The sequence below is a fragment of the Flavobacterium fryxellicola genome, assembly GCF_900143245.1.
Taxonomy (GTDB): domain Bacteria; phylum Bacteroidota; class Bacteroidia; order Flavobacteriales; family Flavobacteriaceae; genus Flavobacterium; species Flavobacterium fryxellicola.
Map to the genome: position 1 here is coordinate 1 of NZ_FRDK01000015.1, position 49,597 is coordinate 49,597.

General features: G+C 34.6%; 49 protein-coding genes and 4 pseudogenes. 29 read left to right on the forward strand and 24 right to left on the reverse strand.

From position 1 onward, the window contains the following. The first annotated feature begins 246 nt into the window (after positions 1-246). Together BUA03_RS15185 and BUA03_RS15190 are read left to right on the forward strand one after the other, a co-directional pair. Positions 247-1,638, forward strand: coding sequence for a DUF3696 domain-containing protein (locus BUA03_RS15185; protein WP_066081927.1), 1,392 nt, complete (start codon positions 247-249; stop codon positions 1,636-1,638). Further along, positions 1,638-2,498, forward strand: a complete 861-nt coding sequence (locus tag BUA03_RS15190) for a hypothetical protein (RefSeq protein ID WP_066081929.1) — start codon at positions 1,638-1,640, stop codon at positions 2,496-2,498. Before BUA03_RS15185 ends, BUA03_RS15190 begins: the two co-directional genes overlap by 1 nt. 228 nt (positions 2,499-2,726) lie before the next feature. Here BUA03_RS15190 and BUA03_RS15195 read toward each other — a convergent pair. The 4 genes and pseudogenes from BUA03_RS15195 to BUA03_RS17230 all read right to left on the reverse strand — a co-directional run. After that, positions 2,727-3,410, reverse strand: a pseudogene (locus BUA03_RS15195) (IS91 family transposase); the annotation flags it as partial. A gap of 118 nt (positions 3,411-3,528) precedes the next feature. Then, positions 3,529-3,624 (reverse strand): annotated as a pseudogene (locus BUA03_RS16570) (transposase); the annotation flags it as partial. Between the two features lie 21 nt (positions 3,625-3,645). Beyond that, entirely contained in the window at positions 3,646-3,798 is a 153-nt protein-coding gene (locus BUA03_RS16755) for a hypothetical protein (RefSeq protein ID WP_157492205.1), read from the reverse strand. A 913-nt stretch (positions 3,799-4,711) separates the two neighbouring features. After that, positions 4,712-4,915, reverse strand: a pseudogene (locus BUA03_RS17230) (IS91 family transposase); the annotation flags it as partial. A 104-nt stretch (positions 4,916-5,019) separates the two neighbouring features. Between BUA03_RS17230 and BUA03_RS15215 the strand changes: the two are divergent. From BUA03_RS15215 to BUA03_RS15230, 4 genes and pseudogenes are all read left to right on the forward strand, one after another. Further along, positions 5,020-5,574: pseudogene (locus BUA03_RS15215) on the forward strand (REP-associated tyrosine transposase). Between the two features lie 187 nt (positions 5,575-5,761). Then, on the forward strand, positions 5,762-6,370 hold the full coding sequence (locus BUA03_RS15220; protein ID WP_066081367.1) for an SOUL family heme-binding protein: 609 nt from the start codon (positions 5,762-5,764) through the stop codon (positions 6,368-6,370). A gap of 246 nt (positions 6,371-6,616) precedes the next feature. Beyond that, a complete protein-coding gene (locus BUA03_RS15225) occupies positions 6,617-7,246 on the forward strand; it encodes a hypothetical protein (RefSeq protein WP_066081253.1) in 630 nt (209 codons plus the stop codon). Between the two features lie 100 nt (positions 7,247-7,346). After that, positions 7,347-7,976, forward strand: coding sequence for an FEKKY domain-containing protein (locus BUA03_RS15230; RefSeq protein WP_066081258.1), 630 nt, complete (start codon positions 7,347-7,349; stop codon positions 7,974-7,976). A 92-nt stretch (positions 7,977-8,068) separates the two neighbouring features. Here BUA03_RS15230 and BUA03_RS15235 read toward each other — a convergent pair whose 3' ends face one another. Next, entirely contained in the window at positions 8,069-9,304 is a 1,236-nt protein-coding gene (locus BUA03_RS15235) for a DUF2254 family protein (protein ID WP_066081261.1), read from the reverse strand. 14 nt (positions 9,305-9,318) lie between these two features. Continuing rightward, entirely contained in the window at positions 9,319-9,627 is a 309-nt protein-coding gene (locus BUA03_RS15240) for a DUF2254 domain-containing protein (protein WP_139255681.1), read from the reverse strand. 281 nt (positions 9,628-9,908) lie between these two features. On the opposite strand from BUA03_RS15240, the gene BUA03_RS15245 reads away from it, so the two are divergent. Next, entirely contained in the window at positions 9,909-10,301 is a 393-nt protein-coding gene (locus BUA03_RS15245; RefSeq protein ID WP_066081266.1) for a DUF2721 domain-containing protein, read from the forward strand. A gap of 69 nt (positions 10,302-10,370) precedes the next feature. Here BUA03_RS15245 and BUA03_RS15250 read toward each other — a convergent pair whose 3' ends face one another. Continuing rightward, entirely contained in the window at positions 10,371-12,488 is a 2,118-nt protein-coding gene (locus tag BUA03_RS15250) for a TonB-dependent receptor domain-containing protein (RefSeq protein ID WP_066081269.1), read from the reverse strand. Between the two features lie 135 nt (positions 12,489-12,623). Here BUA03_RS15250 and BUA03_RS15255 point away from each other — a divergent pair, with 135 nt between their 5' ends. The 5 genes from BUA03_RS15255 (at position 12,624) to BUA03_RS15275 (ending at position 15,824) form a co-directional block, all read left to right on the forward strand. Further along, positions 12,624-13,520 carry a DMT family transporter gene (locus BUA03_RS15255; RefSeq protein WP_066081272.1) on the forward strand — a complete coding sequence of 299 codons (897 nt, stop codon included), beginning with the start codon at positions 12,624-12,626 and terminating at the stop codon, positions 13,518-13,520. A 68-nt stretch (positions 13,521-13,588) separates the two neighbouring features. Next, positions 13,589-13,942 carry a DoxX family protein gene (locus tag BUA03_RS15260; protein ID WP_066081274.1) on the forward strand — a complete coding sequence of 118 codons (354 nt, stop codon included), beginning with the start codon at positions 13,589-13,591 and terminating at the stop codon, positions 13,940-13,942. A gap of 4 nt (positions 13,943-13,946) precedes the next feature. Then, positions 13,947-14,555 (forward strand): alpha-ketoglutarate-dependent dioxygenase AlkB family protein, encoded by a 609-nt coding sequence (locus BUA03_RS15265; protein ID WP_066081276.1) that lies wholly within the window; start codon positions 13,947-13,949, stop codon positions 14,553-14,555. Positions 14,556-14,600: 45 nt separating this feature from the next. Then, entirely contained in the window at positions 14,601-15,437 is an 837-nt protein-coding gene (locus BUA03_RS15270) for a sterol desaturase family protein (protein ID WP_066081279.1), read from the forward strand. Positions 15,438-15,545: 108 nt separating this feature from the next. Continuing rightward, complete coding sequence (locus BUA03_RS15275; RefSeq protein ID WP_066081282.1) at positions 15,546-15,824, forward strand: DUF2805 domain-containing protein; 279 nt, start codon at positions 15,546-15,548, stop codon at positions 15,822-15,824. A gap of 680 nt (positions 15,825-16,504) precedes the next feature. On the opposite strand, the gene BUA03_RS15280 is transcribed toward BUA03_RS15275, so the two are convergent. After that, positions 16,505-17,371: a L,D-transpeptidase gene (locus BUA03_RS15280; protein WP_066081284.1), complete on the reverse strand. Its 867-nt coding sequence runs from the start codon at positions 17,369-17,371 to the stop codon at positions 16,505-16,507. Positions 17,372-17,759: 388 nt separating this feature from the next. Between BUA03_RS15280 and BUA03_RS15285 the strand changes: the two genes are divergently transcribed. Beyond that, positions 17,760-18,476 carry a 3-ketoacyl-ACP reductase gene (locus BUA03_RS15285; protein WP_066081369.1) on the forward strand — a complete coding sequence of 239 codons (717 nt, stop codon included), beginning with the start codon at positions 17,760-17,762 and terminating at the stop codon, positions 18,474-18,476. 216 nt (positions 18,477-18,692) lie between these two features. On the opposite strand, the gene mtaB is transcribed toward BUA03_RS15285, so the two are convergent. Then, entirely contained in the window at positions 18,693-20,021 is a 1,329-nt protein-coding gene (mtaB, locus tag BUA03_RS15290) for a tRNA (N(6)-L-threonylcarbamoyladenosine(37)-C(2))-methylthiotransferase MtaB (protein WP_066081287.1), read from the reverse strand. 195 nt (positions 20,022-20,216) lie between these two features. On the opposite strand from mtaB, the gene BUA03_RS15300 reads away from it, so the two are divergent. Then, positions 20,217-20,798 carry a hypothetical protein gene (locus BUA03_RS15300; RefSeq protein WP_066081293.1) on the forward strand — a complete coding sequence of 194 codons (582 nt, stop codon included), beginning with the start codon at positions 20,217-20,219 and terminating at the stop codon, positions 20,796-20,798. Positions 20,799-20,829: 31 nt separating this feature from the next. Here BUA03_RS15300 and BUA03_RS15305 read toward each other — a convergent pair whose 3' ends face one another. The 9 genes from BUA03_RS15305 to hisS all read right to left on the reverse strand — a co-directional run bounded on the left by BUA03_RS15305 (position 20,830) and on the right by hisS (position 30,081). Then, the gene (locus tag BUA03_RS15305; RefSeq protein WP_066081297.1) at positions 20,830-21,633 is read right to left on the reverse strand and encodes a Cof-type HAD-IIB family hydrolase; all 804 of its coding nucleotides are present in this window, start codon (positions 21,631-21,633) and stop codon (positions 20,830-20,832) included. 29 nt (positions 21,634-21,662) lie between these two features. After that, a complete protein-coding gene (locus BUA03_RS15310; protein WP_066081300.1) occupies positions 21,663-21,881 on the reverse strand; it encodes a DUF2007 domain-containing protein in 219 nt (72 codons plus the stop codon). A gap of 15 nt (positions 21,882-21,896) precedes the next feature. Beyond that, the gene (locus BUA03_RS15315) at positions 21,897-22,616 is read right to left on the reverse strand and encodes a DEAD/DEAH box helicase (protein WP_066081303.1); all 720 of its coding nucleotides are present in this window, start codon (positions 22,614-22,616) and stop codon (positions 21,897-21,899) included. 252 nt (positions 22,617-22,868) lie between these two features. After that, entirely contained in the window at positions 22,869-24,032 is a 1,164-nt protein-coding gene (locus BUA03_RS15320; protein ID WP_066081372.1) for a sigma-54-dependent transcriptional regulator, read from the reverse strand. Positions 24,033-24,156: 124 nt separating this feature from the next. Beyond that, on the reverse strand, positions 24,157-25,473 hold the full coding sequence (locus BUA03_RS15325; protein WP_066081306.1) for an ABC transporter permease: 1,317 nt from the start codon (positions 25,471-25,473) through the stop codon (positions 24,157-24,159). Positions 25,474-25,545: 72 nt separating this feature from the next. Continuing rightward, the gene (locus BUA03_RS15330) at positions 25,546-26,466 is read right to left on the reverse strand and encodes an ABC transporter ATP-binding protein (RefSeq protein ID WP_066081309.1); all 921 of its coding nucleotides are present in this window, start codon (positions 26,464-26,466) and stop codon (positions 25,546-25,548) included. A gap of 194 nt (positions 26,467-26,660) precedes the next feature. Beyond that, a complete protein-coding gene (gene dnaJ, locus BUA03_RS15335) occupies positions 26,661-27,773 on the reverse strand; it encodes a molecular chaperone DnaJ (RefSeq protein WP_066081312.1) in 1,113 nt (370 codons plus the stop codon). A 58-nt stretch (positions 27,774-27,831) separates the two neighbouring features. Continuing rightward, complete coding sequence (locus BUA03_RS15340; RefSeq protein WP_066081314.1) at positions 27,832-28,410, reverse strand: nucleotide exchange factor GrpE; 579 nt, start codon at positions 28,408-28,410, stop codon at positions 27,832-27,834. A 294-nt stretch (positions 28,411-28,704) separates the two neighbouring features. Continuing rightward, positions 28,705-30,081, reverse strand: a complete 1,377-nt coding sequence (gene hisS / locus BUA03_RS15345) for a histidine--tRNA ligase (protein ID WP_066081375.1) — start codon at positions 30,079-30,081, stop codon at positions 28,705-28,707. 354 nt (positions 30,082-30,435) lie between these two features. Between hisS and BUA03_RS15350 the strand changes: the two genes are divergently transcribed. Then, the gene (locus BUA03_RS15350) at positions 30,436-31,680 is read left to right on the forward strand and encodes an ABC transporter permease (protein ID WP_066081317.1); all 1,245 of its coding nucleotides are present in this window, start codon (positions 30,436-30,438) and stop codon (positions 31,678-31,680) included. A gap of 162 nt (positions 31,681-31,842) precedes the next feature. Here the strand turns inward: BUA03_RS15350 and prmC are convergent, their stop codons facing one another. Together prmC and BUA03_RS15360 are read right to left on the reverse strand one after the other, a co-directional pair. Then, positions 31,843-32,715, reverse strand: a complete 873-nt coding sequence (prmC, locus tag BUA03_RS15355; RefSeq protein ID WP_066081320.1) for a peptide chain release factor N(5)-glutamine methyltransferase — start codon at positions 32,713-32,715, stop codon at positions 31,843-31,845. A gap of 148 nt (positions 32,716-32,863) precedes the next feature. Beyond that, positions 32,864-33,352, reverse strand: a complete 489-nt coding sequence (locus BUA03_RS15360) for a GNAT family N-acetyltransferase (RefSeq protein WP_066081323.1) — start codon at positions 33,350-33,352, stop codon at positions 32,864-32,866. 103 nt (positions 33,353-33,455) lie between these two features. On the opposite strand from BUA03_RS15360, the gene ribD reads away from it, so the two are divergent. From ribD to BUA03_RS15375, 3 genes are read left to right on the forward strand one after another with little or no spacing between them, the layout of a single operon-like run. Then, positions 33,456-34,499 (forward strand): bifunctional diaminohydroxyphosphoribosylaminopyrimidine deaminase/5-amino-6-(5-phosphoribosylamino)uracil reductase RibD, encoded by a 1,044-nt coding sequence (gene ribD / locus BUA03_RS15365; RefSeq protein WP_066081326.1) that lies wholly within the window; start codon positions 33,456-33,458, stop codon positions 34,497-34,499. Then, positions 34,492-35,094, forward strand: coding sequence for an HAD family hydrolase (locus tag BUA03_RS15370; protein WP_066081329.1), 603 nt, complete (start codon positions 34,492-34,494; stop codon positions 35,092-35,094). Before ribD ends, BUA03_RS15370 begins: the two co-directional genes overlap by 8 nt. A gap of 55 nt (positions 35,095-35,149) precedes the next feature. Beyond that, a complete protein-coding gene (locus BUA03_RS15375; protein WP_066081331.1) occupies positions 35,150-35,773 on the forward strand; it encodes an IMPACT family protein in 624 nt (207 codons plus the stop codon). A gap of 30 nt (positions 35,774-35,803) precedes the next feature. Here the strand turns inward: BUA03_RS15375 and BUA03_RS15380 are convergent, their stop codons facing one another. Continuing rightward, a complete protein-coding gene (locus BUA03_RS15380; RefSeq protein WP_066081334.1) occupies positions 35,804-36,208 on the reverse strand; it encodes an acyl-CoA thioesterase in 405 nt (134 codons plus the stop codon). A gap of 184 nt (positions 36,209-36,392) precedes the next feature. Between BUA03_RS15380 and dnaA the strand changes: the two genes are divergently transcribed. From dnaA to BUA03_RS15405, 5 genes are all read left to right on the forward strand, one after another. Next, entirely contained in the window at positions 36,393-37,820 is a 1,428-nt protein-coding gene (dnaA, locus tag BUA03_RS15385; RefSeq protein WP_066081336.1) for a chromosomal replication initiator protein DnaA, read from the forward strand. A 7-nt stretch (positions 37,821-37,827) separates the two neighbouring features. Beyond that, complete coding sequence (locus tag BUA03_RS15390; RefSeq protein ID WP_066081339.1) at positions 37,828-38,295, forward strand: low molecular weight protein-tyrosine-phosphatase; 468 nt, start codon at positions 37,828-37,830, stop codon at positions 38,293-38,295. Positions 38,296-38,401: 106 nt separating this feature from the next. After that, complete coding sequence (locus BUA03_RS15395) at positions 38,402-39,124, forward strand: SAM-dependent methyltransferase (protein ID WP_066081341.1); 723 nt, start codon at positions 38,402-38,404, stop codon at positions 39,122-39,124. Positions 39,125-39,320: 196 nt separating this feature from the next. Next, a complete protein-coding gene (locus BUA03_RS15400) occupies positions 39,321-40,448 on the forward strand; it encodes a methionine aminotransferase (protein WP_066081344.1) in 1,128 nt (375 codons plus the stop codon). 70 nt (positions 40,449-40,518) lie between these two features. Then, positions 40,519-41,400, forward strand: a complete 882-nt coding sequence (locus BUA03_RS15405) for an SDR family oxidoreductase (RefSeq protein ID WP_066081346.1) — start codon at positions 40,519-40,521, stop codon at positions 41,398-41,400. Between the two features lie 166 nt (positions 41,401-41,566). Here the strand turns inward: BUA03_RS15405 and BUA03_RS15410 are convergent, their stop codons facing one another. The 3 genes from BUA03_RS15410 to BUA03_RS15425 all read right to left on the reverse strand — a co-directional run bounded on the left by BUA03_RS15410 (position 41,567) and on the right by BUA03_RS15425 (position 43,949). Further along, complete coding sequence (locus tag BUA03_RS15410; RefSeq protein WP_066081349.1) at positions 41,567-41,875, reverse strand: hypothetical protein; 309 nt, start codon at positions 41,873-41,875, stop codon at positions 41,567-41,569. Between the two features lie 651 nt (positions 41,876-42,526). Then, entirely contained in the window at positions 42,527-43,279 is a 753-nt protein-coding gene (locus tag BUA03_RS15420) for a pirin family protein (protein ID WP_066081352.1), read from the reverse strand. A gap of 88 nt (positions 43,280-43,367) precedes the next feature. Next, positions 43,368-43,949, reverse strand: a complete 582-nt coding sequence (locus BUA03_RS15425) for a Crp/Fnr family transcriptional regulator (RefSeq protein ID WP_066081355.1) — start codon at positions 43,947-43,949, stop codon at positions 43,368-43,370. A 145-nt stretch (positions 43,950-44,094) separates the two neighbouring features. Between BUA03_RS15425 and udk the strand changes: the two genes are divergently transcribed. The 6 genes from udk (at position 44,095) to scpA (ending at position 49,451) form a co-directional block, all read left to right on the forward strand. After that, positions 44,095-44,703, forward strand: a complete 609-nt coding sequence (gene udk / locus BUA03_RS15430; RefSeq protein WP_066081358.1) for a uridine kinase — start codon at positions 44,095-44,097, stop codon at positions 44,701-44,703. A gap of 169 nt (positions 44,704-44,872) precedes the next feature. Continuing rightward, positions 44,873-45,193 carry an FtsB family cell division protein gene (locus BUA03_RS15435; RefSeq protein WP_066081361.1) on the forward strand — a complete coding sequence of 107 codons (321 nt, stop codon included), beginning with the start codon at positions 44,873-44,875 and terminating at the stop codon, positions 45,191-45,193. Between the two features lie 129 nt (positions 45,194-45,322). Further along, positions 45,323-46,687 carry a methylmalonyl-CoA mutase subunit beta gene (locus BUA03_RS15440; protein ID WP_066081364.1) on the forward strand — a complete coding sequence of 455 codons (1,365 nt, stop codon included), beginning with the start codon at positions 45,323-45,325 and terminating at the stop codon, positions 46,685-46,687. Between the two features lie 71 nt (positions 46,688-46,758). Next, complete coding sequence (locus tag BUA03_RS16760) at positions 46,759-46,908, forward strand: hypothetical protein (protein ID WP_157492206.1); 150 nt, start codon at positions 46,759-46,761, stop codon at positions 46,906-46,908. A 70-nt stretch (positions 46,909-46,978) separates the two neighbouring features. Further along, positions 46,979-47,104, forward strand: coding sequence for a hypothetical protein (locus BUA03_RS17105; RefSeq protein WP_262489230.1), 126 nt, complete (start codon positions 46,979-46,981; stop codon positions 47,102-47,104). Between the two features lie 208 nt (positions 47,105-47,312). Next, positions 47,313-49,451 carry a methylmalonyl-CoA mutase gene (gene scpA, locus BUA03_RS15445; protein WP_066081378.1) on the forward strand — a complete coding sequence of 713 codons (2,139 nt, stop codon included), beginning with the start codon at positions 47,313-47,315 and terminating at the stop codon, positions 49,449-49,451. The last annotated feature ends 146 nt before the right edge of the window (positions 49,452-49,597 follow it).

Sequence of the window (49,597 nt, forward strand, 5' to 3'; positions counted from 1 at the left end):
AAATATCAGACTGTAGGATTTGTTTTCTGATTCAAAATGTGTAATTTCGAATCGAGAACAAACGATTTACAATCTGCTTCCTGCTCATGCAGGGCTCACACAGCCGTTTGGCGTGATTGGGGATTTAGTGGAATTAGCGTTTTTTCACTACATTTACGTTAAGCCGAAAATACTCGGTTTCAAAAGTCCCCAACCACGCCAAGCGCCAAGACGTTGGCAGTAACTTAAGAAAAACAGAACTTAAAAATGGAAATAAAAATAAATAATTTTAGGAGTTTTGAAAATCAAAACTTTGACTTCTCTAGAGTAAACATCCTAATTGGAGAGAATAGTGGTGGAAAAAGTTCACTATTAAAGTTTTTATTGTCTCTTAAACAAACTATAGATTCGCCTTTAGAAAGTAATTTAAAATTGCGAGGCGATTTAACAGATTTGGGAAACTATCAAGAAGTTGTAAAAAATAAAATTAAAACGAAAAAAATTCAATTTGGCTTTTCACATGGTGAAGAATATTTAAAATATTTCTTAGATTTTATAAATAGATTTGAAAAAGAAAATGAAAAATTAGAAAACTCAATTATTGTAAACCTCTTAAATGAAATCACAAAAAACGATTCAAAAACAAATATTAATTTTTCAATAAATTCTATTCTTAATAATCATAAAAATATTTCAACTATAATAAAAAACGATTCAATAGGAAGAATTTTAATTAAAAGTAAGCAATTAGATAATTATGATTCACAAAGAGAGTTATCTACAAATATATTTCTAAAATTTGGAAATTTGGAAATCGAAATAGCAAATTGCTTAACTTATAAAGAAGGTTTTTTTACGCTTTTTGATTCAGATATTAGAAAAAAAATATTAGCAATAAAAGAAATTGATAATCATCAAGAGATTTATTACAAAGTAATATTTCTTTTAATTTATCAAAATTATTGCATGGAATTTATCGATGGTATTCGATTTGTAAATCCAATTGGTAGTTCACCTAAAAGATTATACTTTCAAGAAGATAAAAAATCAAATTACAAATTAATTGACATTGAAAAATTTATAAATATACTGGGTGATCCATCATTATCGGATAGAGAATTTAAGCATCGAATTACCGAACTTAATAAAATTATAAAAAATTCAGGTATCGCAGAAGAAATTGATATAGTAAAAAATAAAGATCTTCCAGTATTAGCATTAAATGTTAAAACAAAAGATTTTTGGGCAAACATTACTGATGTCGGATATGGCGTATCATTACAATTACCAATTTTATTTCAAGCACTTATTTCAGAACAATTTACTAAAAGCAAAGAGACTTTACTGATAGAACAACCCGAAGTGCATTTACATCCATCATTACAAGCAAGATTTATAGAAACATTACTTAGTATAGGGAAAAAAAATCAATATTTCATTGAAACTCATAGCGAGCATATAATTAGAAAATTACAAGTTCTAGTTAAATCTAAAAAATTCGATTTAAAATCGACAGACATAACAATTCATTATTTCAAACGAACCGAAGAAAAATTTGAAATAACAATTCATAAAATAGATGAGAATGGTCGCTTAACTCCAAATTTCCCTACTGGCTTTTTTGACAATACGTATAATTTAGTAAAGGAATTATTATAATGACAGTACTACCTTCAATAGATATTTTAAATAAATATTCTTCAAATACTCGTGATAAATGTTTTAGTGATATAAATAGTATTTTTTTTAATAGTGAAATTGATATTTTATTTACTAAAAATTACATAGAAATTATAGAAAGTGAAATAGACGACATGGAAGTATTTAGTGCTCTTTTAATCGAGTTAAGTGATAGCAATCGTTTGTCAATAAATTCAATAGACGCTGAAAATGTATTAAATAGTCAAAATGCTTGTGAAAAATTATATGTGGGAAATGTTAATAATTTTGATTCCTTATTTGTAATAACTAAAGAGGAAAATATAAATGTTACTCATTATAAATATGATTCTATAAATGAAAACACAAAAAATTCGGAATTTTTATTATTTGAACTTTTGAGATGCAATAAAATAATTTTGAAGTATTACAATTTTAAGAATGATTTGGAAATACAAAATATATTTAAAACATTATTCAATCTACCTAATAAATTAGGTCGAATTAATATTTATAACAGATACGTAGAAACCAATCATTTTCAATTTCTTAAAAATAAATCAATCTATTATTATAATCTTACTCATTTAAATTATAGGCAAAGAATTAATGAATATATCAATAATTTAGCAGTCTTAAAAAATGATTTAGGAAGAAATGTAAATTTATTTACTACTAGCAGTACGAATTTAATTCATGAAAGGAAATTATTTTTTAATCACTTTATACTAACTCTTGACAATTCATTTAATTATACCATTAAAAATGAGCCGAATTGGATATTAACAATCGAATGTGATAGAAAGGTATACCTAACAGAATGGATTAAAAAAAACTCACAATTTAGAAGATTAAATTAGAAAAATAAGCTACTGCCAACAGCTAAGGGTTCGTTGGGCTTGAAAAGCCAACAATGAACCCGCGGTTGAACGGAACCGTTTACATGCCGTTAACTTTATGGAGTTATCGTAAAATTAGTAGAAGGATTATCAAAAGGATTTAGAGTCCTCTTTTTTTTGTCGTATCATGAAAGTGGTTTTTATCGTGATTTCCTTCACATTTACTCATAAAATCCCTTACCCATAATGCTAACTTTCACAGGGACTTGAGCTGTGGCTATCGCCAAGATACCAAGCAGGCGGACCACGCTGGTCAAAAACCGCTATTCGATGCAAATTACCTGTCTTGCAACAAGGACATTTGGGTAGAAAAGGTTTCTTCTCTACTTTTTCTATCACTTTTACCTTTAGTTTTTCCTGTAGAACCTTTAATTTCTCCCGTTTCCAAAGCCTGTCCCGTTTTTGCGGGATGCTACTCAAAAAACCATAATGACGTATTTTTACAAAGCGTTTGGGCAAAATATGCAACGCAAACCTTCGGATAAATTCGGCGTGCGTGAGCGTCATTTGTTTCTTGAACCCGTTTTGACGGTAATCCTTGTATGTAAAAGTCACGTTTTGATTGTCGATGCTTTGAATGCGGTTGTTGCTAATGGCTATTTTATGGGTATATCTACCCAAATATTCAATTACTGATTTCGGACTCCCAAAAGGCTTTTTAGCAAACACTACCCACTGTTTCTCCCACAATTGTTTCTTGACTTTAGTGTAATTGTCAGGACTTCTCTCTTTTAGTTTCTCGCAATATTTTGCCCTGAAAACTTTAGACAACGCCTTGACTGGAAACAAAAATTTACCATCGCCTTGTATGTTTTGCCACTTGTTATTTTTGTCCACGCCGCCGCCAGGCACAATACAATGCAAGTGTGGGTGCCTCTTTTAAAAAAGAAACAAAGAGTTTGAATAGTTTTCTTAGCTCTGCGGGGTTTTGCTTTCTAAAATCAGAAATGCTATGATAATTTGGGCAAATAGCCTCTAAGAGCCATTGTAATTAAATATTGCGAATGCAGTCTTTTCCTAACTTTCTTGAGCTTCTAAGGCCATTTAAGTACCCGTATAAATAGATTTTAAGAAACAGCTTAGTGTCAAAACTGGGACGATCTTCTGTCTATATCGTTTGAATTGTAAAGCCTAAAGTTTGTAATGATAACGCTTCGACAAAAGCATCGATAAAACGAACGGGGTTTTCTGGTAAAATAGTGTCTTCTAAACTAGAAAAAACCATCTGATTGCGAGGAATTCCTGTAATGTGTTGCATCATTAAATATACAATTTTTCTTGCTTTTATATTAGTAATATACGTTATATTTGAAACAACATAACGACGGTTTTTTCACAGACTGACGTTAGTGGCAATGCGAAAAAAAACCGTAAATTTGATAACTAAAGAAAATAGAGATTAATTATATCACTAAAAAACAAATTATGTTAAGAGCTGGCATGGTAATAGGTTTAACAATCGCTTTTATAGGATGGATTTTATACAGATTTTTCATTAAAAAAGATTTAAAGAAAAATTTACATAGCTTATATCTTGGATTCTTTTTTATAGGAATATGGATTATATTTTATTTTTTTATTCAAACTTTTTAAAATAGTCCATTAGTTTTCTATTCAACCGCAGAAAGGAAAAATCAGCAGAAGAATATATTCTTTCTGAAATAACCGAAATTTAAAATAACTTACTTGGAAAAGATGACACTTTAGAATATAAAAATGCAAATGGAATTGAATCCACCAATGTTTAACAGGAATTATTTCAAAAGAATTGACGGAAGTTATATTAGGGAAATTTATCACCCAACTTTGTAAGAAGTTAAATTACGGAGAGATTGGATAAATAAATATCACGGAAAGTTTTACTACGCCCCAAAAGAAATAAATAATCCACATTATAAAAAAGTAGTAGTCTAATGTGAAAAAGATAAATTTAAAAGTAATTATTGCGAATAATAAGCACAGCCACTAACAGCTAGGGTTTCGTTGCGTTCGAAGAACGAACAATGAACCCGCGGTTGAACAGAACCGCTCTACTTCCACCACTATGGGGATATCGATAAACAAGTTTAGGTAATTCAAGAGGACAAAGCGTCCTCTTTTTTTTTGAGCCGTAAATTAGGCTGTTTTTATCGTGTTTTTCTTCACATCATCGCATACGTGCCCTGCCCACAAAACTATTTTTTGCAGGGAGCAGATCTTTGGCTAATGCCAAGATAGCAAGCAGGAGGACCACGCTGGTCAAAAACCGCTATTCTATGTAAATTGCCTGTTTTGCAACAAGGGCATTTGGGGAGAAAAGGCTTCTTCTCTACTTTTTCTAGCACTTTTACCTGTAGTTTTTCTTGTAAAATCTTTAATTTTTTACGTTTCCACGTGCTACCCCGATCGCGCTGATATACCACAATCGGTAGCGCAGTTTTGCAAACTGCGCCCACACTATTGAGCAAAAATTAGTGAGCAAAAAATACAAATAACACAAAAAATGTCTACAAAGTATAAAGCTACAACAACCGAAGATGCTTACTTCATTACGATAACTACACTGGACTGGGTAGATATTTTTACACGATTATATCAGAAAAAAATTATCATTCAAGCGTTACAACATTGTCAAAAAAACAAGGGTTTAGAAATCTATGGCTATTGTATTATGCACAGCCATATTCATCTGCTTTGCAAAGCAACAGATGGTTTTATGTGATCTGACGTGCTGCGTGATTTTAAAAAATATACCTCAAAGAAAATTATTGAGACCATTATAGAATAACCAGAAAGTAGAAGAGAATGGATTTTGGATTATTTTAAAAAAGCTTGTCAACATTTAAAACAAGAACAACACTACAAAGTTTGGCAAAACGGCTACCATGCGGAACACATTTACAGTAATAAATTTATAAAGCAAAAAATGGATTACATACACAATAATCCTGTGAAAGATAAAATTGTAACGACGCCCGAAGAGTATTATTTTAGTTCTGCAAGAAATTATGCGGCATTAGAAAATGAGTTAGAGGTGATTTTATTAGATTTATTTTAGTTGCCAATTGCAATGGGCACAGTTTGCAAAACTGCGCTAACGATTCTCTAAAAATAAGAGAGAGTCAACACAAACAATAATAATTATTTACAATTCGATTACACATAGTAGGTTCAATACTAAATTATAGCTCCTTTTTTACAGATGCCACTTTTTTATAGCGTACCTTACATATTAAATGAAAATCATGAAAGCACTATACATCATCCTCGGAATTGGATCCGTTATCTTCATCGGAACTCAACTTTTTGCCATGAGCAGTCAAAAAAATATAGAGACCTATCCCTACAAAGTAATCAAGAAATACAAGAACTTTGAAATACGAACCTACGAAGCCACTTTGTTTACATCGGTGCAACTTTCGGGAAATAAATACAAGGAGTCTTCTAGTAAAGGTTTTTCAATTTTGGCAGGCTATATTTTTGGTGGAAACGACAAAAATGAAAAAATAGCCATGACTTCACCGGTAGCCATGTCTCTTGATGATTCCATGACGATGATGTTCATGGTTCCAAAAAAGTTCAAAAAAGAAGCATTACCAAAACCCAATCAATCCGAGATTAAATTTCGCGAGGAACCTGCAAAAACAGTTGCTGCGATATCCTTTGGCGGTTGGGCTAACGATCAAAAGATTGCTACCTATAAACAGCAATTAAAAGCTGCTTTAAATGCCGAGGGAATAAAATACACCAATCGATTTTACTTTTTAGGCTACAATGCACCTTACGAAGTTTTTAATCGAAAAAATGAAATTATAGTGGAGTTGGAAACTAGTATTCCACAAATCGCACGGTAGATTCAGTAAATACCGCGGCTTCCTGTTTTAAGGCTAATTTTAGAACACCGTTCGGAAACCCAACCAATCCGAGATTAAATTTCTGGAGGATATATCTCACAGGAACTATAGCGCGATTTTATCGAGTTTTCTTTTACTTTTTAGTCTACGACAAATCAACTATATTTACAAAATAGTTAGAGCGTTTTGAAAACTTTAATTTTTTTTACACTAAATAAGATTGACTTTAATTCCACTGTGTAAAAAATGAAAAAATACTATTCCATTATATTATTAATATCAATTATTAATCTGGGATCTTCACAAGTAAAAAAGAGACTTTTTTATAATGAAAACAAAGTAGAAATAACAGAATTGAACTTTTATAAGCAGAAAAATCCTCAAAAGAATTTAGGTTTATATTTTGAAAATGATACCATTGCACTGTCCTTACTGATCAAAAGAAAAAACGATGGTCAGCTTAATGACAGTATTTTTAAAAATTTAAAAAAATCTCTTTCCGCTGATGTAAAACTAACTAATGAGCTAATGGTTATGGTTTATCATCCTGGAAAAGACCAATGTAATAGCACAGAAATAATTTCCGAATGGAACATTTTCGATGCTGATTATTTAAAAAAACTAAAGCGAATCGGTACCTACAATCATTTTTGGATTTATAAAGATGATGAAAACTTAAAATATTATCATCCAACTCAAGTAAAATGGGAACAAGATAACAATCAACTTATTGAAAAATTGTTTTTTAAAAATCATTATCCTTGCTTTAGCGCTGTAGTTATTGACAAAAAAGGAAAATATAGCACCTACTTTGGAGAGTTTGGGAAAACTGAAATTTGGGAGCTAGCCAAAGAACTAATGGAAGAGAAAAATTAGGATAAAAAAAAATAACAACTTTGGCCAACAACTATTTTACTATCTTTGAATTGCACGAGTTCAGTTAAAACATAATAAGTAAACAACTAAAATAATACCGATGAAAAAAATAATAGCAACGCTAATTGTAGTTTTGAGTTTTATTGCTGCTAAAGCCGCTGAAAAAGAAATTATCGCAGACGTAGTTTTTGAAAACTTAACCGGCCAAGAACTTAAATTTGGCGAATTTTTCATAACCGAAACAAATGAAAAAATTGCGATTAATGAAACTAAAAGTTTCAAAATATCATTGCCTGGCACAGGCAAATATCAATTTGGATTTACAACAAAGGACTTTACGGCTTACACCTATTATCCCGCGAGAATTACCGCCAAACAAAATATCATAACAATTCGATTAGTTGCAAAAAATGAAGCGACTTTTAATAAGAACACGTTCTCCTTTCCAATGAATTTAGACACAACTCTGACTAATAAACAAATGGAACAACTAATCATTGCTGGCAAATTAAACTTTATTATGCACGGACTGGACAACAAAATACCAAAAGAATTCGCTGTTTTCAAAGAAAAATACGGAATTGGTCTTCGTAAGGAGAATTGTGTGATGGACCCAATGTCGTTTAAAATAGCAACTGAAAACAATCAACTGATTGCTAGTTATTTAAATAAACAGTATGGAAATGATTGGGTGAATGAATTACCAAGCAAACCATTTGGAATCAAATAAAAACGTTCTAAAAAAAATCATCAAGGATTCACAAAACATTTTCCATGACAGTCAATAAGTATAGGGAAGATACTCCTAACCTTTTGTACATTTTACGATATCAATTCATTTCCATTTACGCAAATGGATTCATCAAAAATTTTGTAGACTTTAAGGTATTTAATGGCCTCGATTTCGGCATTTGTAATTGCTAAATTATCCGAATAATGATGCATCTCATAATGTTCAAGGACCCCTTTTTGTTCTAATACTTTGATTTGTAGTTTCGCTTTCTGTCTAAAATTAGCCAATTCCAGCTCAATCGTTGTCAATTTTTCTTTTGATATTTTCAGGTTTCCATTTTTATAATTGGACAAATTATAAATTTCAAGCAAATCCATTTCCTCTACTTGCTGGATTAAAATTTTCAAATTAAACGGATTGTTTACCAATGGCAGTATGATTCGTATGGATCGAATGATTCGCTTTACCACAGTTGGATCCTCTTTTCCCCATTGAAAAATTTGATCATAACAAAAGTCAATAAACTCCTCAAAATTAAATTCGTTGATTTGAATTTTTTTTGATCCTAACGTTCTCGAATCTGCTGAAGGAAATTCTTTGATGGCTAATTCTTTTGCAATTTCGCCAATTTGATCAATACAATTCAAGCAAGTAGTTGGATCATTAACGGCAGGAGAAATGGCTTTTATTGCAATGTCAACTAGTTTTCTAACGCCAAAATTAATATCCTGTGTATGACTCCTAAACTGAGCCACCTTAAAAGTATCTTTTACTAAAATACTCATTTCCTGTTTCAAAATATTGATTTGACTAGGTTTGATTTCCTCACTAAAAACCAATGCCAAAAGTGTGGTAGTGTCTTTCATGATAAACTCTCCTACAACAGGTTTCTGATAGGCATTCTCAAAAAGCGACCCGACATCAGAGTTCAAGATAAATTCCGATAATTTTTCCAATTTTTTATAATTCACGCTGTACAAATAGCCCGTTTCAAAAGGACTGAGGATTAGAATTTTAAATGTATCAGGATTTATGACAGCACGCTTATAAAGTAGATTTTTTCCAACAATCCAATTTTCGGGATACAAATTAGTAATCTCCTCCATCATGTCTATTTTAATTCGATTGGTGATACTAGAAACATTCATATTGACACTTAAGTAGGTAATCATCTTAGGATAGGACCAAGCCAAACCATAAAAAGCAAAAAGAGAACCCACAAAAAGGGTTAATAAAAAAGGTCTTTGATAAAAAAACACCGAAGCCAATTGCGGCAAAACGCACAATGATATGGTTCCCACAAACAACCCAATAAATTTTTGCATTTTAAAATCCGTAATTAAAAAATGCCGTAAAATTCGGGGTGAAAATTGTGAGATGCCAATTGCATGACTACAAAAATCACTGAAAAAGTAGTGAGCGAAATTCCAATTAGGATCGAAATCAAAACGTTAGAAACTGCGATCAACCGAGAGTACGTGTCGAAAATATTAATTTTAAAAAGCACTCCAAAATCTATATTGTACTCTAAAATCATCAAAGCAGAGCCAATAACCAGCGCATAAACAGCACCTAAAAATGTTCCTAAATCTTTTAATTGATGGATAAATATATTTTTAATCTTATATTTAAGTTTTTGTGTCATCATTGTTTCTTTAAAAAGTAAAACTACTAAAAATCAGTTTAAAAATTCGAAAGTAGGTACAGATCGCTGTCTTTTTATTACAATCAGCACAACCATCATATAATAAAAATGACACTCTTTATTGATCTGCAGTTGGTCTTATAAAATTGTATGCAAAAATACCTATTAATTAATGTATTGTTATTTACTTTTGTTTGCATTGAAATAAACCGTTTTATTTCCTCCAAAAATGAGGCAACTACCATCGAGTTAATATCCTTTCTCTAATTTAAACTGTATTACTAATGACTTTACAAATAGAAACTCCTGCCCTGCTTTTTGGTGCCACTTCGTTAATTTTATTAGCTTATACCAACCGGTTTTTGACACTTGCCACAATTGTCCGAGGATTAAAAAAAACGTACAAAGAAAAAGAGAACGATATGATTTTACTGGAAATCAAAAATATGAACTTACGACTAACGCTCATACGCAACATGCAATTGGCAGGTGTGTTGAGTTTATTCCTTTCCGTTTTTGCCATGCTCCTGTTGTTTTTAGAGCAACAGACGGCTGGAATTTATCTTTTTGGATTGAGTTTATTAGGACTATTGATTTCGTTAGGATTGTCGTTTTGGGAAATAAGTATTTCCGTCAATGCCTTGCGTTTGCATTTGAGTGATTTGCTTCAGAAATAATTTTTTTAAAAAGACATAAAAAAGAGCTGTAAAATTAAATTACAGCTCTTTTTTAGTCAAAGCAAAACACTACTGATTTAAAATCCCGTCTTCTTCCTTCTTCTCTTTGTTTAATAAATTCGGATTTTCTTTGGCTAATTTATTTTTTGTCGGAATCTTGTAATTAAGACTGAAGCCGAATTTCCTCGTATCTTGTTTACTGCTTATAAGCAAGGGCGTTTCAAACGAATTGAAAGCATTTCTATTGGTATTCAAAACATCATCCGCAAAAATAGAAAGTGTCAATTGCTCTTTCAGAAACTTTCTAGAGAATGTTAAATCCAAAGCGTTTCTGATGGGTTCCACGGCTATGAAATAAAAGTAATTGCCTTTAGGAATAATGTAATTATAATTGGCCACAAATTTTATCTTTTCTGGCAATACAATTTGCGACATTAAGTTAAACATCCAAAAGCCGTTAGTATCAACATTTGGAATTTGGTGGTATTGATAGCCGGCATACACATATAAAAAATTCATGGTGTCTGGATTCACATTCATTTTCAAAGTTTCGGTTAAACCTTTGGTAAACAACATGTACGGAATTGGCATTCCAACACTAAAATTATGAATCTTCACCTCTGGAATATTTTCATTAGTGTTGACTACCAAATCAGCATCAAGCGTGACTCTATTTATCACTTGATTCTTAGCTGAACTGATATTGTAACTAATAAAAGCATAATCAAAAGCACTCAATTTTACGTCGTAATTATCAAAAATAGTAGGTTGTAAGTTGGGATTACCGGAATAATCTACGTTTGGATTTTGATAATTGGTGTTGTTTGGGTTCAAAGCCGAAGTACTCGGTAACGTGATTTTTTTATTGTAATTCACGTTAAAATTAACTGAATTGCTAAAATTATATTGCGCACTTGCATTTGGAAAAAATCGAAATTGCTTAAAAGTACTCAAGACAGCCACATCCGTTTTACCGGTAATGTTGTACTCCTCGGCGCGACCACCCATTATAAAATTCATTTTGTCAAATTTAGTCTGCACTTCTAAATACGAGGCCGCGGTCCTCCTTTTATACTCTAAATTGAGAACACCTCTGCTAGCTGCATCAAAAAGCAACTCTTCGTACAAAGCACCCAAACTCACTTTTCCTTCATCAGAAAACTTGATTGGTTGCGAGTAATCAACCTTTGCGTTGTATAAATTTTGATTCGAAGAATTGGCTAAAGTCACTGCTGAATTCCCCACTGGACTTAATTCAAAGTCATTAGTATTGTTGTTGTAATTCAACTTGAATTCTAACTTTTTGGCTGTATTTTTAAACTTTTTCTGGTAGGTAACCACAGCATCTTGGCGCAAGCCTGAACTCATAGAGGCATCATTAGTGCTAAAACTAGGTCCATTTCCAAGCGTGTAACTGTCATTGTTGTTTTGAGTCAAATCGTAATTCAAGAGCAAACGATCCTTGCCAATATCAAATGTCAATGCCGATTTGATAAAATTGTTTCGTCCCACACGATCTGCATCTGTTTTGGAAAGTAACGAGTTCATCCCATTTTCCTGTTTTTCCAAAGCTGTCCACACCGCACTTTCTCTATAATTTTGACCCAAATTCAACTGCCATCCAAAATATTTATTCTTAGCACTCAACAAAAGACTGTTGTTCATTCTCCACCGCACCTGATCATAACTCGTAAAACTTGTACTGTTAGTATAAGTGGCACTCAAGTAATTCTTCGCATTTTTATTAGTTATAATATTCAAAATCGCTCCACCAGAAGTAGCGGGAAATTCAGCTCCAGGTTGTGTAATAATCTCGATTTTTTCAATAGCATTGGCAGGCATTCCCTCTAAAAAAGCGTTCAGTTCAGTAGTCGAAATATTTAATGGTCGACCGTCCAAGAACACATCCAGTTGTTTTCCTTGGTACATCATTCCTGCAATATCCGAGGCTATCACCCCCGGAAGTTTTTTTATTCCTTCCAATACCGAGCCTGTGTTTAAACTAGGTTGGTCTGAAAAATTAAAAATAGTACGGTCTGCTTTTTGCTCGATTGCTTTTTTTGTTTTTATAACAGTAACCTCATTTAATTCAGTTGTTTTTTCGGGAGCTTTTTCAGGAGTAGTTTGAGCAGAAACGGCAAACACACTTGCTAAAGTCATCATGGCGATTAGACCTAATTTTCGCATATTTTTTTATTTGATTTTTGCTATAAGACTTTGTAAGATAATATTTGTTACAGTTTTTAGAATAATTTTAGTACCTAAAAAAATCGGTCGTAAAAAAATTCATCTATCTTTGCCCGCTTTTTAAAATTGAAAAAAATGATAAAAAATAGTGTATTAAAAGGAGTTTTACTAGTTGGTCTAGGTGCTACGAGCTACGGAATGCTAGCCACTTTTGTAAAAATAGCCTACGGTGAAGGGTATACCACGCCCGAAGTTACCATCGCTCAATTTGTTTATGGAATTACGGGAATGCTGTTGATTAATCTTTTTCAAAAAGTTAAAAAAGGAAATGATGTAGTTAAAGCATCCAAGAAAAACATTTCTCAATTAATGCTGGCAGGAACTTCCTTAGGTCTGACTAGTATTTTTTATTATTTGGCCGTAAAATACATTCCTGTTTCGATTGCCATTGTTTTATTGATGCAAACCGTTTGGATGGGTGTTTTATTCGAAATGATTCTAGAAAAGAAAAGACCGTCAAACCAAAAAATAATAGCTGTCATTATCGTACTTATTGGCACAGCGCTTGCCACTAATCTCATTCAAAGCAAAGCAAATTTAGACTGGCGCGGCATTGTTTTAGGATTTTTAGCAGCAACCTCGTTTACCACAACAATGTTTACGGCTAATCGTGTTGCTACTCATGTATCCTCAGCACAACGCAGCCTGTATATGCTGCTTGGCGGCGCGGTTATTGTAACTGGATTTGCCATAGCTACACAAACAGGCGCATTCAATTTTGAGATTTTCCTAAAATGGGGACTTATACTGGCACTGTTTGGCACTATAATTCCGCCTTTGTTGTTAAATGCCGGTTTCCCACTTACAGGAATTGGTTTAGGAAGCATCGTTTCGGCCCTAGAACTTCCTGTATCAGTATTAATGGCTTATTTTCTATTGAGTGAAAAAGTAACACTCATCCAATGGATTGGCATCATTTTAATTATTTTAGCGATTGTGATTATGAATGTCAACTTTAAAAAAATCAGGTAACTTCAATTTGACGGTATTTACTTTTATTTCATTTAAATTTTTATAAATTCGTACTAAATAACTTTATTATGAATTTACCTTGGCATTTGTACGTGATGGCATTTATATACTTTATTGCTGGATTAAACCATTTCAGAAACCCGAGACTGTACCTGAAAATCATTCCTCCTTATTTTCCGAATCCAAAATTACTAAACCAAATTAGCGGTTTAGGGGAGGTATTTTTGGGAATTGCACTTTGTATTCCATTGCTTTCAAGCTACGCTGCCTGGGGAGTTATTGCGCTGCTGATTGCCATTTTTCCCACACATCTTTACATGTATTTTGATGAAAAAGCAAGAATGGGCTTGCCTAAATGGGTTTTACTCTTAAGAATGCCTTTACAATTATTATTAATTTTTTGGGCTTACCAATATACCTAATCCCGTGAAATCACTCTTTGAATCTTCATCAGAACCAGTGTACCTTGACTTGCCAGACGCTGAGATTATTTATTATCCTCATTTTTTTGACAAAGAAGAAGCTGATCTTATTTTTGCCAAATTAGAGACAGAAATCCCCTGGCAGCAAGACGACATTAGGGTATTTGGTAAAATTCACCCCCAACCTCGCTTGACCGCTTTATTTGGCAACGAAGGAAAACCATATTCTTATTCTAATATAACCATGCAACCGCACCCCTGGGATTTGCTTTTACATGAAATAAAGGCAAAAATCGAAACCGTTGCGGCTACTACTTTTACGACAGTGTTACTCAATCAGTACCGCGATGGAAAAGACAGTAACGGCTGGCACGCCGATAACGAGAAAGAATTAGGCATAAATCCGGTAATTGCATCGGTGAGCTTTGGTGCAGAACGAGCGTTTCACCTGAAGCATAATTTTGACAAACAGCTGAAAAAAACTATTATTCTAGAACACGGAAGCTTATTATTGATGAAAGGAACAACACAGCATTTCTGGAAGCACCAAATTCCAAAAACCGCAAAGAGTATCGGCTCCAGAATAAATGGTACTTTTCGGGTAATCAAGTAGATATTATCTTAAAAATGTAGTAGATTTGAAATAAATACTTCATACATGAACGATATTATTGCGTATTTTTCTACTATTCCTTCTTCTCACAGAAGTTTAATTCTTGTGGGCGGCATCACTTTTTTTTGGCTAATAGAAAATGCTTATCCCCTTTTTAACTTCACCTACAAAAAATGGCATCATGCGGGTATCAATATTTTCATGACATGTACCACTATTGTAGTCAATTTTTGCTTGGCTTTTATCTTGTTGAAAACAGCTGATTGGACCATTGCACACCATTTTGGTATTTTGCAATGGCTACCTAAAATGTCGGTATGGCTTTATGCTCTTACTGGACTACTGCTACTGGATTTAATTGGAGCCTATCTGGTCCATTTAGTAGAACATAAAACTAAAATCCTATGGCGTTTCCATTTAATTCATCATACTGATACGTGGATAGACACCACCACAGCAAACAGGCATCATCCTGGTGAAAGTGTTATTCGGTTTACCTTTACTGCGCTAGGCGTTTTACTCATTGGAACCCCAATGTGGCTGGTTTTCCTGTATCAAACCCTATCTGTTGTCGCAACGCAGTTCAACCATGCTAACATCTCGCTGCCAAAAAAAGTCGATACTGTTTTGAGTTATCTTATCGTTTCTCCAGACATGCATAAAGTACACCACCATCATGTTCTCCCTTACACGGATAGTAATTACGGAAATATCTTCTCCATTTGGGATAGACTATTTGGCACTTTTATGACACTCCCTAAAGAGGAAATCGTTTACGGAATCGATACGTATCCCCATCCTGAAGAGCACAATGAATTAAAAAATTTATTAAAAATACCCTTTCAAAAACAACCTTTAAAAAAAAATGAGCAAAAAATATAAAAAAAGCAATCTTTTGATACAAGCTAAATATTTTTTTCTTAATATTGGTATTAAATTAGAATTGTAAATTATTAATCATTAAAACTTATTTGAATTAATTTTCACGTGATGAAAAAGAGTAACCGAAAAGAATTGAACTGGGAACAAACAGAAAAACTTGTTACAATGGCTTTAGAAGAAAAAAATCCTTTTGAAATCATCAAAAAAGAATTTGGTCTGGCCGAGAAAGAAATTCTTGAGATCATGAAAAAGAAGATGCCAGCTGAAAAATTCGAAATGTGGAAAAAGAAAGCAACTGCAAACAAACCAAAACCAAAACCCGTTAAAATTGACGATTTTGATGAAGATTTGGATGGTAAATATTATATAAAAAACAAATTAGATTAAATACAAAGCTCCTGTAATTCAGGAGCTTTTTTGTTTGGTTTCTTCAAAATATAATTAATGTGGTATCAGTACTAGTACAAAATGATAATTTCATTTTAGAAATTATGGGACTTCATAAAACTTGGGCACTGGGAAGAAAAATTGTTGCACCAATAACAAGCATCATCAGAGCCCATCAAGAACCAGAAAATTTCACTTTTTGGAAAGGCTTTAGACTTTCCAGGAACTGAAATCCCAGGATTAATTGCTGCAGCAACATTTTATAAAAAAGGCAGGATTTTTTGGGACGTCATGAACAAAAAAAGTGTGGTAATGGTCGAATTGAAAGACCATTATTTTAAAAAATTGATAATAGAACTACAAAAACCAGAAGAAATACTGCATTTATTAAACACGAAATAATCCAATTTATCACAACAATTCGAAAGTAAAGAAGACTAAAAATCTAATTCAGTCTGCTGAAAGTTGAACCCTTTAAAAATGTATCACAATTTTAGAAATTCCCACAAATTACTCAGTTTCAAAAAGCGCTACTAGCCTTGAAAAAATAATTTTAAAGACTACAGCTTAATACCGTAAAGCGCCTCTTTCCAATCTAATTATCCCTAAAATAATCTAAACGTAGCTAGAGGAGCCATTCCAAATTAATGCAACTTGTTCTAATAAAAATAGCTGCGCATTTATTTTTGAGAACGCTGAAAATCTTGTCTAATTTTTTGTTCTTTCAGAATACTATTTAAAAAAGGCTTTGTTACCGTTTCAACTTCACTTTCAGAAATATCCAATACTTTAGGATTCGCAACTAATTGCAACCATGGTTTGGCAGCGGCAAAATCATACGCACCAAAAACAATTACCGGAGTTCCTTTTACCTTTACAGTTTCTGGATTGGCTAATTCCCATTGCTCTGCCCAATCATACAATTTGCGCGCGTCTTTTTCTTGAAGTCTTAAACAAGAATGAGAAGCGGGATATCCTGGTAAAGCATATTGATGCCATCCTACACCCAATTTATTTTCTATGTTGAAATTCCAATGTAGTTCCCACTCATCATCAAAAGTGCTGGTGGTTTGCTCTGCTTTCCAATTTGTAAAAAAAAGTCCCGTAGGAGTTTTATCTTTTTCACGTCCCATATTTGTAGGACCAGTGTAAATTAGCTGCCCTTTTTCATAAGCCGCAAAGGTTTGAGTAGGATACGAAAAAAAAACAATCTTATTGACTTCTTTCAACGATGAAACCACTAATGGAAATGGGAAGTAAAATTCTATATCTCCACTGCTATCATCTGGAATAACAACAGAATCCATTTCTTTAAAATTGGCTTCGTCAGTTCTATTTAGGGCGTACACAATATTTAATTGAGCGGCGTCACTACTGTTTTTTAACAAAAATTCTTTAGCACTTTCGATATGGTACGATCTGTTTTTAGGCTCATGTCTTTCTTTGACAGTGACAGTTTCGGTCGTTGCATCTGGTTTATCTTGTTGCTTACAAGAAAAAAACAAGATTGCGACACTAATATTTAAAAGAAGGGCTATTTTTTTCATAAGGAGATTTTATTTTTATTACTATAGATAATTCGTATAAATCATCATCGGTATTAGAATCGAATTTCAATTTTCCGCATTTCATAGTTTTAATTCTACAATGCAAAAGTGACCTATTTTACAAAGATGATTGTTACATAATTACGATATTATCTTGTCTTATTTAAATATTGGTAAAACTTTCATTCGACACTGGTTTACACCAAATGGTTCTATGTAGTAGTTGAAGAAATTATTTGCCACTACGCAGCACTGCATAAAAAAAGATCTTGTGTTTCTTTTTTAGAGGTACAAAAACGTTAATACTATGCCATTTTACCTTTTCGTACCGCTTAAAAAAAGCGAAACGCTTAACTTTGCTAATCTCATCACGCAAAACGAAAACAACATGAACGACTTAAAAAATAAAAATGCACTAATAACCGGTGCTGGAAAAGGAATTGGTAAAGCTGTCGCTATTGCTTTAGCTAAAGAAGGTGTTAATGTCATTCTAGTTGCCCGAACACAATCGGATTTAGATGAAGTAGCGCAAGAAGTGACTGCTTTGGGAGTTAAATCATTAACCCTTATCGCTGATGTTGCCGATATTAATTCAGTTAACATAGCAGTCGAAAAAGCCTTATCTGAATTTAAAACAATTGACATTTTAATCAATAATGCCGGAATTGCTGCTTTTGGTAAATTCCTCGAACTAGAACCTGAAGCTTGGGAACGCATTATTCAGGTCAACTTAATGGGAACTTATTACGCTACACGTGCTGTTTTACCAAATATGATTGAAAGACAAACTGGAGATATCATTAATATTTCCTCGACGGCAGGATTAAGTGGCAATGCGTTAACCAGTGCGTACAGCGCTTCAAAATTTGCGGTTTTAGGATTGACAGAATCATTGATGCAAGAAGTTCGTAAACACAACATCCGAGTTACAGCCTTAACGCCAAGCACTGTCGCCACTAATATGGCCAAAGAATTGAAACTAACCGATGGGAATCCTGATAAAGTCATGCAAGCCGAAGATATGGCGGAATTAATCATCGCTCAGCTCAAATTAAACCGAAGAGTTTTTATCAAGAACAGTAGTATTTGGTCTACCAATCCATAATTCGTTTTTATTTTTACATACAGGAGCGGATGCCTAAAACACAAAACCATTAAGAAATTAAGTTTCATTAAGTTTTTCGCTTAATTTCTTAATGTCTTAATGGTTTAAAAATTTTAATGACTTGTTTTAGTACACCTTACTATTTTTGAAAGCTCGTGCACTTCATGTTAGTCCCAAAAACTTAAATGACTTATATGTTTAAAAATGATTTAAGCTTTACACCAAAACCGAAACAAAATCCATCCGAACGCTTCCATCTTCATCGATTTTAGTCAAATTAATTTCGTGCAACGTATTTACTAATTCGGGATTCCAAGGTGTTTTTACTTTTACGTAATTCTCCGTAAACCCATGAATATATCCTTCTTTATTTTCACTTTCGAACAAGACAGTTCTATTATTACCTAACTGACTTTCGTAAAAAGCACGGCGTTTTTTTACCGACAATCCACGCATCATTTTGCTTCTTTTCACTCGGACATTTTCAGGAACTACGCCATTCATTTCCGCTGCTTCTGTATTATCACGCTCGGAATATTTGAAAACGTGCAAATAAGAAATATCCATTTCATTTAGATAATTATACGTCTCTAAGAAATGCTCCTCCGTTTCTCCGGGAAAACCAACAATTACATCTACGCCAATGCACGCATGAGGCATTACTTCCCGAATTTTATTCACTCTTTCAGTGTAAACTTCGCGCAGGTACCGGCGTTTCATCAATTTTAGAACAGCATTACTTCCAGATTGCAATGGGATGTGAAAATGAGGAACAAAAGTCCTACTTTTTGACACAAATTCAATCGTTTCGTTTTTCAACAAATTAGGCTCAATAGATGATATTCGCAATCTTTCGATTCCTTCTACTTTATCCAATTCCTGAACTAATTCCAGAAAAGTATGTTCGTGTTTTTTATTTCCAAATTCTCCTTTTCCATAATCGCCAATATTCACACCGGTCAAAACAATTTCCTTAATGTCTTGCGCTGAAATAGCTGCCGCATTTTTCAATACATTTTCTAATGCATCACTTCTGGAAATTCCTCGTGCTAGTGGAATCGTGCAATACGTACATTTATAATCACAACCATCTTGGACTTTCAAAAAAGCGCGCGTTCTATCCCCTATCGAGTAACTTCCCACATAAAAATCAGCTTCACCAATCTCACAAGAATGCACTTCACCAAAATCATTTTTGGACAAATCATTAATATAATCTGCCAGTTTAAATTTTTCAGTTGCCCCAAGAACTAAATCAACCCCATCAACTGCCGCCAACTCCTCCGGTTTCAATTGCGCATAACAGCCTACCGCCGCAACAAATGCTTTAGCATTCAATTTCATTGCTTTTTTTACAATCTGCTTGAATTGTTTATCCGCATTTTCAGTCACAGAACACGTGTTTATCACGTACATATCAGCCACTTCTTCAAAATCCACACGGTCAAAGCCTTCGTCTTCAATAGAGCGAGCAATCGTCGATGTTTCGGAAAAATTTAGTTTGCAACCAAGCGTATAAAAAGCAACTTTTTTTCTTTCTGTCATATTCTTTTTGTTTGTGCGAACCCCTTACTTCGTCGGGTCAGGCTATCCGCTGTATCTTTTGTTGCGCTATCGCTCCACAAAAGGATGCCGCTGTTATCTTTCTCGCAACGTGTTGCAAATTTACACACAATATTCTTTAAAACGAAATCTATAATTTTCTGGATATTAGCATTAACTTGCACTAAAAATTACTCTATGAAAAAATTAGTTTTAATAGCATTGGTTTTCGTAACAGTACAAGTAAATGCTCAAAATAACGTGGAGTGGGATGGAAAATACCAATTGCAACTTTCCGATTTTCAATCTACGGCTACTCAAATTGGTGCTGTAGATATAAATAGCATTCATACGGCTTCCAGCCTTGATTTTGCATTTCAAATGAGCAATGTTGAGTTTATGTTTACAAAAAACTTTAATGCTAAAGTAGTTTCTTCATTCAAACGGGATGCCGCATCTATTATCGCAACTGACAGTATTACTGCGAAATATTTATTGAATTTTGCACAATACGAATTCGACTTATCTGAACTGTATGCCAGAAAACTACGAAAAGAAATATACGATAAAAAAGGTACTTTTTCTGACGTGAGTTTTTTACAGGTCGTATTCAACAGCATTCAGCAACAATACACTGAAGATCATGCCATGGCTTCAAAAAATACTAATCTTGGTCAAAAGGAGGAGAAACTCGCTGCAATCCATTCTGCCGTGCAGCAAAAAATAAAGGAATTACCTGATTTTTGTAAAAGCTGTAAACCACCAAAAAAAGCCAAATAAAGCGCTTAATTGTAGCTGTAAACCTGAATCCCTAGTTTAATATAAAGCGACGCACTACCTCAGCAACACCATGATTATTATTGGAGGCAACAACAACGTCTCCTTTATCTCTCAATTCTGGATCTACATTATCGACCCAAACGCCCAATCCTGCATATTCAATCATGGATAAATCATTGCCTGCATTTCCTACGGCAATAATTTCGCTTTGAAGGATGTTTAGTTTCTCAGCCAAAAATTGTACACTTGCTGCTTTATCTATTCCGTTTTGTGCCACTTCCAAGAAAAAAGGTTTTGACATCGAAACACTCAAATGCGGCATGGCCTCTTTTAAGTCTTTTTCAACTTTTTTGAGATAACTTGGTTCTTGCAATAAAATACACTTTACTGCCGCTGTAGTCACAGCTTCCTTGAAATTAAAAACTTTATTATGTTGCAGTCCTGTGATATTTTTTTCGATATCAATATATTCCGAATCGGTTTCACTAACTATTGTACCATCGATATACGTAATAATATCTGTGTTACTCTTTACACTATAATCATACAATTCATGAATTTGCTGTTGCGTCAAGGTTTGCTCAAACAGCACTTTGTCTTCTTTTAAATCCGTAATAACGGCGCCATTAAACGATAGCATATACGAGTTATTGACATCCAATTGTAATTCTTTGGCAAAAGCAGTCATGGCTAACGTTGGTCTGCCCGAAGCCAAAACAACGTACACACCCAATTCCTGCGCCTTAAACAACATGTCTCTATTCTCTTTTGAAATTTTATGATCATCTGTCAACAAGGTATCATCCATGTCTATAACCAACATTTTATATTTCATCTACTTCTTTTTGCACTTATAATTTGAGCTTAAATACTCATTCTAAATTCTTCAATAACTGGATTTACTTTTGCAAATTCCGTTTCCTGAACGAACAATTCAACTGCCAAATCCGAATTTCCAAAACCACCCAATCGAGCCGATTGTATGTTGTTTTTTACCACTACATCTACGCCAATTGCCTCTATTTTTTGCTGTAAAGCCATTGCTAGAATTTCACTTCCCGAAAACACTTTCATTAATCCCATTTTTTCTTTTTTTTCTTAATTGATACCGTCTTCATCCTTTTCTTCCTCTAATTCTTTTGTTTCAGTAAAAGGTTCTAGCTCTTCCCTACTTTCTGCTTCTAAATCTTCGTCTTCTTCCTCCTCTTCTTCTATTTCGAATAAAAAAGGTTCTACTAACATTTTTTCAGCCAAAATGGCTATTCGTTCTGTTAATAGATCTGAGAAAATAATACGTTGTGTTTTTGTAATACTATTCGAAATACGCATAATTTTAGTTTCATGTCGCAGTTTCAAAATTGGATCTGCATCGTCCAGAATAAGCATTTTTAGTCTGTTTACATTAAACCCTGCTGTGGTAAACATATCACTCAATTTATTGGGCGTTCCAATCAACACATCAATTCCGGTCGAAATATAATTTTTATCGTATTCCATATCGCCTTTGTCGTGCACTCCATAAACACGCAAGTCCGTGTATTTTCCAAATTTTTCAAAAAGGTCTTCCATCTCCAAAACCTTAGCTTTGTCCTCTACAATTACTAAAGCTCGAGGCGATTCCTCACCCTCACGAACTAATTGTTGAATTACATTTAGTACAATTGTAGTCGATTTACCACTCCCTTTATCTGCAATAATAATACAATCCGCGCCGCTTTTCAGGGTCGAAAAGGTTTCTTTTTGCATGGTATTAGCCTCGATTAAACCATTTTCGATTAAGGCCTCTTGTAATTTTTCGTTTATTTTTTTTAGTTTCATTTTTTTTATTTCACAAAGATTTTCAAATGGATCAAAGACCACTAAGAATTTATAGTTATTGAATCAAATATTATTCGATTGAATTAGTACACTCATTTTTTTTATAATCCCATTTTCCTCCACTATCTAAGCAACTATCAATTTGAAAGAAACGGTATGTTTTAAATGCTACAAACAAAATGAAAAGAAGTAAAATCAGCAGCTGATACTTTTTAAATTTTTTCATTTATTACTTAGATTAAAAAACGACTATTATTTGCTTGCAAACAGCTTGACATCATTCTCGGAAATTTCGCTTCCGCCAAGGATAATTAAACGCTCCACGACATTTCGTAGTTCACGGATATTGCCAGTCCAATCGTATTCCTTGAGTAAATTTATAGCTTCTTTAGAAAACTTTTTTACCACACTTCCTTGTTCCGAAGCGATTTTATCAGCAAAATGAGAAATTAGCATCGGAATGTCATCGCGTCTTTCATTTAAAGCTGGAACTTTTATCAAAATAACTGCTAAACGGTGGTACAAATCTTCTCGAAAACGCCCTTCAGCAATCTCCACTTTCAAATCTTTATTGGTGGCCGCCACTACACGCACATCTACTTTGATGTCTCTGTCCGCTCCTACTCTGGTAATCATACTTTCTTGTAACGCTCGCAATACCTTAGCTTGCGCAGAAAGACTCATATCCCCAATTTCATCTAAGAAAATAGTTCCTTTATCAGCCGCCTCAAATTTTCCTGCTCGGTCTTTTACTGCTGATGTAAAGGCCCCTTTTACGTGACCAAACAACTCACTTTCTATCAATTCAGATGGAATTGCAGCACAATTCACTTCAATTAAAGGAAAATTAGCGCGAACACTTTTTTCATGTAATTGATGGGCAACGAGTTCCTTTCCAGTTCCATTTGGTCCAGTAATCAAAACACGGGCTTCCGTTTGCGCTACTTTTTCAATCATTATTTTAATATGATTGATAGCTTCACTTTCACCAATCATTTCGTAGTTTTTACTGACTTTTTTCTTTAATATTTTGTTTTCTACTACCAGTTGCTTTTTGTCTAAAGCATTGCGAACTGTATTCAACAATCGGTTTAAATCAGGTGGTTTTGAGATGTAGTCAAATGCCCCCAAACGCATTGTATTAATAGCTGTTTCCATGTCGCCATGACCAGAAATCATAACCATTGGGATTTCGGGCTTAATTTTTTTTACCGCTTCCAGCACCTCAACGCCGTCCATTTTTGGCATTTTGATATCACACAAAACCAAATCGTAATCGTTATTTTTTATTTTCTCAAAACCTACAATACCGTCTTCAGCCTCTTCTACTTGATAGGTATCATTTTCTTCAGAAAGTATTTTTGTAAGTACTCTTCGAATTGCGGCTTCGTCTTCTATGATTAATATTTTTGGCATACTAGTTATTTTTTTTAGCCCTGATGGAAGCGGCATCCTTTTCTTGACTTTTTCAGTCCAGAAAAGATATAGCGTACAGCAGGAATCAGCTCCTAAAATTGATTAGGATTGTTTTTATCTCTTTTTAATATTTCAACCATTTGTACAATTCGGCCCAAGTTGGTTTTTTGCCGTACATCAGTATTCCTATTCGGTATATTTTTGCGGCAAACCATACCACACTAAAGAAGGTACCAAACAACAAGGTTACTGAAATTGCAATTTGCCACAAAGGTACGCCAAACGGAATTCGCATCAGCATCACAATTGGGGATGTAAGCGGAATCATTGAAAAAACTACGGCGATTGTGCCATGTGGATCATTGATAACCGTGAAAAAACCTACGTAAACGCTCAACATCAATGGCATAATAATAGGCAGAAGGAATTGTTGTGAGTCGGTTTGATTGTCCACAGCTGCTCCAATTGCTGCATAAAAAGAGCTGTATAAAAAATAACCACCTATGAAATAGATTACAAATCCAGTTAAAATACTTGCAATGGGTAAATTCCAAAGCTCCTTGATATACATTTGGGCTGTTCCAGTCATTTCTTGCTGAGCGGCTTGTACTAGTTCTGGTGATAGTTTAGCGGTTGGTCCCACATCTACGCCAAAAAATAGTGAAGCAGCAAACATTAATGAAAGTCCTATAAGTGCCCAAATAAAGAATTGCAGCAGTCCTGCTAATGCAGTTCCTATTATTTTTCCCATCATCAGCTGAAATGGTTTTACCGAGGAAATAATAATTTCTACAATTCTACTGGTTTTTTCTTCTATGACACTGCGCATCACCATATTGCCATAAATAATAATAAACATCATTATTAAATAGCCAAAAGCACCACCAATACCTATTTTAATTTCGTTAAGTCCTTTGACACTTTCTTCACCAGATGCTTTTGATAGACTAATGGTCACATTGGCCTTAGCCTTCGTAATGGCTAGTGTATCCAGTTGTGCTTGTACAAGATTGGTTTTGGTCAATTTATCTGCAATTACCTCTTGAACATTTTCTATGAAGGAAATACTGGGACTGTTATTGGAGATGAATTGTATTTTATTTTCAAAATCTTTTGAGCTTTCTACTTTAGGAATGTACAGCAGCCCTTCATAACTTTCGTTAGTGATGCTGTCTTTCAAAAATTTTAAATCAATAAGCGACAAATCGAGGTATTTATATTCCCCATTCTTTTGATTTATAGCTGTAAACTCCTGCGCAAACAAACCGGATTCGTCGTGAATTGCGATTCGTTTAGTATCCGCTTTCATAGTGCTTAAGTAGCCCACAAATGCAGCAAGTCCAACAAATAATAATGGACTTAAAAAAGTCATGACTATAAAAGATTTGTTGCGCACCTTGGCAATAAATTCTCTTTTTATGATTAGTGAAATAATACTCATTTAATTTTTTGATTGGTGATTTCAGGTTGGTGATTTTAGAAAACTAAAATCAAAGCGCCAAAATTTGTGTTTTTATTTACTAACCGCTTGAATAAAAATATCATTGACAGTCGGTATTTTTTCTACAAAATGCGTGACTTGACCCCGTTGCGTCAAGACCTGCAATAATTCGTTTGGCAAAGCCGTTCCAAGTTGGATTTCCAATTTTAACTCGTTATTAAGCGATTTAAAATTTGCTGGTGCCACGGTGAATTTCTGGGTAATATCGTACATCAAACCCTCCACATTATCCGATAAAATGCCCACTTCATAACTATTGGTTTTAAATTGTCTTTTGACATCGCTTAATTTACCTTCTATCAACTTATTAGATTTATGGATCAAAGCAATGTGATCGCACAACTCCTCGACACTCTCCATCCGGTGTGTAGAAAAAATGATAGTGGCTCCTTCCTCTCTAAGCGCAAGGATTTCATCTTTAATAATAGTCGCATTTACAGGATCGAAACCTGAAAAAGGTTCATCAAAAATTAGTAATTTTGGCTTGTGTAAAACACAAACTACAAACTGAATTTTCTGCGCCATTCCCTTAGAAAGTTCTTGTATCTTCTTATTCCACCACCCTTGAATTTCTAATCTTTCAAACCAGTATTCCAGTTGTTTTTTAGCTTCAGCCTTCGTGAGCCCTTTCATTTGCGCTAAATACAAGCATTGTTCTCCCACTTTCATGGTGTTGTACAATCCTCTTTCTTCAGGTAAATACCCTATATATTGAACGTGTTTGGGTTGTAGTTTTTCACCATCTAGGATAATTTGACCACTATCTGGCAAAGTAATTTGATTAATGATTCGGATCAGTGATGTTTTCCCAGCTCCATTTGGACCTAAGAGTCCGTAGATACTCCCTTTTGGAACTGCTAATGAGACACCGTTTAGCGCTACGTAATCACCATATTGCTTTACGACTTTATTAACTTCAAGAATAGTATTCATGCTAAATTTTTAATTGGTGTAAAAGTAAATAATTAGTACCAAAATACTTAGAATAGTTGCATAAAAAAACCCATTCTTGTTGGAACAGGAATGGGTTTTATTTTTTATATAGTTGGGATCAATCGCAGCTTTTATCACAATTAAACCCTTACTAAATCTAATGTGATTCAAGATGCGATACATCGGCATCTCTACTATGAAAACATATCTTTTACCTTCTCAAAAAATGATTTATCGGATTTTTCAGGATTAGGAATAAAATTATCGTCTGTCAACGCGTTTTCAAAAAACTGTTTCTGCTCTTTGTTTAATGTTTTTGGAGTCCACACATTCACATGAACCAACAAATCTCCATTCCCGTATCCATTGATACTTGGAATTCCTTTTCCTTTTAATCTTAGAATTTTACCCGATTGAATTCCTTCTTCCAACTTAATTCTCACTTTGCCGTTTATAGCCTCAATATCTTTTGAAATTCCAAGCACCGCTTCAGCAAAGCTGATGTACAAATCAAAGTGCAAATTCTCTCCTTCACGTTTCAACGATTCGTGTTCTAATTCTTCAATGGCAACAATTAAATCTCCTGGAATACTATTTCCTGGAGCATCATTTCCTTTGTTAGACACTTTTAACTGCATGCCATCAACCACACCTGCAGGTATTTTTATTGAAACGGTTTCATCTTCAAGAATCATTCCTTGAGAATCAGCTTCCGTTGGTTTTTTATCTAGAATTTGACCAGAACCTCCACAAGTAGGACAAGTTGAAGCCGATTGCATTCTACCAAGAATTGTATTGGTCACGCGCATTACTTGCCCCTGACCATTACAGGTAGAACACGTTTTATAGGTCACGCCTGGCGCTTGAACCTTGCGTTTTACTTTTACTTTTTTCTCGACACCATTGGCAATTTCTTCTAATGTCAATTTAACTTTAATACGAAGGTTGCTTCCTTTAGCACGACGAACTCCTCCGCCTCCACCGCCAAAACCGCCAAAACCACCTCCAAAAATATCACCAAACTGACTGAAAATGTCATCCATATTCATTCCACCTTGACCGCCGCCGCCAAAACCTCCAGAACCATCAAAAGCTTGATGTCCATGCTGGTCGTACTTTGCTTTCTTCTGTGGATCACTTAATATTTCGTAAGCTTCAGCAGCTAATTTAAATTTTTCTTCTGCCGATTTGTCTCCAGGATTTTTGTCAGGGTGATGCGCTATAGCTTGCTTTCTATATGCTTTTTTAATTTCGGCAGCATCGGCACTTTTGGTAATGCCTAATATTTCGTAAAAATCTTTTTTCATTTTTATTTTTTCTTGTAAAAAATACAGACGCGATTAATCGCGTCTCTATACTTACGCATTACTGACCTATAACAACTTTTGGAAAACGAATGATTTTATCTCCCAGTTTATATCCTTTTTCAAGAACATCAACAATTTTACCTTTCATCTCGTCTGAAGAGGCAGGAATTTGAGTTATGGCTTCCGCAAAATCAGCATCAAATGCATCTCCCGCCTTAACCTCAAATTGCTCCAATCCTTTAGCAATCAATGTATTTTTTAATTTTTCATGAATAAGCTCCACTCCTTTTAACAAAAGTTCATCTTCGGATTTGCTTATTTCTGTAATTGCTCTGTCAAAATCATCCAATACAGGCAACATGGCTAATAAAACTTCCTGATTAGCCGTTTTAAATAACTCAATACGTTCTTTAGTCGTTCTCCTTTTGTAATTTTCGAATTCAGCGAATAATCGTAAATATTTATCTTTCTCTTTGGCTAAATCTTGCGTCAATTGCTCTTCTACACTTAATTCCTCAACAATGGTTTGCTCTTCATTGGCATTATTCTCTAATGTCGCCTCCTCTAATTCTTGATCGATTTCTGTATTTTCAGTAGTCATATTACTAGTATTTTTAAAAATATTCTTAAAGTTCATTTTTATTCTTTTCTTTGGATTGCAAAAGTACTGCCAATTCTTTTTAAATGTCAAATTGTCATCTTTTTAACGAATTCACTTTTCTTAGCCACATGACGCATAACAAGCTAAAATTTTAAGATTATTTTAAGATTATCTTATTATTGTTTTTTTTAGTTTTGTTAAAATTTTTCTTTGATACTGATTCAACAGTAAAAATTCCAGAGTTTATTCTCAACAATTATTAATTCACCATTAGTGTATATTAAAAAAAAGCTTCGTTTACCAAAACGAAGCTTTTTTTATGGCTGTAATTTACGAAGCTGATAAAGTTTCCTTTAAACTTTCAAAATTCAGCGAAAGCTGCTCTCCCGTAATTAGATTTTTAAGTAAAAATGTGTTGGATGTCATCTCATCTGGGCCAACGATAACGGCAAAAGGGATCCTTCTTTTATCCGCATGCTGAAACTGCTTCGCTACCTTAATAGCATCGGGATACAATTCTACTTTGATTCCTGCCGCTCTTAATTTTTGAATGGCTTGTAATCCATAAAAAGCCTCCGTTTCTCCATAATTTATAAATAGTGCTTGAGAAGTTGCCGAGACGGTTTCTGGAAACAAATTTAATTCTTCAACCACTAAATAGATTCGGTCTAATCCAAAAGAAATCCCTACTCCGCTCATGTTTTTCAAACCAAAAATCCCAGTCAAATCATCGTATCTGCCACCACCACCAATGGATCCCATGGCAACGGATTTTGGAGGAGCCACCTCAAAAATAGCCCCTGTATAATAATTTAATCCTCGGGCTAAGGTTACATCTAAGTCTAAAACAGCGTTATTCAATCCAAGCTTCATGACATTGTCACATATAAAGCGTAATTCTTCCACTCCTTTCAAGCCTTCCTCTGATTCAGTAAGCAAAACGGAAAGTTTTTCGATTTTCTCTGCAATGGTTCCCGTGAAATTAAATAATGGCTGCACTTTTACAAGTGCCTCGGCAGCAATTCCTTTTTCCACCATTTCTTTTTTGACACCGTCCTCCCCTATTTTATCGAGCTTGTCCAAAGCAACTGTAAAGTCTATTAATTTATCAGAAGCGCCTATAACCTCCGCAATTCCCGATAATATTTTTCTGTTATTGATTTTTATGGTTACGCCATTTAAACCCAAATCAGTAAAAACAGCATCATAAAGCTGCACCAATTCTATTTCCTGCCATAGAGATTTAGATCCTACAACATCAGCATCGCATTGAAAAAACTCTCTAAAACGTCCTTTTTGGGGTCGATCTGCACGCCAAACGGGTTGGATCTGATAGCGTTTGAATGGGAATTCAATTTCGTTTTGGTGTTGCACCACGTACCGTGCAAAAGGAACTGTTAAATCATAACGCAACGCTTTTTCCGAAATACTCGCCGTTAGCTTGGTACTCTCTTTGCTTTCTAAATGAGCGGCATTGGCTTTCGCCAAATAATCTCCAGAATTCAATATTTTAAAAATCAAACGATCACCTTCTTCTCCATATTTGCCCATTAAGGTTTCGGAATTTTCAAATGAAGGAGTTTCTATGGGCTGGAAGCCAAAGTTCTCGAAATTACTTTTTATAATCTGTATAATATACTGCCGTTTTGCCACCTCAGCAGGTGAAAAATCTCTGGTTCCTTTTGGAATGCTCGGTTTTGATGCCATTTTATGAGTATTGGATTTTAGATTTTCAGATTTTGGACGTATTGAAAACTCCAAATTCTAATTCTTTGCAAATATCCTATTTTTAAAATTATTCTGTTTACAAATTTCATCATTTTATTGCAGGACAACTAGCCCGGATTGAAGTGAAAATGAGGCAGTAAAAAAATAATAATGTTTTCTTGCTGGAAAGAGCGACCGCAGGAAGCTCCTTTCAGGCAATTGAAAACAAATTATTTTTTGCTGTCGCATTGTAACGGAAAGCGGGAAATGGCTTCAAATAAAAGAGATTGCAATAAATTAGTTTTTAGCTAGAGAAAACCTGTAACAAAAATTGTATTTTCGTGTCAAACCATTATGATGTTAAAATTATTCAAAGAAAATATTCGGATTGCATTGGGTTCTATTAGAACGCAATTGTTACGAACGGTTCTTACTGTGATGATTATCGCTATAGGAATCACAGCTTTAGTCAGTATTCTTACGGTTGTTTCGGCACTTGAGAACACCATCTCCTCTGATTTTGCATCGATGGGAGCGAATACTTTCAATATGAAACAGTATGAAAATACGACGCGAAATCGTGGTGGTGACGAGCGTGTCATCATAAATCCAATTATTTCCTATCCTGAAGCAGTGGCCTTCAAGAACAAATACACGTATCCTTTTACGGAAACGTCACTTTCTTTTACGGCAACATCCGCTGCTGAAGTAAAATATGAAGCGACTAAAACTGATCCCGAAAATTCTATTCTTGGAGTGGACGAGTATTTTATGACCAATTCGGGTTTGGAAACCAGCGCTGGACGGAATTTTACTGGTTTTGACATCGACAATAATGCTTATGTATGTGTTGTAGGATCTGATTTTGAGAAAGGATTGCTAAAAGACGTGAATCCAATTGATAAAATAATCGCAATCCGAGGCGCTAAATTTAAAGTTATTGGAGTGTTGAAAGAAAAGGGATCCACCTTTGGAAACAATCAGGATTTACGCGTTTTAATTCCTATTCAATTGGCCCGCTCTTTATTTACGGCCCCCAACATAAACTACACCGTAAGTGTTATGGTAGGCAAAAAAGAATTGCTAGAACAAGCATTAGACAATGCTACAAGCACCATGCGCAGGGTTCGGAAATTAAGCCCTGTAAAAGATAATAATTTTGGTGTTGTTCGCAGCGACGATCTTATTAACCGAATTTTAGGAATCACAAAATACTTAGGACTGGCCTCTTGGTTGATTGGTATCATCACCGTTTTAGGCTCTTCTATCGCCTTGATGAACATCATGATCGTTTCCGTGACGGAGCGTACTCGAGAAATAGGAGTTAGAAAAGCTTTGGGAGCCAAGAAAACAACCATCGCCATTCAGTTTTTTATAGAGACATTATTGATTGGTCAAATGGGTGGATTGGTAGGCATTATTTTTGGAATTCTGATTGGATTTGGAATTGCCACCGCAATGGATTTTGCATTCGTAATTCCGTGGGGCGCTATTATGGCAGCTTTTATTACTAGTTTCATCGTAGCTATTGCTTCGGGCTTGTATCCTGCTATCAAAGCTGCGGTTCTCGATCCCATTGAAGCGTTGCGTTACGAGTAAAGTCCCGCACCCTGTCGTGGCAGGGTGCAAAAAAATTAGTAGGATTAGGTAGCTTCTTACAAATTGCATATTGAAAATCCTTTCCTGTAATAAGCATGGGGATTATCCTTTTATAAACGGACCCTTTTAGCAATCAAAAGAAAACACTTTATATTCTATACGCTATCTAGTACATCTTATCATCCTATCATTCCCATAAATATCTTTGCGTAATTCAATGTTTTTGAAATGCAATTGCTGCAGCAAATCAATCATTGCTGCACCTAAATATTGATTAATCTCAAAGTACAGTTGTCCGTTTTCAGTGAGATTTTCCTGCGCTAATTCGGCTATTTTTTTGTAGAAAATCAACGCGTCATCATCCTCTACAAAAAGAGCCAAATGCGGTTCATTATCCAAAACATTTTTCTTAATTTCTTCTTTTTCCAGATTACGAACATAAGGAGGATTTGAAACTATAATATCGAATTTTTCGTCGATTCCTTCGACTGCACTTAATGTTATTGCTTCAAGAATATTTTGATGGATAAAATGAACGTTTACTGCATTATTGGCAGCATTTTTTTTGGCTGTAGCCAAAGCTTTTTCAGAAACATCAATAGCAAAAAGGGTAGCATTTGGAAGATTTTTTGCTACGGAAATAGCTATGCAACCGCTTCCTGTGCCAATATCCAGCATTTTTAGAGTAGTAGCGTGCTGTTTTTTCCGATTATCCGCTAGCATCCAATCGACCAACTCCTCTGTTTCTGGTCTTGGAATTAAAACGTGTTCATTGACAATAAAATCCAATCCATAAAAGCTCGTTTTACCTAACAAATATTGTATTGGGATTTCTTGTTTCAACGGTGCTAAAATCGAGTTCCATACCACAATTTCTGCGGCGGAAAAAACCAAATCAGGATGCAGCGCCAAATCAATTCGTTTTAGTTGCTGTTTTTCTTCTAAGATTATGTAGAAAAAACTCTCTGCTTCACCAGCATCATAAAGAGGGGTGAGTTCTTGAATAAAATGAGCTCTGTACTCCTTAATTTTCATGGTTTACTACGTATCAATTTAATTGTATTTCAGACGAAAAAGCAGCTTAAAATGGATTGTTATTTAAAAATATAAGGAATAATAAATAATAACTGCTTGCTATTCATAAACTCCTATCTTCTACATTAAAGGAATTAAGTCAAAAGCATCATTCTAAATTTTTCAACATCCAAATGGGACAACTGACATGTCCTGTACTGCCCATTGGGGCCGTAATAGATTCAAAACCAACTTTTTTATATAATTTCTGTGCGTCCAGCATAAAGGGCATAGTTTCTAAATAGCAGCTCTCAAAACCAAAATTCCTTGCGCTTTGTAAACACACCGCCATCATTTCTGCACCAATTCCTAAACCGCGTGTTTCTGGTAGAAAATACATTTTTTGTAACTCACAAACAGTTTCCGCTTCGTTTTCTAGTGGCGCAATTCCGGCAGAACCAATGATTCTTCCGTTATTTTCAACCACATAGTACACAGACCGTGGCTTACTGTACTCTTCAAACATAAAATCCAAATAAGGATCTTCATAAGCCGTCCCCACTTTTGGAATATTCAATTCATCAAAAACCGCTCGTATCAATTGTGCCACTTCCTGATTGTCTTCTTTATTTATTTTTCTGATACTGTAATTTTCCATTTTTTAAAAATCTAATTATACCTGCAAAAATAGAAATTGTTTAGTATTATTCTTCAAAGTTTTGAAACAAAATCATAAACTCAAAAATTACTACTTTTGTAATGTGAAAATACATGAAAAATACATAAGAAGGTGCATCGAATTAGCTGAAAATGGTTTAGGAACTACGTATCCAAACCCCATGGTAGGTTGCGTAATTGTTTATGATGGTACGATTATCGGCGAAGGTTGGCATAAAAAAGCGGGAGAACCACATGCAGAAGTAAATGCCGTAAATTCCGTAAAAGATAAGACCCTATTGAAAAAAGCAACCATTTACGTAAGTTTAGAACCGTGTAGCCATTTTGGAAAAACACCTCCATGCTGCAATTTGATTATCGCTAATAAAATCCCAAAGGTGGTCATTGGAACTATAGATCCTAACGAAAAAGTAGCGGGAACGGGAATCAAAAAACTAGTTGAAGCCGGAATTCAAGTAACTGTGGGCGTACTAGAAGCGGCATGTTATGAATTAAACAAGCGTTTTTTTACATTTCACAACAAGAAAAGACCGTACCTTATTTTAAAATGGGCCGAATCGAAAGACGGTTTTATCGCTCCAATGGAAAAACTAGAAAAAAAACCCGTTTGGATTACCAATGGGTATTCCAGACAACTAGTCCACAAATGGCGCACTGAGGAGCAGGCAATTCTGGTGGGAACACAAACTGTAATTGACGACAATCCTAAACTTGACGCACGAGACTGGCGGGGAAACAATCCTGTAGGAGTAGTTTTAGACCAAAATAATCGCATTCCAGAACATAGCCAAATTCTTGACAGTCACGTTAAAACTATCCTATTTTCTAAATTTAAAACCGCTGCTGAAAAAGAAAATGTTATCTTTGAGATAATTGATTTTGAAAAAAACGTAGTACAGCAAGTAGTTCAATCGCTGTACGAACATCAAATTCAGTCCGTTATTATTGAAGGCGGAAGGCAAACTTTGCAATCTTTTATAGAAGCCAATCTATGGGATGAAGCACGAATATTTGTTGGAAACATCCCATTCCATTCCGGAATCAAAGCGCCTATTCTCGGTAAGAAACAGTTCGACAAATGTTTTATTGGTACTGACGAACTTCTAATTTCTAGAAACTATGATTAATACTATAATTTTTGATTTTGGTGATATTTTTATCAATCTAGACAAGCACGCCTCCGTTACTGCTTTTAAAAACTTAGGATTAGCGGAATGGAATGATGAGCTAGAACAGTTGAACCTGCAGTTTGAAACTGGAAAAATATCTCGTGAAGATTTTCTGTTTGGCATTCAAAAACACATTCCAACGGCTAGTATTACGCAAATAACAGCGGCTTGGAACGCCATCCTTCTTGACTTTCCTTTGTATCGATTGGAATTTTTACAAATGCTTTCCCAAAAATACCGCTTGTTTCTATTGTCAAACACGGACGCCATCCATATTGAAAATTTTGAGCAAACAAATGGAGTTTCCTTCTACAGCGATTTTTATCAATGTTTTGAAAAAGTATATTTTTCTTTTGAACTTGGTACTAGAAAACCCAATCCTGAAACTTTTAATCATTTGATAAACAATCACGAATTAGCTCCCAAAAGAACCCTATTTGTAGATGACAAAAAAGAAAATACAGATGCTGCGCTGGCTTTAGGATTTGAAGTGTGGAATTTACAAGTTGGAAAAGAAGATGTCATCCATTTGTTGGACAAAAAAATAATTTAAAAAAAGGCTTCAAAAGCAAACCGAGTTTTAAAATTCATTCCCTTTTTAATTTCTATTGAAAGATACGTACAACACCATCGAATTTCCTGTAGAAGGAATTCTCCACAAAGACAAAAACAGTAAGTTTTTTGGTTACGCATTCCCCATACAAGCGGAAGATCAGCTAAAACCTATTCTAGACAATTTACGAAAACAACATCCGCATGCTGGTCATTTTTGTTATGCCTATCAAATAGGCACTGATGCGATTACCTATAGGACAAACGATGATGGAGAACCTAGTAACAGTGCTGGTATGCCCATTTATGGCCAGATTCAATCCTTTGCCATTACAAATGTATTGCTTGTAGTCGTTCGCGTTTTTGGAGGAGTAAAATTAGGCGTTGGAGGATTGATTACAGCGTACAAAACAACTGCCCAATTAGCACTTACAGCCTGCGAGATTGTCGAAAAAACCATTGATGTTCATTTTATAATCTCATTTGATTACAAAAACATGAATAAAGTGATGCGGGTAATCAAGGAAAAGAAACTAGAAATTGTTTCACAAGAAATGGAAATAAATGAAATCTCAATGCTTCCAATGGGGATAATTGAGGTAAAAACACGAAAAAAAAATGCCGAAATAGTCTTCGACATTTTTCAAACGTTTTTTGAAATAGACATCAAACGAGTCTAATTCTGATTTAAAACAGTACTGTTTTTTAATTTATTCCATAGTTTTTAACAATTCCAAAATATAATCTGGAGGAGCAGTTGGACGACCCGTTTTTAGGGACACAAAAACCAAAATAAACTGGGCAGTTGTTAATAACTCATTGGCTTCATTATGGATTGCACAATCGAATTCTATCTTTACGGAAGTCTGACTTTTGAAAACCGTGTGAACCGTAAGCAGCTCATCATAACGCGCTGATTTTTTATAATTTATATTCATGGAAACAATAGGAAGGGCAATACCACTTTCTTCCATTATTTTATAGGATATCCCTTTGTTTCTAAGCCATTCCACTCTTCCTATTTCAAAATAAGGTATGTAATTACCGTGATATACAACGCCCATTTGGTCTGTTTCCGAGTAGCGTACTCTAACTTCTATTTGATGATCTATCATTAATTTTATATTAAATATTTAAATTTTAAATAGTGCCTTACAACAATAATTCGTGAAATTATTACCCTATATATTTTTTTTTACAGAAATTTGTTCACATATTTGTTACCCCGATAAATAAGTACAAAACTCCTTTTTTTTAGTAAGATAACAATTACCAATTAAAAACAATTTAATAGAATATATGAACAAAACTGCTCAATCAGTATGGGAAAACTGTTTGTCTTTTATAAAAGACAACATCCAAGACCAAGCCTACAAAACTTGGTTCGAACCAATCAAATCAGTTGAACTTACCGATAACGCATTATATATTCAAGTTCCAAGTAAATTTTTCTATGAATGGTTGGAAGAGCACTATGTAAAATTACTAAAAGTAGCCCTTACAAAAGAACTTGGAAAAAACGCTAAGTTACTTTATAAAATTAGAATGGAAAACACTTATGGCAACAAACAACCTTTTACGGAACAGTTGCCAAGTGCGAATAGAGTTCCTATGAAACCGCAAGAAGTGGATGCTCCATTTAAAAACTTAAACCCAGAGTTAAAAAATCCTTTTGTCATTCCAGGTATAAGAAATTTAAAAATTGAATCTCAATTAAATGCTAATTACAGTTTTGATAATTTTTTAGAGGGAGATTCTAATAGATTGGCCCGATCCGCAGGTATGGCTGTAGCCAATAAACCGGGTGGAACTTCATTCAATCCTTTATTGATTTTTGGGGGAGTTGGTCTAGGAAAGACCCATTTAGCGCACGCTATTGGTGTGGAAATAAAAGATAAATATCCTGAAAAAACCGTTTTGTATATCTCAGCAGAGATTTTTACACAGCAATATATTGACTCCGTTAAGAAAAATAATAGAAATGATTTCATCCATTTCTATCAGTTAATTGATGTCTTGATTATAGATGACGTACAATTTCTTTCTGGCAAATCAGGAACTCAAGATGTGTTTTTTCATATCTTCAATTATTTGCATCAAAATGGAAAACAAGTCATTTTGACCTCAGATAAAGCACCTGTTGACATGCAAGATATCGAACAACGTTTGTTATCTCGTTTCAAATGGGGATTGTCTGCTGAAATTCACCAACCAGACTATGAAACTCGAATTTCTATTTTAAAGAATATTTTATATCGAGATGGTGTAGAAATTCCCGATGAAATTGTGGAATATGTTGCACGCAATATAAAATCGAACGTCAGAGAATTGGAAGGAGCAATCATTTCACTGATTGCACAATCCTCCTTTAACAAAAAGGAAGTTACTTTGGAACTGGCTAAAAGTGTCGTTGAAAAATTCGTTAAAAATGTAAAACGAGAAATTTCTATCGATTACATTCAAAAAATTGTTTCTGATTATTTCCAATTGGATTTAGAAACCCTACAATCAAAAACAAGGAAAAGACATGTGGTACAAGCCAGACAATTGGCTATGTTTTTCGCAAAGAAATTCACAAAAGCGTCTTTGGCAAATATCGGGTCTCAAATTGGAGATCGTGATCACGCTACCGTGCTACATGCGTGCAAAACGGTTGACAATTTAGTGGCAACCGATAAACAATTCAAGAAGTTTGTAGAAGATATCAACAAAAAATTAACGTTGTAAACGCATTATGCCTGTAAAAATTTTAATGGTTTGCTTAGGGAACATTTGCCGTTCTCCGTTGGCTGAAGGAATATTGGCTTCAAAACTTCCAAAACATAAATTTACTGTTGATTCAGCAGGAACAGGTACTTGGCATATCGGTCATCCACCTGACGAACGCTCTGTTGCTGTTGCTAAAAAAAATAAAATTAGCATTTCACATCAAAAAGGACGACACTTCAGCTCTACTGATTTTGATGCCTATGATTATATTTATGTGATGGATAATGCTAATTACAGCGATGTAATTACTTTAGCCAAAACAGACCTTCACAAAGAAAAAGTCCAGCTGATTTTAAATGAATTATTTCCAAAAGAAAACGTTGATGTTCCGGATCCTTATTTTGGTTTACCCAATGGATTCGAAATTGTTTACAACATGCTGGATGAAGTTTGCGATGTAATTGCCAGAAAACTATTAGCCAAACACCAATAATTTTTCTGTACGAAAATTGTGGTTAGCACTTAGAAGCTTATAATTCGTGCCAATCGCCGACAATAATAATCCTATAAACATCTTCATAGGAAAATAAATAACACTCATGAAATCAAACACTGTTTTAGGAAAACTTTATTTAATCCCCACCACCATGGGCGATTGTGATCCTATGGATGTTTTACCACAAACCATAAAAAGAAGTATTGATCTTATCGATTATTATATTGTTGAAAACGACAAAACAGCCCGGAAGTCTATTAAGGAAGTAAGTCCAGAGAAAAAGCAAGCTGAGCTAAAGCTTTTTGTACTGAATAAACATACCGAAATCAAAGAACATTTAGACTTTATAGTACCGCTTCTGGAAGGTCAAAACATGGGTTTAATGAGTGAAGCAGGTTGTCCAGGAGTTGCTGATCCAGGTGCGGTAATTGTAAAACTAGCGCATGAAAAAGGCATACAGGTTATTCCTTTGGTAGGACCTTCCTCTATTCTTTTGGCCATGATGGCATCAGGAATGAATGGCCAAAGTTTTACATTCCACGGCTATTTACCTATTGAAAAAGATGAAAAAAAAGCCAGTTTTAAAACCTTAGAAAGAGTGTCTTTTGAAAAAAATCAGTCTCAGATTTTTATTGAAACGCCCTATCGTAATAACAAATTATTAGAGGATTTAATTCAGACACTGCATCCCGAAACGCATTTATGCATTGCAACAGATATCACTTTACCCACAGAATATATTAGAACAAAGAAAATTGCAGCGTGGAAAAAAGAAACTATCGATTTGCATAAAAGGCCCACAATTTTTATCATTCATAAAATGTAAACTATAAAACAGCAATTATACTGTTGTTTCGTATTAAGATTGTGTGCAATTGAAAAAAGTAATTAGTCGTATAGCTGCAATCCTATTGCTAACAACGAATACCGCTTTTCAATAAAGTATCTAAAAACGATACTAGCAGTCCTTAATTCTAATTATAAAATACCTATTTTTATAATTAAAATTAAGGGCTTTTTTTATGAGTAAACTTCCAAATGTCAGCACGAGTATTTTTACGGTTATGTCTCAAATGGCAACGGAATACAACGCCATCAACCTATCACAAGGTTTTCCAAATTTTCCGGTGAATGAACAATTAACGGATATTGTTGCCAGACTTGCTAAAGAAAATATACACCAATATACCCCTATGTCAGGTTATCCGGAGCTGTTATCAAAAATAGCGGTGCTGCTTCATACGTCCTATGGAAGAATTGTTACTCCCGAAACAGAACTTTTAGTAACTGCGGGAGCCACACAAGGAATTTTTACCACTATACTGGCTTTGGTGAAAGCCAATGACGAGGTGATAATTCTGGATCCTAGTTATGACTGTTACGAAGCACCTGTTTTATTATCGCAGGCCACTCCGGTTCGAGTGGCACTTAACGATGACTACACACCCAATTGGAAAATTATAGCCAGCGCTTGCTCCTCTAAAACAAAAATGATTATCATTAACAATCCGCACAATCCAACAGGAAAAATCTTAACGGAAGCGGACTTCAAAACTTTGGAACTCCTACTGGAAAAATATCCTGACATCGTTCTCCTTTCGGATGAAGTGTATGAATACATTACCTTCGAGGAAAAACATATTTCGGCTCATTCTAGACAAAATCTAATTAATCGTTGCGTCATGGTTTCTTCTTTTGGGAAATCATTTCATGTAACGGGATGGAAAATTGGCTATTTAGTAGCACCCGATTGTTTAATGAAAGAAATCAAAAAAGTACATCAGTTTTTAGTTTTTAGCGTCAATAGCATTTGTCAAGCAGCTATTAGTGCGTATTTGGACTTGGTTTCTACAGCTGAAATTGGAAAATTATATCAAGAAAAACGAGATTATTTTAGACAATTATTAAAGAACAGCCGTTTTGAACTGATGCCGTGTGAAGGAACTTATTTTCAAGTTGTCTCCTATTCTGCAATTTCAAATGAAAACGATGTTGCTTTTTGCAAACGTCTGATTATTGAGCACGGTGTAGCTGCTATTCCCATTTCAACTTTTTATGCCAATGGTAAAGACCTAAAATTAATTCGTTTTTGCTTTGCAAAAGATAATGCCACGCTGGAAGAAGCTGCTAAAAGATTGTGCGTCATTTAAAAGTATTTGTTTTTATTATGCATGCATACTATTTTAATTTAATATATTTACATTATTAAAACATCAAAACATGAGGTATACAGATAAAATGTTACGTGACGATGCCCTAAAAGGCAAAGTAATTGTAGTAACAGGTGGTGGAAGCGGCTTAGGAAAAGCAATGACTAAATATTTCTTGGAATTAGGGGCACAGGTTGCGATCACCTCAAGAGATCTAGAAAAATTAAAAAATACCGCTAAAGAACTTGAAACAGAAACTGGTGGAACCTGTCTTCCCATTCCGTGTGACGTTCGTCATTACGAAGAAGTAGAAAACATGTTGCAAGAGGTGCTGAAAACTTTTGGCAAAGTAGATGTTTTACTGAATAATGCCGCAGGAAATTTCATTTCACCGACGGAACGATTATCTGCTAATGCTTTTGATACTGTAATTGATATTGTTTTAAAAGGCACTAAAAACTGTACACTAGCTTTTGGAAAACATTGGATTGAAACTAAACAGGAATCGTCTACCATCTTAAATATCGTAACCACTTACGCATGGACTGGTTCTGCTTATGTAGTACCTAGCGCTACGGCAAAAGCAGGAGTTTTAGCCATGACAAGAAGTCTTGCTGTGGAATGGGCTAAATACGGAATCCGTTCGAATGCGATTGCTCCGGGACCATTTCCAACTAAAGGCGCTTGGGACCGATTGTTACCAGGAGATTTAGCCGAAAAATTTGATATGGCAAAAAAAGTGCCTTTGAAACGGGTGGGAGACCATCAAGAATTAGCCAATTTAGCGGCTTACTTGGTTTCAGACTTTTCAGCTTATATTAATGGCGAGGTAGTAGTAATTGATGGCGGAGAATGGCTAAAAGGAGCAGGACAGTTCAATATTTTAGAAGCGATTCCAGAAGAACTTTGGGATCAGTTGGAAATGATGATCAAAGCCAAGAAAAACAAATAATAGTTTTTTATAAAATAAAAAAAGAGAGTCACATGGCTCTCTTTTTTTAGTTGGCTTACTGAATATTTTAGTAAACATCCTATTTTATAAATTAAAACATTTAGAAAAATTAAGAACTGCTGTTTCAAAAAACTTAATTTATTAATGGTGAAAAAATAATTTTTTATTATTTATTATTTTCCAAGGTAAGTACGACTTCACTTTTTAGCAAACCACTTCCACCGCCATAGTGCTGAACAATACTTATTTTTGGATTTTTATTTTTGAAAAAAGCACGCAATTCAATTTCACTTTCTTCCCGAATTCCAGAACCCAACAATACAAGTGAAAATTCTTTTCTGACGAAAATTGCTTTCGCTTCCTGATCATTCATTACGCCTACTCCACTCCAATTCTCATTCGCATTAATCAATCGGATTACAGTGTTTAAAATTTCAAGATGCCTTCCTATGTATAAAATATTTATCCTTTCCATGGTTCTTTTTTTATAACAACAAATCCCCAAAGATTATTAATTCTTTGAGGCCTTATTCCACTTTCTCGTAGCAAATTATTGTTTGATGAATTGCAAATCAATACTTAATCGCACTTTTAGACCCAATAACACGCTCCCAGTTTGAAGAGTTGAATTTTAATTCAATCCCCAATCTTTTCTATTAATGTGTCCTTCCAGAGAAAAAGCTAATTATGTATTTCCACACGGATCTTTCCGTAATCCACTACATCCTGCTGGCATTGACACTGATTTCGTAACGCCGTGCATTGTTAAATTTTCAATTAATTCATAACCTCCTTCCTTTGTTTTGGTAAATGATGCTGCTTAGAATTTGATTTCTGGAAACTGTACAGCATCAAAAAGTCTGGACTTACTACATGGGTATCTCTATGCGCACATCCTGTAGCTATTAAGTCGGTTGCTCCGGTAAATTAAATCCTAGCATTTTCAAAACCAATGTCATCTGACTGAAGTAAAGCCTCAAATTTTGAAAATTCCCTTGAAATAGTCGTAAACGTTATGTGTTTTACCTTAAAACCAATTTGTGAATGTAGTCGGTCTAGTACCCATTTTGTTATTGACAGAGTAGCGTAGTTTTGTATTAATTAGTTCTATTTTATATTTATTTCGCTACAACTGCATTGGCACTTCCATTAAAAGGATTTGTGCCTCCTCTGAAGTGGCCTGAATTGAAATTTTTTCTGTGTCCCAAATTCCTATTCCATCCCGCTCGTTTACATTGATATTATCAATGCTAAAATCCCCTTTCAAAACAAAAGCATAGATTCCATTTCCTGGTTTTTTTATTCGATACGAGGTAGAGAAACCGTTATCAAATTTTCCAATATGAAACCAAGCATCCTGATGAATCCACACGCCTTCATCTTCTGGATTTGGTGATAAAATTTGTTGTAATTTGTTATAGCGATCTTCAAGATTCAAGGTGATTTGGTCGTAGCGAGGGGTTACATTTTTTTGATTTGGATAAATCCAAATCTGTAGAAACTTCACCGCTTGATCTTTATTTTTATTTTTCTCACTATGAAAAATCCCTGTACCTGCACTCATAATTTGAATATCACCTTCCTTAATTACGGTTGTATTTCCCATACTGTCCTGATGTTCTAGATCTCCTTCTAGTGGAATAGAAATGATTTCCATGTTATCATGCGGATGTTTTCCAAAACCCATCCCCTGACTTACGCTATCATCATTTAAAACGCGCAATACTCCAAAATTCACCCGTTCCCGATTTTGGTAATTCGCAAAACTAAAGGTGTGGTAAGACTCTAACCATCCGTGATTAGCATGGCCGCGAGTATTGGCTTTATGCAAAATGTGCGGAATAATTGCTTGGCTTTTTTCGGTTTTTGTATTTTCCATTGTCTTGCTCTTTAATTGTAAGCTGCAAAGTTGCATCAAAAAAAAAGCGCTTGCATTGAACTAGGACAAGAAATCAAACGATTGAAATTTAGTATTTAGCGATCTTGTTTCTAATTTTACTTAAAAACTCGGCTGAAATACCAAGATAGGATGCAATGTAGTGCTGGGCAACACGTTGTGGTAGTGCTGGGTACTGCAACAAAAATTCTGTGTATTTATCAGTAGCCGTTTTAGAAATAGTATGGAATAAGCGATCTTGCGTAACGGCTAAACTGCGTTGCATTAGAATTCGGAACGCACGTTCAAATTGAGGTGCTTTGCTAAACAATTTTTCTTTTGATTCAGGACTGAACATAAAAAACTCACAATCTTCCAATGTTTCGATAAAAACACGGCTTGGCTTGTCTTCGTAAATACTGAACGAAATATCGCTTACCCAAGCATTCTCGATAGCAAATTGAAGAATGACTTCAAAGCCATTGGCATCTATATAATATTTTCGAACACAGCCTTTGACAACAAAAGCTTCAAAGTTGCACATCTCTCCTCCTTGCAACAACATCGTTTTCTTTGGAACGGATTTAAACTCCAACAAAGAATTAAAAATTTCTAATTCTTGCTGGTCAAAAGAGACGTAACGGCTTATATTTTTGTTGATTTGAGAATACAAAGTTTTACTTTAGAAACTAAAGGTAAAAAATGTTTACTGAAAACCCCTAGTACATATATTAAATTAGCAATATTTCCTAAAAAAACAAAAACTGCTCCCGATTAAATTCCTATTTTTGTATCCATAAAATCACAACAAAACATTTATGCTCATTATAGGAATTGCAGGTGGTACAGGAAGCGGAAAAACAACCGTTGTACATCAGATTATGAATGAATTACCACAAACGGAAGTTGGTATTATTTCTCAGGACTCATATTACAAAGAAAATCATGGACTTTCATTTGATGAAAGAGCTTTAATTAATTTTGATCATCCGCGTGCTATCGATTTTGAGTTACTCGTTGCGCATCTTAAAGAATTAAAAGAGGGAAACAACATTCACCAACCTGTTTATTCTTTTGCAACGCACAATAGAACTGATGATTCTGTTTTTACACATCCTAGAAAAGTGATGATAGTAGAAGGAATTCTCATTCTTGCAAATCCGGAGTTAAGAGAATTATTTGATGTAAAAATATTCGTTCATGCCGATTCTGATGAACGATTAATCCGACGAATGAAACGGGATATTGTAGAGCGTGGCCGCGATATGCACGAGGTCATTAATCGGTATCAAACCACATTAAAACCCATGCACGAGCAGTTCATTGAACCTACAAAAGCGTTTGCCGATATAATTATTCCAAATGATAAGTACAATACCGTTGCCATAGATGTAGTTCGAGCAGTAATCAATCAAAAAATTCTGTAATTTAGTTGTAATTTTGAAACTATAAAGGAATAGTCGCTATTTTCCGTTTTCCATTGCTACTAAATTTATGGAAATTCGTTAATAAAGTAGTAAAATGAGGTTCTCTTTATTCCCAGCAAAAGCTGGCTAAAAAAGAATTTTTATTGTAATCGGGGCTAAAAAGAACAAAATGAGGAATCCGTATAAAGATACATCTTGGTTTAAATTTTTAAGTAACAAATACGTTTGGGTATTATTGTTTTTTTGTACATGGATGATTTTTTTAGATAACTATTCCTATTTCGATCATCGCATTTTAGACAAACAAATTGAAGATTTAGAGGACAATGCTACTTATTACCAAGAAGAAATTAAAAAAGATCAAGAGAATATTAAGCAATTAAAGAACTCCGAACAAATAGAAAAATACGCCCGCGAAAAATACTATATGAAAAAAGATAGTGAAGATATTTATATCATTGAATTTGAAGGCGACACGATTGAAAAATAAAATCAGCTTCCGACCATTTCCAAAGGGGAAAAGAGCATGAAATTAATAGAAAATATTAAACAATAAAATACCAATTTTTGGCTCAATTTCTTTTGGAGACCAGCTGGGATTGGGAAAAATACAACTAAAATGACAACAAATCTTTTCGATGATTTCAATCCCGTTTCCTCCAAACAATGGAAGCAAAAAATTCAATTTGAACTTAAAGGAGCTGATTATAATGAAACCGTAGTTTGGAATTCTCCAGAAGACATTCAGGTCAAACCTTTCTACCACAGAGATGAATTAACTAAAACTTATTCTGTTGCCACAAAAGCGACTCAATTTAAAATTTGTCAAAATATATTTGTTTACGATATTGAAAAATCGATTGAAAGAGCATTGGACGTGCTCCATCGGGGTGCTGACAGCCTTCGCTTCACAATAGAAAATGAAGCTATTGACGTAACCAAGCTGCTGGAAAATTTACCTTTAGAAAATAGCACGATCTATTTTAATCTTAGTTTTATTTCAATCGATTTCGTTAAAAAAATAGATGCATTTGCAAAGAAAAACAATACTGTTATTTTTTGTAATTTAGATCCTATTGGGCAACTAGCACAAGACGGAAACTGGTTTGTAACTGCTGAAAAAACAAATTTTGAAACACTTAATTTACTTTCGAAACAAACCACATCACTCTCGCTAATTAGTATCAATACCGCTTTGTATCAAAATGCAGGGGCAAATATGGTGCAGCAAATTGCTTATAGTTTAGGACAAGCAAATGAATATTTCAATCGGATTGACTCCATCCAGCAACCTATTGTTTTTGAAGTTACGGTTGGGACAAATTACTTTTTTGAAATTGCAAAATTGCGTGCCCTGCGTTTACTTTTTAAATTAATTGCTGAAGAATACGATCACAATTTGGATTGCAACATCATTGTTTCGCCTACCAAGCGCAACAAGACGTTATACGATTATAATGTAAACATGTTGCGCACCACAACGGAATGTATGAGTGCCATCATTGGCGGAGCGAATGCTATCGCTAATTTACCTTATGATGCTTTGTACCATAAAGACAATGAATTTGGTGATCGAATTGCCCGAAACCAATTGTTGATTTTAAAAAATGAAAGCTACTTTGATAAAGTCAATAATCCGGCCGATGGAAGTTATTATATAGAAAACATCACCAATCAATTAGCCGAAAAATCGTTAGTTCTATTCAAAGATATCGAAGCAAATGGCGGATTTCTAAAACAACTTAACGATGGCATCATCAAAAGAAAAATTCAGGAAAGTGCCGGTACGGAACAAAATCTATTCGATACAGGAAAAGAAATTTTATTAGGAACAAATAAACATCCTAATAAACAGGATAAAATGAAACATGATTTAGAATTGTTTCCTTTTGTAAAAGTCAAACCAAGAAAAACTTTGATTACGCCTATAATCGAAAAACGTCTGGCAGAAAAAATAGAACAGGAAAGATTGGATCTTGAATAGTCAGCCCGACTCTGTTATTTAATTTAATACCATTGGAAAGGAGTATATTTACTTTACTAAAACACAATATAATGGAAGCCATAAGACAAATCGTTAAGGTGAAAAATCACAAAATAAATATCACATTGCCAGATGATTTTAATGCTGATGAAGTTGAAGTCATTATTCTTCCAAAGTCGAATAATGTGGACATCCCTCAATGGCAAATGGACCAAGTTTGAGAAAGAACAGAGAAATATCTTAAAAATCCTTCTTCAGCTCAAGATATTGATGATTTTATAAAAGATATTGATGGTGAGGTATAAAATTGTAATTGTAGAGGAAGCTAAACTTGATTTCAAAACAGTTTTGGATTGGTACAAAAGTATTCAACCTAAATTGGGTGATACGTTCTCCAATTCATTCAAGGAAAGTTGAAAGATAATTAAGTCAAATCCATTACTTTTTCAAATAAGATATGACAAGACCAGAATGACTTTAATTGAAAATATTCCATACGCAATTCATTTCAACAACTACGATAACATAATTGTCATTACAGCTATTTTCCATACTTCAAGAAATACTGAAATATGGATTGAAAGGAATTAAAAATTTCAAAAACTATAATCTTTGTACTAAACAAATGAAAAGAAAAGATTTACAACATATAAAATTAAAAAGCACACATTTGAAATTGGAGAATGAAAATTCTCTGTCTGATGCATTTCTAACCGCAGAAGGAATCGAAATAAAACCAACGTATTCAGAACAAGATATTGATAATATCAAGCATCTTGATTTTGGAGCTGGTTTTGCACCAAATCTACGTGGACCGTACGCAACCATGTACGTTCGCCGACCTTGGACCGTGCGACAGTATGCCGGATTTTCTACTGCTGAAGAAAGTAATGCTTTTTACAGAAGAAATTTAGCTGCAGGGCAAAAAGGACTTTCAATCGCTTTTGATTTACCTACACATCGTGGCTATGACTCGGATCATGAGCGTGTGGTGGGTGATGTAGGAAAGGCGGGAGTTGCCATTGATTCCGTGGAAGATATGAAAGTATTATTCGACCAAATCCCTTTAGATGAAATGTCAGTTTCCATGACGATGAATGGTGCTGTTTTGCCTATAATGGCTTTCTACATTGTTGCAGCGGAAGAGCAAGGTGTACCACCTGAATTACTTTCCGGTACGATACAAAATGATATTTTGAAAGAGTTCATGGTGCGAAACACTTACATTTATCCGCCAACCCCTTCGATGAAAATCATTGCGGATATTTTTGAATTCACAAGCAAAAAAATGCCGAAATTTAACTCTATTTCTATTTCGGGATACCACATGCAAGAAGCGGGAGCAACTGCAGATATTGAATTAGCGTACACGCTAGCCGACGGATTGGAGTATATTAGAACAGGATTAGCAACCGGAATGAAAATTGACGAGTTCGCTCCACGATTATCCTTTTTCTGGGCCATTGGCATGAACCATTTTATGGAAATTGCTAAAATGCGTGCGGGAAGAATGATCTGGGCCAAATTAGTCAAACAATTCGAACCAAAAGACGATAAATCATTAGCATTACGAACGCATTGCCAAACATCAGGTTGGAGTTTAACGGAGCAAGATCCTTTCAATAATGTGGCTCGAACGTGCATTGAAGCAGCCGCAGCCGCTTTTGGAGGAACGCAATCCTTACATACCAATGCATTAGATGAAGCGATAGCCTTGCCTACAGACTTCTCTGCCAGAATTGCCAGAAACACACAACTCTATTTACAAGAAGAAACAAAGATTACTAAAACAGTTGATCCGTGGGCAGGAAGTTATTATGTAGAAAGTTTGACAAATGAAATTGCAGAGAATGCTTGGAAGCTTATTGAAGAAGTAGAAGAATTGGGTGGAATGACCAAAGCTATTGAATCTGGCATTCCTAAATTGAGAATCGAAGAAGCTGCAGCCAGAAAACAAGCTCGAATAGATAGCGGCCAAGATATTATTGTTGGAGTGAATCAATACCGCTTGGAAAAAGAGGATCCTTTGCAAATATTGGATGTAGATAACCAAATGGTCCGCAAACAACAATTAGAACAATTAGACCAAATAAAAGCAACTAGAGATGCTGAAAAAGTAAAAAAATCACTTGAAAAATTAACCTTGTGTGCAAAAACAGGCGAAGGTAATTTACTGGAAATAGCCGTTGAAGCTGCTCGAAACAGAACAACCTTAGGCGAAATCAGCGATGCTCTAGAAAGTGTATTTGGAAGATATAAAGCACAAATTAAATCTTTTAGTGGCGTGTACAGTAAAGAAATAAAAGACGATAAAAGTTTTGAAAAAGCAAAACAAATGGCAAACGCATTTGCCAAACAGGAAGGACGCCGCCCTCGAATCATGATTGCCAAAATGGGGCAGGACGGACACGATCGCGGAGCAAAAGTAGTGGCTACCGGTTATGCTGATGTAGGCTTTGATGTGGATATTGGCCCACTTTTTCAAACACCGGAAGAAGCAGCCAAGCAAGCCATAGAAAATGATGTTCATATTTTGGGTGTTTCCTCTCTAGCCGCAGGGCATAAAACTTTAGTTCCACAAGTAATTGAGGAGCTAAAAAAATACGGTCGTCAAGACATCATGGTTGTTGTAGGTGGAGTAATTCCTGCACAAGATTACCAGTTTTTGTTTGATGCTGGCGCAGTAGCCGTTTTTGGACCAGGAACAAAAATAAGCGAAGCTGCTATTAAAATATTAGAAATTTTAATAGAGAGTTTCGAATAAGCAAACGCCATTTCATATTCAATTTTACCTTAAAAACACCAATCGAAAGCTGAGGGCACTGAAAAAGTCATTTTATAATTATTATCATAAAAACGAGGCAGAAAAACTTTATTTTCTGCCTCGTTTTTTGTATTTTTAAATGTAAT

Coding starts and splice junctions, on each gene's coding strand:
- BUA03_RS15380 (WP_066081334.1), bottom strand. CDS start 36,208: ATGATAGATCATCAAATAGAAGTTAGAGTACGCTACTCGGAAACAGAC.
- BUA03_RS15225 (WP_066081253.1), top strand. CDS start 6,617: ATGAAAAAATACTATTCCATTATATTATTAATATCAATTATTAATCTG.
- BUA03_RS16760 (WP_157492206.1), top strand. CDS start 46,759: ATGGAAGCCATAAGACAAATCGTTAAGGTGAAAAATCACAAAATAAAT.
- mtaB (WP_066081287.1), bottom strand. CDS start 20,021: ATGACAGAAAGAAAAAAAGTTGCTTTTTATACGCTTGGTTGCAAACTA.
- BUA03_RS15240 (WP_139255681.1), bottom strand. CDS start 9,627: ATGATGACACAAAAACTTAAATATAAGATTAAAAATATATTTATCCAT.
- BUA03_RS15250 (WP_066081269.1), bottom strand. CDS start 12,488: ATGCGAAAATTAGGTCTAATCGCCATGATGACTTTAGCAAGTGTGTTT.
- hisS (WP_066081375.1), bottom strand. CDS start 30,081: ATGGCATCAAAACCGAGCATTCCAAAAGGAACCAGAGATTTTTCACCT.
- BUA03_RS15410 (WP_066081349.1), bottom strand. CDS start 41,875: ATGGAAAGGATAAATATTTTATACATAGGAAGGCATCTTGAAATTTTA.
- BUA03_RS15260 (WP_066081274.1), top strand. CDS start 13,589: ATGAATTTACCTTGGCATTTGTACGTGATGGCATTTATATACTTTATT.
- BUA03_RS15230 (WP_066081258.1), top strand. CDS start 7,347: ATGAAAAAAATAATAGCAACGCTAATTGTAGTTTTGAGTTTTATTGCT.
- BUA03_RS15280 (WP_066081284.1), bottom strand. CDS start 17,371: ATGAAAAAAATAGCCCTTCTTTTAAATATTAGTGTCGCAATCTTGTTT.
- dnaJ (WP_066081312.1), bottom strand. CDS start 27,773: ATGAAAAAAGATTTTTACGAAATATTAGGCATTACCAAAAGTGCCGAT.
- BUA03_RS15390 (WP_066081339.1), top strand. CDS start 37,828: ATGCCTGTAAAAATTTTAATGGTTTGCTTAGGGAACATTTGCCGTTCT.
- BUA03_RS15305 (WP_066081297.1), bottom strand. CDS start 21,633: ATGAAATATAAAATGTTGGTTATAGACATGGATGATACCTTGTTGACA.
- BUA03_RS15315 (WP_066081303.1), bottom strand. CDS start 22,616: ATGAAACTAAAAAAAATAAACGAAAAATTACAAGAGGCCTTAATCGAA.
- BUA03_RS15350 (WP_066081317.1), top strand. CDS start 30,436: ATGATGTTAAAATTATTCAAAGAAAATATTCGGATTGCATTGGGTTCT.
- BUA03_RS15435 (WP_066081361.1), top strand. CDS start 44,873: ATGAGGAATCCGTATAAAGATACATCTTGGTTTAAATTTTTAAGTAAC.
- BUA03_RS17105 (WP_262489230.1), top strand. CDS start 46,979: ATGGTGAGGTATAAAATTGTAATTGTAGAGGAAGCTAAACTTGATTTC.
- BUA03_RS15190 (WP_066081929.1), top strand. CDS start 1,638: ATGACAGTACTACCTTCAATAGATATTTTAAATAAATATTCTTCAAAT.
- scpA (WP_066081378.1), top strand. CDS start 47,313: ATGAAAAGAAAAGATTTACAACATATAAAATTAAAAAGCACACATTTG.
- BUA03_RS15325 (WP_066081306.1), bottom strand. CDS start 25,473: ATGAGTATTATTTCACTAATCATAAAAAGAGAATTTATTGCCAAGGTG.
- BUA03_RS15220 (WP_066081367.1), top strand. CDS start 5,762: ATGAAAGCACTATACATCATCCTCGGAATTGGATCCGTTATCTTCATC.
- BUA03_RS15300 (WP_066081293.1), top strand. CDS start 20,217: ATGAAAAAATTAGTTTTAATAGCATTGGTTTTCGTAACAGTACAAGTA.
- dnaA (WP_066081336.1), top strand. CDS start 36,393: ATGAACAAAACTGCTCAATCAGTATGGGAAAACTGTTTGTCTTTTATA.
- BUA03_RS15360 (WP_066081323.1), bottom strand. CDS start 33,352: ATGGAAAATTACAGTATCAGAAAAATAAATAAAGAAGACAATCAGGAA.
- BUA03_RS15270 (WP_066081279.1), top strand. CDS start 14,601: ATGAACGATATTATTGCGTATTTTTCTACTATTCCTTCTTCTCACAGA.
- BUA03_RS15340 (WP_066081314.1), bottom strand. CDS start 28,410: ATGAACTTTAAGAATATTTTTAAAAATACTAGTAATATGACTACTGAA.
- udk (WP_066081358.1), top strand. CDS start 44,095: ATGCTCATTATAGGAATTGCAGGTGGTACAGGAAGCGGAAAAACAACC.
- BUA03_RS15275 (WP_066081282.1), top strand. CDS start 15,546: ATGAAAAAGAGTAACCGAAAAGAATTGAACTGGGAACAAACAGAAAAA.
- BUA03_RS15285 (WP_066081369.1), top strand. CDS start 17,760: ATGAACGACTTAAAAAATAAAAATGCACTAATAACCGGTGCTGGAAAA.
- BUA03_RS15245 (WP_066081266.1), top strand. CDS start 9,909: ATGACTTTACAAATAGAAACTCCTGCCCTGCTTTTTGGTGCCACTTCG.
- BUA03_RS15395 (WP_066081341.1), top strand. CDS start 38,402: ATGAAATCAAACACTGTTTTAGGAAAACTTTATTTAATCCCCACCACC.
- BUA03_RS15400 (WP_066081344.1), top strand. CDS start 39,321: ATGAGTAAACTTCCAAATGTCAGCACGAGTATTTTTACGGTTATGTCT.
- BUA03_RS15320 (WP_066081372.1), bottom strand. CDS start 24,032: ATGCCAAAAATATTAATCATAGAAGACGAAGCCGCAATTCGAAGAGTA.
- BUA03_RS15330 (WP_066081309.1), bottom strand. CDS start 26,466: ATGAATACTATTCTTGAAGTTAATAAAGTCGTAAAGCAATATGGTGAT.
- BUA03_RS15370 (WP_066081329.1), top strand. CDS start 34,492: ATGATTAATACTATAATTTTTGATTTTGGTGATATTTTTATCAATCTA.
- BUA03_RS15310 (WP_066081300.1), bottom strand. CDS start 21,881: ATGGGATTAATGAAAGTGTTTTCGGGAAGTGAAATTCTAGCAATGGCT.
- BUA03_RS15255 (WP_066081272.1), top strand. CDS start 12,624: ATGATAAAAAATAGTGTATTAAAAGGAGTTTTACTAGTTGGTCTAGGT.
- prmC (WP_066081320.1), bottom strand. CDS start 32,715: ATGAAAATTAAGGAGTACAGAGCTCATTTTATTCAAGAACTCACCCCT.
- BUA03_RS15420 (WP_066081352.1), bottom strand. CDS start 43,279: ATGGAAAATACAAAAACCGAAAAAAGCCAAGCAATTATTCCGCACATT.
- BUA03_RS16755 (WP_157492205.1), bottom strand. CDS start 3,798: ATGATGCAACACATTACAGGAATTCCTCGCAATCAGATGGTTTTTTCT.
- BUA03_RS15405 (WP_066081346.1), top strand. CDS start 40,519: ATGAGGTATACAGATAAAATGTTACGTGACGATGCCCTAAAAGGCAAA.
- BUA03_RS15440 (WP_066081364.1), top strand. CDS start 45,323: ATGACAACAAATCTTTTCGATGATTTCAATCCCGTTTCCTCCAAACAA.
- BUA03_RS15185 (WP_066081927.1), top strand. CDS start 247: ATGGAAATAAAAATAAATAATTTTAGGAGTTTTGAAAATCAAAACTTT.
- BUA03_RS15235 (WP_066081261.1), bottom strand. CDS start 9,304: ATGCAAAAATTTATTGGGTTGTTTGTGGGAACCATATCATTGTGCGTT.